We start from the raw sequence: 46430 nt of genomic DNA, 5'->3' as shown, positions 1-46430 counted from the left end.
TTTTTATTTAGAACAACTAGATACAAAAATTTTTGCCTAGTTCTAGCGTAATTTTCTTAACGTTAAATAGACCCCGTATATAAGCAGATTGGTATTATTATCGAGATAGTATTAAACCAATACCTTTATTTTTTAACCTTACCCTTAAGAACATAAATTTCACCATCGAAACTGCCTTGTATCGTCAGTCCTTGGCTTGCCAACTCTTGTAAATATTCGATATGGTCATTAGTGATATGCTGGCCTGGTACCAAAAGCGGAATGCCCGGTGGGTATGGAGTAACTAAACCTGCACAAATGCGGTTGTTGCTTTTACTGATAGGTATAGATTCGCGGTCGCCATAAAAAGCATCGCTTGGAATACATGCCAAGTCTATGGCTGGTAAGTTTTCAGGTAAGCGAGCTCTGCGCGTCGATTTCGACAATTTTACTTTACCGCTATCTAGCTTTTTCAATGCATTGTACAAACGAATTATCTTCGAACGCGTGCCACCAAGCGTGAGTAAAACCAAGATGGTGCTGTGTGTGTATTTTTCTATCTCCAGCCCAATTTCATCCAGTAGATATTTATGAATATCTTTTAATGAGTAAGGTAGCTCACTAATATCAATAAGGATTTTTAATGGATCGTGACCCATGTTATCACCACTAAAATGCGGGAATATTTCCATAAAGTCTTGCTTAGCTAATACTTTAATTTGCTTAAGCGAGGCCATCTGTTGTTTAAACTCTTCAACATGATTTAGCAGCGCATTGAGCAGCTTATAACCTTCCATCTCTAATTGCTTTTGGCACACGTCAAGCGATGCAATAAGCTGATATTTAGGCGATGTACTAGCGTAGATACTATAAATCTCTCGAAAGAAATCAGCATCAAAATCGGGGTCGTTAATATGAATATAAGACGCTTGAGAAAACGCCGATACTACTTTATGCGCCGAATGTGTGATGTAGTCAGCCCCAGCATGTATTGCAGAATAATGACGAAAGCTAGGATGAAACAAAGAGTATGCAAACCAGGCTTCATCTATAAACACCTTGATACCATATTGATGAGCATAATCTACGACTTGTTTCAGGTCGCTAAGTAGGCCATCGTAGGTACAACCGGTAAGCACTAGTAATTTAGCATCAGTATTATTTTCAATTGCTAATTTGATGTCGGCCAACGACGGTGGCGCGAAAATGCCATATTTTGGATTTAAAATACTCGCCAAATAAATGGGGTAACTAGCTGATTGCAAGATGCCATAGTGTACTGACTTGTGGCAATTACGGTCGACAATTACTTTATCTCCCTTGCGCAGGAGTGTCTGCAAAATGATCTTATTTGAGGTAGATGAACCATTTGTAACAAAGTAGGTGTGCTTAACTTCAAACGTCGCCGCTGCTGACTCTTGAGCGCGACCAATGGTATTAGTGCTGTCTGACAATGAACCTAGTGAGTCTACCGAAACTGACAGGTCGCCAACAAATACATTGCGGCCGTAAAACTGATAAAAATCTTTGATGTAAGGTGAGTTTCTAAAGCTAGAACCCCCACTATGACCCGGTGTATGCCAAGAGTCATTTGCTTCACCGACGTAACGGCGATAAGCCGTCCAAAATGGCGTTTCTGAGCGGTCGTCAAAATCGTTAATCATATAACCTAAAATAGCTTCTGGGTCAGAAATCACTTCATCTTTAAAAAAGAATGATTCGATTTCTTCTGATTCGTTAACGATCTCCAGCCCTTTAGTGTCGTCGCCAATAACATAAACCGGTAACTCAAGACGAATTGTCTTTAAATCCTCGATAAAGCGGCTATACATCCGCTCACCCACTTTATTATGCATATCCCAACTGAGAACCACAGCTTGAATATCACCATCTTCCTCTACATGTTCCAACGCGCGTTTAAGCTCAAGGCATTCAATAATATCGATATGAATATCATCTCGCTCAAAGTTAGGAATGGTCTTTGATAGATTCGTTGAAAGCCCTTGTAAGGTGGCTGGGTCTTGTTCAATTATCAAGATACGAAGTAGAGGTAACATAGAGGGTTTCGCAATATAATTTTATAATGCTCACTAGCATAACCAAAGGAGTGAGACTTGTGAAATTAATACTTTGATAATGTTCTATTAATAGTCACAATCTCCGGGTTATCTAAATTAAATTACAAAAATATTGTTAGGCCTTGGGTTAAAAACACGACTCAATTTATTGTTAGTGAGCGTTTAGTTAATGTGGCGCAATTTATTAATAATATAGAATCGACTAGCAGCTAAACGATTAGCTATCTTATCACTAGAGTTCGAATAGAAGTGTGCTAGCCAAGGCTTAACCTGTTAGTTATCAAATACGATAACTTGATTTTTACCAGCACTTTTAGCTTGATATAACAGTTTATCTGCGTTTTCATATAATTTTTCAAACTTACAGTGTTTTGTATCGCCTTTATCTACACCAGCACTAATTGTAACTCTTTGCAATTCAGGTGATATATCAGTTAAATTAAGACTCGCAATTGCCTCTACAAGNCGTTGTGAAATCATTTTTACAATTTCAACATCATGGCTAGGAAAGAAAACTACAAACTCTTCTCCGCCATATCGCCCTACAATATCTTTCTCTCTAGTTTGAAATTTTAGAGCATGGGCTACTCTTTGAAGGACTTTGTCACCAGCATTATGTCCAAATTGATCATTGATGAGTTTAAAGTTATCTATATCTGCAATTAGTAAAAAGCCGCTTTGTTTATCTAAGCGTGAAACTTGTTCATGGAAGCCTCTCCTATTTAATACTTTTGTCAGAGGGTCGATTAACGATTCATTAGTGATGGTTATATTTAGTCGTTTTAATCTTTTAATATGTCGAAATGAGAAAAGTAAAATTAGAATGAAAAGGCTAAGATTAATGAACAGAATTATATTTAACCTAATATGATCAGCCGCTTTGTTTTGCCAATCTATTTCGCTTGGAAATGCAAAGCTACTGAATAAAGAAAGGCTAATTAGTGCTAAATTTAAAATATACATTTTTTGATAAAGTAGAAACATAAATTAGGCAACTTATAAATGAATGTAATAATAGACCTTGAATACCAATACTTAAATAGGGCCCAATCATCTTTGCATCAGATACATCTAGCAAAACACCCCATGATACAACCAGGTATAAAAATCCAATTAAGAGTAGAGATAAAGATATCGTTTCAGGCTTCAACTTAGTTACATACGTTGAAAATAAAATTATAAGAAGTAATGAGCTTATCGAAGATAAAACAGTCATCGGCTCAAACCAAAAACTTGGGGCCTCAATAAAAGAATGATTTTCATTAGCTTCCCAAAACTCAGGAAAGGTCAAAACCTGTAAAAGATCGACATTTGAAAATATGATCAAAAGTTCTTCAAATGTTACTCCCGCAACAGACTCGTTAAAAGCAATAAAGGTGATAAAGCCATTTGAAAGCCAGATACAGAAGGCTGAAGTAAGTGCTAAAAGCAAATTGTATAATTGAGTTTTACCACTATAGCTTTTCAACTCGTTATTCCGTTTTATCTTTAAACTCACACAAGTCTTCAATAATACAGCTGCCACACTTAGGTTTACGCGCTACGCAGGTGTAACGCCCGTGCAGTATTAGCCAATGATGCACGTCTACTTTAAATTCAGCAGGTACAACCTTTTCAAGCTTTTGTTCAACAGCAACTACGTCTTTACCCATGGCAAGCTTGGTACGGTTAGATACACGAAATATATGTGTATCCACGGCTATTACAGGCCAGCAAAAGGATAATAATAGTAGATACTTATATTGTATTGATTTACACTGTATATAACAACAGAGGTGAATCAAAAACATGAATAAGCATACTACTTTAAAACCATTACTCTATAGTTATATACGCTTTTCTACAATCGAACAGGCTAAGGGGCAGTCTTTAAATCGGCAGCTTAGTTTTGCTAAAGAGGTTGCTAAGGAAAAAGGGCTTGAGCTTGATGACTCATTATCAATGCGTGATATGGGGTTAAGTGCGTTTCATAAAACCAATATTACCCGGGGCGCTTTGGGTATATTTTTAGCGGCGGTAGAGCAGGGTAAGGTACCGGCGGGTTCTATTTTAGTGCTTGAAAGTTTGGACCGCATTTCTCGTGCTGCGCCGCTTGAAAGTCAGGGCATTATTGCACAAATTATTAATGCTGATATTACGGTGATCACGGCGGCTGACCGTAAAGAGTATAATAAAGAAACCATTAAAAAGAATCCGATGGATTTGGTTTATATTATCCTGGTGTTGATACGGGCCAATGAGGAAAGTGAAACTAAATCTCTGCGGGTTCGTTCTGCGTTGACTAAGCAATGTGATGATTGGTTAGCCGGCAAACGTGGTTTTAGGGTTAAGTGTGGTAAGCCGCCTAGCTGGGTAGTGTGGAATGATGATAAAAAGTTATTCGACTTCGATCCGCACAATAAAGCTATTATGCTGCGTAAGCTTGAATTATTTAAAAAAGGGCACGGCGGTATAAAAATAGCTGAGCTTATTAATGCAGAGTTTGGTGCGGGTACTGTTCACCACACTGGGGCTAATGTTTATAAAGAGGTAAAGCGCCGTTCGTTAATTGGTGAGCTGAATGTAAAAGTAGGCGATGCTGATTACGTTCTTGAAGGTTATTACCCGCCATTAATGAGTAAAGTTGAGTTTGATTTTTTAGTCGCAGATTCATCTAAACGAGGTGCTACGAAACACACACAAAAGTTTGTGGGGATTTTATCGGGCGTTGGTGTATTTAAATGTGGTTGTTGTGGTAAATCGGTCGGTTCGCATGTTGTTTATCGTAAAAAGTGTATTGATGAAGTAAAAAGTAGCCATAAGCGCTATGGTTGTGTTGAAGCTAGGCGCAATAATAACTGTACAATGAGTTCTACAGTGCAAATTGAAATGGTTGAAAGTGCTGTTGTTAAGTTTTGCCAGGATAAAGTAAACCTGCAACGTATATTGCTAGGGGGCAGCGACCGCGAATTAATTAATACTGAAGAATCAGCACTGGTTGCGCAGCTTGAAAAAATTAATGACGATATAAACTCACTTACAGAAACGCTTTTAATACTTGAGGGCACGCCACCACAGGCGATAGCTAATAAAATATCAGCCCTTGAAACACAAGCGCGTGACATTCAAACCCAAATAGATACCAGTAAAAACAAGCTTGCTAAAATTGACCACTCTTTTCGTGATGAAGTAACAGACCGCTGGTTATCGCTTACTAAAAACCTTGTAAAACTTTCCAATGACGAACGTTTAGCTATTCGCCAGCTAGTTAAAGATACTTTTAAAAGCATCAGTTTACAGCTAAATACATTTAGCGGCGATAAAGGTGGCCTCAATAATGTTTTTGAGCACCTATTAGGTGCCTCAAATGCTGACTACTTTGAGCTTTTACTGGAATTTCATAATGATAAGAAGCGTTTGTTGCGTCTGCATAAACATACTGGTGAGCTAGTTAGTGGTTATGACTTTTGACGTAATTACGAAGTGGCCTGACGCAAGTTTACCCTTGCAACAGGCCATATTCAATATTATTTAGTTGAAGGGCTTAGTTATTTAGGTTCTTTAAAATAATTAGGATCAATACTTGTAAACCTGGCACAAAAGGTTTTAATAATATGATCTAGCATTGCTTCAAAGACCATTAACTCAACAACCATACCTGACTGAATAATCTTACCTTTATTGGTTATTATCGCTAGCGCATATCCTTTTTGCATTTGCAGTCCATTATTATTAGAAGAAATAATTTGCATAGAAACCTTTAAGTTATTAATAAAAGAATTGGTTAGCTTGAAGGCTTAATTAATCAAACTAACAGTACTATGATAACTATTTTCAAAATTTTTCAAAATTTAGGGATGTTTTGGATATTTTTCTGAATCCCTCCGCTAAATGGGGAGTTAGATTGCATCTTGATTAAAATTCAGAGAAAAACACAAAAAATTTTTTAGATAAATAGAGAATTAAGTAATGTGTTTTGTATATTTATCAGGAAATTATTGAAGTTGGTTTATTAATTGTTCAATACTTATTACTGATAGGTAGGCTCAAGTTACTCTTCACGCTGAATTGTCTAAGCACTTAAAATATAGGTTTACTTTCTGGACTTTTTAATAACCACGACTAAAACTATTGTTAATACGGTCGCAGGTAATAACCAAATATATTCCGCCATATTATTCATCCTCAAGGTTGTACAGTGATATTCCAACATTAATGATTTTTATTATTTTTGCAAATTAAACCAACAAAACGCAATTCTTCACTTTTACCCATTGCATGGCCCTAGTTAATTTCAGGACAATTAACGAGGACAAATCATGAAAAATATTAAATCTCAATTTATTCGCCAATACGTTCGAGCCAGTAGATCTCCGTGGGATGACTGCTCTACAATTTTATTGTTAGCAGATGTAGTTAATGAACAAACATTAGAGTTAAATTTCAATAATTACATCTATTTACATAGAGATAGCGTTGGAAAAATACTTGGCATTAGTATTTCAAATAGTATGTTGGAAAAAAATCCAAGTTTTGAGAATAGGTATTTAGAAGGGCACGACATGACGCTTTTTTTACTTATCTACATAGAGCAAATAACACAGTTTTGTGAGCTGTTCTCTGAAGAGTTCCAGCAAATATTTATGCAAACGCCAACTACATTTTTTGCAGCAACAGAAAGTGATTGGGTCGATATTATCGACAATGCATAACCCCCTAAGCGAACATTTGTTCGCTTTTTTAAAAATATTTTTCGTAAACCGTTTTAAATACCCATGCCTGATTTTATTTACTAATACGTTATCGATTTTGATAACAAAACACACAAGGATAGTGAAAAAATGAAACATACATACGTATCAACATTGGATTTTTTAAATTTATTACACTCATTTAGCCGAGTAATCACCGCTAATGACCACCAGATAAACTTATTAGAATTACGCAGTGATAATGCGAATTTAGATGAGCTGTGGGAGGTTATTGGCCCTGAAATTACAGCGAATAAAACACTAAATGAGTTTGCTATGCGAAAACTTGCTTATGAGCTCATGCACAGCCTAATTAGCCACCCAGTAGAGCGTGTGGAGCTGCCGTGTGACTTCGAGGATGATGTTTATCCCTAGGGTCTAATTGAAAAAATTAACGATTGAAACTGAGGTCATAATGGTTATTTTCAAAATCAAAATAACAGCCTAATCATATCTCCCAAAATATGCCTGAATCATTATTTGCTGATTCGTTGCCCTAACTGCAATAGCGTTTAATAGGGCATTTTACTCAGTTACTGAGTATCAAACCTGGGAGGGGGTCCTGCGCAAATACAGGGTTTCGTTACGATGCCTCAAAAGCGAGGTCATTGTAATCATGTTTGGCAAGGCCATAGGTCAAATGCACAAGGGAGGTAGATTTATGTCTATCTCCCTTTTGCGTATTTCAGTAAGTCAGTTCACTCAGTAGTTTTATTACAAATGATAGTGGCGGGGTAAAAAAATAAAAAATAAAAAATAAAAAAATAATTAATTTATTTTTTAACCGTCAGAAATGAATTAATAAATTTATAAAAGTTGCAAATGTGCCTGTATTTTTATTTTTTCTATTTTAATACTTTTAGAGGGGGTTATCTTATTGAAATTAAATAAAATATTTACTGTTTTGGTGGGCAATTTATATGTTTATTGTGGCATTTTATACGAAATGAGTAGGCAATTTATACGGTTTAGGGGGCCATTTTCACTGTAAATAAATAAAACTTTTTTTACCAAAAAACTTACCGAAATTTCTTTTATTCGTTGAGCCGCGGTTAGCATAACAGCATAAACTAGAAATGAGGTAGAGAAATGAGTAGTAAAAATTCTCCAAGAATTGTTTTCGGCAATAAGCTGTTACATGCGGGTTATTCGCTCGATATTAATGAGCAGCGATTAATAAATCTCGCGCTGTCTAAAGTAAACTCCAAAAAGTCTAACCCAGGAAAAATTCTGATTTATCCAACGGAATATGCCAAGTGTTTCGGCCTGAGTAAGTACAGCGTTTATGAGCAGCTGAGTTCTGCCGCAGAGTCACTCAGAGATAAATCTGTAAGCATTTTAGACGATAGCGGGCAGTCGCTTTCAATTCCTTGGGTGAGTAGCGCTTCATACGAAAAGGTGAAAAATCAAGGGTCTTTCATTACACTTGAGTTTTCAGAAGAAATCGAGCCGTATATTTTTAATATAGAGAAAAATTTCACAAGGTTATTTTTTCATAACACAGTAAAATTAAACAGCCTAGCATCATTTCGGTTGTATGCACTCCTAAACGAGGTGCGAAATTATAAAAATTACAAACGACAGGGCGCGGTAGTTGTGAATTTTCAGTTGCCAGAGATGAAACAAAAATTATTTTTATCTGAATCATATGGAGCATGGCGCGATTTTAAAAACCGCATCCTGTTACCTGCTATTGAAAAAATTAATGCCCACACAGATGTACGCGTAACGTTTAAGCCTAAAAAAATGGGTAACTGTATTACTGCCATTGAATTTTCCTATTTTACTCAATGCTCTAGTGAAAGTGAAGAGTTTGCTAGGCCAAGACTATCTCGTCGCCCTAAAGTCAATAAGGGGTCGCATGCTGAGGGTGTGTGGGCTCGGGGAAACCTCAATCGATTAGGAAATTATGAGCTATCAAACCAAAACGAAAACCCCGCTTTTAGATTGGCAAAAGCAGATATAAGGCGCTGTATAACGTATGCAAAAATCATTGGTGACGATGAAGCTAAGATTTTTTACTCTAAACAATTGAATAAATAAAATAATCATGATGTCTCAATGTTGATACTACTGCATTACGAGTAAAACATTTTTTCAATTTCAGAGCACAATTTAGTTCGGTATATTATTGAGGCACGCAGCAGCTCAGCATCGCTCTCACTGAGAAGTGGTGCTCGTGTCTTCTTGTCAAAACGTTGCGGCATTTCCTCAAATAGTTGTTCGTGGAGTCGTTTAATGTCATCAAAAATTTTGACCGATTGAGAGAATAAAAAAATCTTACTGTAATCGTTTTTTTTTAACGAGGCCAAATATTTTAGTAAAATGACCTGTCGTGCCGTTTTATTTTTAAATGAATGCTCAATTTCAACTGCTGCAACAGAGCCATCTAGGAGTCGCACAGCACCATCCACAGTTCGTGCATCAGATAGGTTATTAATACGTTTAAATTCAGGCTCGGTAATGAATCCACTCCACATTGGGGCGTACGTTTCATCACTGTGATAATTATGTATACCGCGCAACATTACAAATGCGTTTATAAGGTTGTGTGCTACATTATTTTGGTTGAACTGCAGAGCAGGGTTTTTATTACTCCTAAAATACACGTCGATGCCCATTAACTCCTCGGCAAATTTGGCAGCAGTATAGGTAGGCACATAGACGCGACCATCTGGACTGCGGTGTGTTTTTACTACACGCAGTAAACCATCTTTTTCTAGCCTGTTTAGGTGTTCCAACGCGAGGCGATGATTAATGCCGTAGAGCCAACGCACAATGCCTGGTGTAACAATAGAAAACCGAATTGCAATAAGCACCGAGACCTTGGTTCTGTTAACCCCTTTTTGGTGGTTATTTTCGCCTAGATAATACCGCATATTAATATCAAAATAGCGAGGGTAGTGAGTATGAAGCGGGTTTTTCGTTTCTAAATCTTTTGATGGTTGCTGAGTCAATTCAAAAATCCTTTTGGTGAGTTAATTATTAAAATTAACTAGCACCGCAACACAAAAATTATCATCATTTTATAATTATATTGCCGTTTTTCATTCCGAGATGCTCTGGCAGCATGTACGGAATGATTGTCGCGATAATTATCGCAACAAAAGCCGCTTTCAGCGGATGGCCTCGTCGCTTCGCTACTCAACCATAGGTCTAAAACGCCCGTCAGCTCTGGTGTTGCTCCGCAACGAGCTGGCTCAACGCGCTATCGCGCTAGCGTTTTATACCCAGCGCGAATGCACCGAGCTACGCTCTGTACTGACCGCCATACTGCCGCTTCAGACAATGCGATGGGTGCCCCATTATCCGCATTTTTCTTCGCTTTTATTTTCTGACGAAAATTATGGTTCGATATCAATTTGTGCCAAATTTTAATCGAATTTCGCTGATGCGAAACACTATCGCGGTCAGTACAGACCAGCTGTACATTCGCGCTTTCTCCATGTGTCTACGGCTTCGCCTACACCACATTACGCGCTTGTTGGCCTCATTCTGAGGCGCTATTTTGCAGTTTTTCGTGCCGAAAAATGCGATCTAAAAACCTGTCTTGCAGACAAAAGCCGCCTTCAAATTAAACTTATTAATAAACTTTTTAGATAAAGAGGAGAGGGTTTTTACTAAAAAAATTAAGTGAAAATAGAAGAAAAGTGAATGCCTTATTCAAACTGTTTGTTGCTGAGCTGCGCAGTCAAACAAGTTTGTTTTTTATCACGAAATCATTAAATTTGAAAGCATTAATTAATGATTATTAAGGTTTAAAAATGAAAAACGACGCTAATGATATTGCTATTAATCCAACAACAGGACTACCTATCACAAATGCCAGTACTAATATCGTAGATGTTGGTGGCAATGTGGTGGGCCAGCCAGACAGGGTAATGACTGTTTATGAAATTGAAGAGTCGATAGGTGACTCTATAGAACATGATTCTTTTGATGCTTTTGATGACGGTTTTTAATGTCCAAAATTTTAAAGGCTTTTAGCCAATATCGAATAGAAATTACCTATTCGATTATCGCATTTAGTGGCTCAGCTATATTGTGTTTACAGTTCCAATCCACTGAAAACTTCGCTTGGTTTATCGCTCTAAGTTTTTTTTGCACTAGAATGATAACAGGTATCTATAACTACGAATATTATCGAAAAAGTAACACCCCAAGCATGAAGGTCATGCTTAAGCATCTCCTTATTAAATTTGTATAACCCTTGTTTATTTGTCCTAAACGCAAAGCGCTCTGAGTTAATCAGGGTGCTTTTTAGTTTTATATGTATGTAAGTTACTGACCAGCCAGCCTTTAAGCTAGTTAAAATATTTTAATTCGACAAATATCAACGTATAAATTATGAAATATAAGATATCGGGTTTGGGTTTGTGGGTACCATCACTTAAGCTGATTTTGAGTCACAGATTGAGAATAATAACTACAATTTGAAGCAAAGTAGGGCACAAAAATTGATATTTTTTGATTAGAGCTTAACTTTAAATTTAGAGTAAGAGTATTTTCAGTTAGTGCCAGAGTAGGTCGGATAAGCTAAGAGCCATCAGGCGGAGAAAAACACTTTATCAATTATTATTTTATCGAGTGGCTGGAGAGTGCCATAAGCGGACACTCATAACCTTAGTCACTTGTTAAGTGTTCTTTTCTGGGGCGAAGGTAAATATTATATTTTGTACTACTTTCTTGTCTGCTTCACTTAGGTACGAAATATCAAACGGTTCCGAAGATTTAATGGCTTTTAACGCTTCTTTTTCTAGCTCTTTTTGGCCCGTAGAACGCACGATTTTAGAAAACTTTAGATAACCATTATCATCAATATTTATATGCACTTGCACTTTGTGACCGAAACAAGTTTCGCAAACAAATAAATGTGATTCAATTAGGCTCTTATTCTTACTGACCCACTTTGGAACATCAGATTTTTCATTAAAATCTGCAGCCTTTCTAGTTGAAATTTTTTCTCCAGGTAATTCATGCTGAATAGTTGAAGTGCAGCCCACCATGAGCAAAACAAGATAAAGTTTGACTAGATATTTCATAATTTCCTAGAGCATATAGGATGTTTATAGCGAGCGAATCGCACGTTCTTCTACCACAGCGTCGCTCGTTTATCTTAATTACCCACTTGTAACAAACTTCTTAACTATTTGCCAGCACTACCAAAATACAGTAGTTCTGGTTTTTACTTCAGGACAAAAACGAGCGATTCGGTCGTTTTCTTGACTATGCAGGCAATATATATTTTGACGAAATTGAAAAGTAACTGCTAACGACCGCTTATCGCTCTAAGCGGACTAGAAAAATTTCACAAAATTTATTAATTAAATTTATAAATTCTTAAACACTAGGATGATTAAAAATTTATTGCCAAAAGAATTCTGGAATCAAATTTAGATTAGATCTATTTAATAAAATTAGAGGGCTAGTGCTTTTTTAAATCATGCAATTGATAAAAAACTTTAGTCTCGTTGTAACTTCAAGATACCTTAGAGAAGCCAGAGCAAATTGATGGCATTTTAAGTTCAGGCAGAACCAGACTCAACTACTGAATCTGGTTCGTGCTATAAATAAGCTCGTCATCATATTTTTAAATTAAAGCTGTTATTTACCTAACAAACATCCAAATACCGGCAGCTATCATAAATAAGTTTTCTGTTAGAGAGATAAACCCTAGTGGTACGTTACTGTCACCGCCTACACACGCACATTTTAACTCTCGTTTATCTATATAGACTGCTTTTATCACTGAAACAGCACCAACCCCACCTATGAATAATGAAATAGGGGCAATAATATAGGCTGGTAACCCGGCTATCATTCCAATGCCAACAAATGCTTCTAAAAATGGGTAAACATAAGCGTACCTGACTACTTTCATAGCGACTAAGTCATAGGTTATAAATGAATTAGTAAAGCTAAATAAGTCTTGAAGCTTTTGTATTGCTAACACTGCCATTGTTAGGGCTACAAACAGTTCAGCGGTTTGCATTGATAATAAGCTATTATCCGATGCAAAACTAAATGCCACACTAAGCAAAAAACTAACCGAAAAAATCGCAATCACGGGCGTGTAAGTTGTACCTTCTTGGGCTGCTTGTGGCTTATTAAAGTAATCACGTAAATCGTCGTAGCCACCTATACGTTTATTATCAATAAATGCTTGAGGTGTAGTTTCTACACTGTGTTGTTTTTTAAATTCATCTGTTTGCTCTCGAGAAGTTAAAAGCTGATCATCAACTGTATATCCCTCTCGCTCTAGTAGGTCTTTTGATTTTAAACCAAACGGACAAATATGCTCATCTGTTGCCATTCTAAAAAGTTGGGCTGATTTACTCATGCTTTACTCCTTATGTTATGCGGTTTATTTATTTATTTGAATTGAAATCTGGAACAGCTCTTAATTGTGCTTGAGCATTGGTTTGTGCAATGCCGTTTTGCTCTATATCTTTTAGGAGCCATTGCATTTCTTTTATTTCTCGCTCTTGGGCTTCAATTATATTTGTAGCAAGCTTTTGAACGCGTTTATCTTTGATTTTTGCCCTGTCACTGGTGAGTATGGCAATTGAATGATGTGGGATCATCGCCGACATCCATGAGCTATCATCAACAGTCACTTGTGAGCGAACTAAAAATAAACTTCCTGCAAATACGGCAACACTAGCAATGAGTACTGTTATATTTTTCTTTTTATCTTTATACATATTGAGCATGAAAAGTAGCATTATCACTGCCATCGTGGCTCCCATATAAAGCGCCATATAAGTACGAGTTTCACTAAAATAAACATGACTAAGTTGGTAGGTGTTCAAATACATCAATACAAACATGGTTATTGTGGATGTTGCTATCATTAAAAAAAATTTTGAATAGTGTGACATTGTATTGCTCCTTAAAAGTTTTGTATTTTGTTTTTACATGTGAGTAATTTTTACACTATCAAGCTCACAAATCAGTGTTTCCTGTTGTGTAAAATGGGTATTTAATAATTAACTCAAGAATTATGCCGTTAGGCTAAAATTGCTCGCTGGATTTACTTATGTATCTGTAGGTTTCTTCATTTGAGTTGTCAGTGAGTAGTTCAATATTATATTTGTGAAATATACCCTCCATTTCCATTCCGGGAGTGCCAATAGGCATGGCTGGTACACTTAAGCCTGTAATGTGCGGAGCGTGTTGCCCAGATAAAAACTGTTTTATATGTTTAACGGGAACATGACCTTCAAATACAAATCCATCGGCTGACACGGCTGTATGGCATGAGCGCATATTAGGTTTTATTTGATACTGAGATTTAATCGACCCCATGTCATTAACGTTAATTGCTTTTGTTTGAATATTGTTTTCACTCAAATGAGCAATCCACTTATTACAACATCCACAATTTTTACTTTTATAAACGGTAAGCTCAATTTCAGGTTTTTCTGAATTTTCATAGATTATTGATGTTTTATGCTGTTTTTCGATACTCATTGCCGAAAATGACATAGTTAATGATAAAAAAAACGCTGAGGTAATGTAGATTACTCGCATTGTTAACTCCTTAATTAGACCAGTGAATATGAGTGATTTTCCAACCTTTATCGGTGTTTTTTAATGTGATTGATTCCATTCCCGTAGACTTAATATCTTTCCCTTTATACTTTCCTTGAGTTTTACTTCTTGAAATTGAGTAAGCTATGTCTCCATTTGTGTGAACTTGATGCTCTAGCAGTTCACTATCAACTGCACTTAAGAATTTCATATCCGCTATCATATGATGGTTCGCGTATACATCTGCAGAACGCTCAACAATTCCGCCTTCAAAAATGACGACATCGTCGGCCAGTAATTTACGGGCACCTTTGGCATCGCCTTGTTTTAGGGATGCATGAAATAAGCTAACTGCCTTTGCAGCTTCGCTATCAACATTAACAAAGACCCAGCCTTTTTTTGTGTGCTCTTCATGGGTGTGTGCGTTCACAGCAAAAGAACTAACAGCGCTAAAAATTAGTAGCAATAAAATTTTTAAATTAGAGGATTTAATTAACATACATTTTCCTTTTTTATTAATCGTTAAATAGGCGGACCAACAAGTGTTGTAAATACACTTGTTGTAATAAGTACAAATAGGGCAATTAATATTTCAACAGTGATCGAGCGTTTTAATATACTTATATGGTGTTGTTGAGTGATTTGCGGGACTAAAAAAAGCTTATGCCATGCACCTAGTAACAGCATCGCGCTGACGAGTAACAGCTTTAATAAAATTAGTTGCCCATAATTTGATGTAAACAATGCAGAAAATGACTCTAGGTACTGCAGGAGCAGAGTTAAGCCCGAAATAAGTAGTACAAATACAATAACAATAGCGAGTTGACCAAAGTAATGCATTAACCGCTTTACTTCACTGGTAGGTAGTAAAGTGCAGCTTTTGTAAAGCGGCCACAATGACCCTAACCAGCTCGCAATGGCAATAAGGTGAAAGGTTAAAATACTTTTCACTAACCCATTTTCATTTGCACTGTGCCCAGTAAAAGTGAAGCTATAAGCGATAAACCCAAGCATGATTAGTATAACGGCAACGTTTTTATAACCTGCTACGTTATCATCTGATTCCACACTCCACATACATGCGCTAATTAGAGCAATAATAAGCGCTGGTATTCTAAACGTTGCTTGGTCACCTATGACTGATTGCCAAACAATTTCAAGCATAAAGGGGTCAAACATTCCCATAAAGCCTGATTCAGCCATTGCTCCAGCTTCTATTGGTACTTGTAAAAGTGCAGCAATACTACCTGTAACTACACACGTAATTTGCCAACGTTTTAAGAACTGATAAAAGCTAATTAAGTGATGCCCTGCAACATTGCTGTTGCCACACATAAAGCGCATTAATAAAGTGCCCGCAAGCCCTGAAATTGCGATATAGCTTGCTAGTTTTAATAATAGTAAGAGTACTGACCATTCACTTAATTGCATTATGTTGCTACTTAATGATTATGTTTGCTGTGGGTATTAGATTGTACTTGCATCATCTTATGCGATTCACTTTTGTGTACCATAAATCTAAACGTGTCGGTCATTTTATGTCCATCACCACCCAGTGCTGTCCATTTAACCGTGTAAGTGCCTTGGACTAAGCTCGGCAATGACCAACTAAAGTCTGTGCTTGGGGTAGAGCTTGGTTTGAAATCAAAGTTTATTGATTTATTTTTTTCATCTTTGATGATGACTTTTGCTAGCCTTACTTCACCACCAAAAGTTAACGAAAGTTGCTCTGGGCTTTTCATTAACATGGCTTCTTGCGCAGGTGTTGATTGCTTGAGTGATATATGCGCTGATGCGGAAAATGTAAGTACTAAACCTAAAATAGCTACTGCAGAATTAAAAAACTTCATAATTACCTCTTATTTAAAATGATTAAAACCAAAATTTAATACCCGTAACAAATGCGGTGTTGTTGCTACTTTGTCCACTTGATGTGGCATAGTCGGCGGTATTGCCAAATTTATTGCTCCATTCAACGCCAATATAGGGCGCAAACTGGCGTGTAAATTCATAACGAACCCTAAAGCCAATCGCGCTGCTTGATAGGCCACTTCCAAGTTCGTTTTGTTTATCGTTTTTGCCATAAAGTGTAATTTCGGCTCGCGGTTGTATAATTAGCTTTTGCGTGAGTAATAGTTCGTACTCTGCCTCTAACGTAAATGCGGTATTGCCTCGCTCACCTACGTATGCTGTCATATCAAGTTCAAACCAATAAGGGGCTAAACCTTGTAAGCCAAAAGCCAACCATTGCCGATTTTCACCTTCTTTATTGTAATCAAGACGAACACCTGCTTGAGTATCCCAATATGCTGATACGGCGTGACCCCATAAAATATCGGTTTGGTTTTCTTCAATACTTCCTTCGCTGAAATCACCCTCGGTTTTAATTACCAATCGATCAAAGGTAGTGCCGTACCATGCTTGTAAGTCAAATACACCTGCGTTTGCTTGCTCGTTATATTCAAGACGATCGCCTAGTAATGCGTAAAATGGATGCTCATCAGCGAGTGTTAATCGCTCATTGCCCTCAAGCGCATATGGGCCTTCTGTTAAAGTTGTTCCCGCAGAGTAAGCATGGGGGTCTCTTGCATCTTTAGGTGCACTTCCTCCTTGTGGTTGCATCTTAGCGCTATTCATTTGTGCCATTTCACTTTGCGCTAATAAAGGGAAACTAATTAATGAAGCCCCTGTTAACATTAATAAACCTAATGATTTAGATAGTTTTAATTGTTTCATGATACGACTACCTCTCTAAACATACCGGCATCCATATGGAATAATAAATGGCAATGCCAAGCCCAGCGACCTACATCGTGAGGGGTGGTTAAAAAGCTGATTCTTTGTGCGGGTTGAACAGGTATCGTATGACGTCGCACTTGCACATCACCTTGCTCGTTTTCTAAATCACTCCACATACCATGCAAATGCATAGGGTGCGTCATCATGGTATCGTTTTGTAAAATAACTCTTAAACGTTGGTTATGCTTCATATGCACTGGCGTGCTTTTACCAAATTCTAAGCCATCAAATGACCAGCTATAACGCTCCATGTTTCCGGTTAAATGCAGCTCAATTTCAGCTTCTGGCTCTTGCTGGTTAGTGATCCCTTCAAGTGAGTGTAAATCTGCAAGTGTTAAAACACGACGACCATTTTTACGTAAACCAATACCAGGATCATCAAGATTTGTTCTAGGCATATCAACGCGCATATCAACTGAAGCTCCATACTCCGTTTTTGCATGACGCACTTTAGAGCTGGCAACCGCTAATGGGTTTTCAGACATACCATGTTTGCTATGATCCATCGCCATTGCACCGTGGCCCATAGCGCTATGATCCATTTCTTTAGAGTTCATACCTGACATGCCTGCCATACCAGCCATTGCAGAGTGCTCACCGCCGTGGGTCATATTGCCCATCATATCGGTCATCGTTAACCATTCAACAGGGTCAAGTGCAGGTACTGGCGCATCAATATTAGGCGAGCTTGATAAAGTTCCTTTTGCGTAACCAGAGCGATCCATACTTTGAGCAAAAATCGTATAGGCATCATTTTTAGGCTCAACAATTACGTCGTAGGTTTCACCAGGGCCGAATCTAAATTCATCAACTGTCACTGGTTCAACGTTTTGCCCATCTGCTTGTACAACCGTTAGTTTTAACTCGGGGATACGCACGTCAAAAAAGCTATTACTAGAGCCATTAATAAACCTTAACCTAAGCTTTTCACCGACTTTAAATAATCCACGCCAGTTTGCCATTGGAGTACTACCGTTCATTAAAAAAGTCATTGCTGATGCAGATAAATCAGCTAAATCTGTAGGATTCATTCGCATCTGATTCCACATTTTTCGGCGCTGTAGAGCATTTGAAATACTGCTGCTTGAAACGTCATCGAAAAACTCTGGGACAGTGGGTTGATTGAAATTAAATACATCACTCTGTACTTTTAATTTACGGAACAGCGCCATTGGGTCATCATCAGTCCAATCAGATAATTGAATAACATGCTCGTTATCTGCACTAATAATATCGTTTTCTCGCGGTTCAATAATTAATGCACCGTACATGCCTGTCATTTCTTGAAAGCCACTATGTGAGTGATACCAATATGTACCGCTTTGTTGCAGTTTAAATTTATAAACAAAGGTTTCGCCCGGCATAATGCCTTTAAAGCTGATACCTGGTACGCCATCCATTTGATACGGTAAAATAATGCCATGCCAATGAATTGAACTCGGTACTGATAACTTATTTGTTACTCTAATAGTAACGTCATCGCCTTCTTTGAGGCGCAAGGTAGGAGCGGGTATAGATCCATTGATAGTTGTCGCCATACGTACTACGCCAGTAAAGTTAACCGGCGATTCATCTATAACCAGATCAATTACTTCGCCGCTAAGTTCGGGCACAGTGCCTGTTATTGTTCCTGCTACTAAAGATGATGCAGCATGTAATACACTCGGAAAAGCAGCAAGTACACCTCCTGCAATTAAGCCTTGAACAAATCGTCTTCGTGGTGTGCTAACCTGTTGTGATGACTTTTTAAACCCCATTTCCTTACTCCTTCATAGCAGAATATGTATTGAGTATAGAAAATAGACCTGTCTTCAACATGACGCGAACATTACAAAGTTGTAATCTTGGTGTCATGTTGCTGTAGTGACAGATACTGCATAATATTTGCAGAGGTAGTTGTTAGGACTTTAATGAAGGAATTGTATGCGCTTATTAGTTGTTGAAGATGAAGCAAAAACGGGAGATTATTTAAAACAGGGACTAAGTGAAGCTGGTTTTCAGGTTTCTTTGGCGCGCAATGGTCTTGACGGTCATCACCTAGCAATGACCGAATTATTTGATGTAATAATACTTGATGTCATGTTACCTGACGTATCCGGTTGGAAAATTTTACAGTCGCTACGTGAAGCAGATAACAAAACCCCAGTACTATTTTTATCTGCTCGCGATAGCATAGACGATAGAGTAAAGGGGCTCGAACTTGGTGCTGATGACTATTTAATAAAGCCTTTTGCTTTTGCTGAAGTTTTAGCAAGAGTACGCACTCTTATTCGCCGTGGTGCAGTACAAACAGTTGACGATATACTGATCGTTGCTGATTTAGAAATGGATATTCCAAAGCGAAAAATACAACGTGCAGGCAAGCGTATTTTATTGAGTAATAAAGAGTTTAGCTTACTTGAACTATTGTTACGGCGCGAAGGTGAAGTACTGCCACGTTCGTTAATTGCTTCTCAAGTATGGGATATGAATTTTGATAGCGACACCAATGTGATTGATGTTGCCATTCGTAGGCTAAGAGCAAAAGTTGATGATGACTTTACTATTAAATTAATTCATACAGTTCGCGGTATGGGCTATAAATTAGAGGTTGAAACTGATGGCTATTAAGTCACGGCCTTTATCACTTACGATGCGTGTTGTGTTGTTTGTGGCTGTAACCGTTATTGCGTGCTTAACTTTAGTTGCCACCTTAATAAATAGTTCGATAAAACATCATTTTTTCCAGCAAGATAGTAGTGAACTGCATGTTATTAATCAATCTATTGAATTAGTTTTAAGACAACACTATAAATCAAACCTGAAATTTAAAAATGAATTATCTAACGCTGTAGCGGGTCATCACGGTGTTTACTATCAGGTAAATACCGCAAAAGGAGATCTCATTTTTCAAAGCTCTGAACGAGATTTTAGTGATTTTGTAATGAGTGCTAAGGCTTCAACTGGCTTTAACCGTAACAACATTACCTCATGGCAAAATGATACCCACACCTACCGAGCTCTGGTGAGTAATTTAAGTACTGAGCAACAGCAATACAAAATTACTACAGCGATAGACATGAGCTTTCATTTACACTTTCTCAATCAATTTCAACAAAGCCTTTGGGCCATTATGTTTGGCTCAGCGGTACTCATTTCATTGGTGGCTTGGTTTGCTGTACATCAAGGATTAAACCCTTTACGAGGTTTAAGTCAGAAAATACACGATATCCAAACTAATAAAATGGATGTAAGGCTCGATGAAAATAAAGTGCCTATTGAGCTTGTTAATATGGTGCAGTCGTTTAACTCAATGCTCGACAGGCTCCAGGGTGAATTTATTCGCTTATCAAATTTTTCTAGTGATATTGCTCATGAACTACGAACTCCACTAACGAATATAATTACTCAAACACAGGTTGGATTATCTAAAAAAAGGCAGTTGGAAGAGTATCAAGAATTATTATTTTCTAACTTAGAAGAACTCGAGCGATTAACGAAAATGGTTAGTGATATGCTTTGGCTCGCCAAAACTCAAAACGGGCTAATTAAACCAGTTCAAAACACTCTAAAAAGCCATGATGAAATTGAAGTGTTATTTGAGTATTTTGACGCTTTGGCTGAAGACTCATTGATTGCATTTAATAAAAAAGGTCAAAACCTTTGTTTTTATTGTGACAAATTACACTTTCGTCAATTATTATCAAACTTACTATCCAATGCAATTAGGTACGCTCCAAAAGGCTCATCAATCACTGTAAACAGTGAAATGACCACCGCTGAAAAAATATGCATTTCAGTGATTAATACAGGGGAGAGAATACCTTCTGAGCATTTACCTTATTTATTTGACCGCTTTTATCGACCTGATAAGTCGCGGCAACGACACAGTGACGGAGCAGGTTTAGGGCTTGCAATAGTTAAAGCTCTAGCGCAAGCAAACGGTGGAGATATAGAGGTCAGTTCAAATAATCAAACTACCAGCTTTAAAGTTTATTTAAATTTAGTTAAAAGCTAATTATTAAAACCAATAACTCAATGTTTGCTTGTAGCTCTTTGGCGAAGTTCAGCTAAGTGCCAGAAGCGGACGCTGAGCATCTTTATCATGCTCATTGCAAGACGCGCCACCAAGTTCCTTTATAGTTCATTTTCCCGTGCTTGCATTACTGACATTACTTTTGCCAATACACTTGGAATACCAGTACCTTTGAGATATTCAACACTTATTGGGCGACTGGTAAGTTCATAAAATAGTTCATGAAATGGACTTTGTTTTTCAATGATGACAGAAGGTAGCTCATAGCCATCATCGTTAAACTGATCAGCTGTAATATCAATAATGTAATCTTGGCATACTAGCCATGCATGTGTCTGGTTTGAGTTATCCCCTAACCCATGCCCACAAACATAGTCACTTTCTAGACTGTGATGCTTCAATAAATATATGCCAAGTAAATCAGTAGCATCTCCACAGCAGCCAGCAGGAAAGCCTGATGAAAAATAAAAGCTAGTCATACTATGAAAGTCAGCCTTTTCAAATTGAGCTAGAATCTCTCGAATTTGATAGATCTTTTTTTCTATATTTTTATTCAATCGAAACTCCAAATTTCACTTGCGTTAAATAACTCGCCTTAAGCACTGTGTAATAGTTGACAAAATCTAAAGCGAAACGAAACCGAGCCAACAAATACGAATTCTACGTTAAGGTCTTGTTATGTAACGTTGGCAAACGCCTTTTCTAATACGACATTTACACTGCCAGCGTGGCAACTGATAACACCAGTTATAAAGTGCGAATGCCCATTATCAGCTTCAAATTTATAGGAGTTATCAAAATCCAAGTATTCATCACCAGTTAATTCAATTTCAGTGTTAGATATTGCTTCATAAAGCTTTACCATAAAATTGAAAACACATGGATTTATATTAACAACTTCACCATACCACCCCAAAGTAGATCTAATAATAGGTTCTTCGCTGACTCGATATTTTTTGGGGATAGTTTCAATCGATTTATCTACCAATTCTGATGGAACCAAACACAAGTACAATAAATCAGTTGTAATCGGTGGTAACTCTTGTACTGGAATTAGTCTCAACTCATTTAACAACTCCTCTTGATGATGAAATACATTGCGCAGTGCTTTCAGTGCAATAAATTCATCCATATCAAAGAAATTAAACAGTTTAGCTTTTGTTAACTTGTCATTAAGGCTATGAATTGCATTTAATAAATTGAATAAAGTATCTAAATCAGGGGAAATGCAATGTGAATGATACAGCCTAAATGCTTTTTCACTTGCAGGTACAATTACATTCATTGATACACCTTAAAATTGAGTTACATAATGCCTAAATCAGGTGCGCCCTAGGCGTCACCTGGATTTACTTGTTAGCTTCCTGCATGATTTCACCAAATGTTAGAAACTGCCTGATTGTAGGAAAATCCCACTCATTTAGCCCTAAAGACATCAGGTGCTTAAGGGCTCCATCTTCAGGACAATCGCTGAACTCATCTGGGTATGTACTGACAAACCAACTCCAGAAGACCTTTGCTTCGAGAGGAATTTCACCCGAAATATTTTGAAGCATTAGTATTGCATCAAGCATGAAATCAGATGTAAATCTCTCAATTGGAGCGATATTTATCTTTCCTTCAGGATCTTTATCTGCATGTTTGAAAAAATTATAAGGTTCATTGACAGTTCTTACATGCTTCCTGAATTCCTCTCTCGTCATGCCTTTTGGGTTCTTGACTACACTTACTATTCCTTGCTCTTTGCCCACATCAATTAACACCTGATGAGCAGATGCAATAACAGTATGAATCACTACAAAATCACGTAGCTCAAAAAACAGAGTCACTGCTTCAGTAATCTGTCGTCTAGCAACTTCTATCTTGTCAATCCAAATTGGTTGCATGTTACTCCTTGGAAGCTAACAATTTAATATCGACCCATTGGGTCGTTTTTCTACCGAGCCGCGGGTCATTTTTATCATTGTACCAGTTCTACCACACTAACTAACTTGTTGCTGCAGATAAACTTTTAATCATTATAGAGATTATGAAAAAGGTAAAAACGACCAAATGGGTCGTTTTCCTGAATATAGGAGAAACACATAGCAATTAGACACAAAATCAGTGTTGAAAAATAATTTTCTAATGACCGCTATTCGCTCTTTTGAGGCATTCGCCTCAACACGTTTTGGGGCAGAAACGAGTTACGCTTTAATGCCCGCTCATGGCACTTAGGCGAACTTCGGCAAAGAGCGAGAAGCAGACGGTCATCTTTTTATATCAAATGCATTTAAGATTTCCTGACTTGAATTAACTGTTGTATTGTAAATAGTAATTTTGCTTCTGTATAAGGAGCGATATAAGTATCGTGAGATAAGGTTTACTTAGCTACTTTTTGTTAATGTAAATAAGGTAATAATTAATTTTTAAGGTTGAAGTAATGGAATATAACAATCTATCCAAGCTTGTAAAAAAAGTTCTCAAAACAGATCAAAGTGGTAATACAACAATGCCCTCAAGACGCGAAATGACAAGCAAAATTTTTGCGTTTATTATGCTTATTCCTGGAATTACTAGCATTGTGATGACAGTAACAAGCGAAGGAGGGGAAAGTATTTTCTTCGCTATTTCTGCAAGCTTCTTTTTAAGTATATCAATATTGCTTTTTGGTCGAAAGAGCCGCTTAGAGTTTAACGGGACAGAAAAACAGCTTAATTTAAAAACCGCATTATGGGGTTACTTTCAAAGAAGTAAAATTGTTGTACCGTTTGATACACTATCATTTGAATTAAGTAGTATAGGCGCGCAAGGCCCTTATCAAATTAAGTTTGTTGATCAGTTATATGAATTTAAACAGTATACAGATGCTAAGATGTTCATTTCGTTTTTATATACGAAATATAATACTACTGCAGTTGAAACCATATCGGATTGGCCTAATAAAACACCGATAAGGTTTGCTCAAAGTGAATTATATAACTCACCTCAAGTTACTCATGATACTAAAAAAGCTAATTCAAACTCTCACCTGGAAGATGAAGATTTTAATAGTGAAGATCTTGTTTTCATTGAAATATGGGCTCGCAAATCGCTAATAAAACTATCCCTGCCATTTTTTGTTTTTACAGCCATTGCCGGCTTAGTTAAATACGGAGTGCTGTAATGTATTTTAAAGAACTATCTAGTGAGCTAGCTATTTATCGACAACCGAGGTTAACTAGATTATTGCTAGTTTTGTTGTGTGGTTTCTTTTTATTTATCGGGCTAATTAATGTGTTTAATTCTGATGAAGCAAAATCATTACCGATATGGGTATCTGGGTTTATATGCTGGCTAGGGTGGAGTGGTTCGTTTGGTGGCTATGTATGTCGTTTTGATCTCGCAAAACAAACCTTGGAATTAAAGTCGAGTAGTTTATATACTATTTTTAAACGTGTTTATAAATTATCAGATATTAAAGGTTTTAAAGCTATACCTAGAAAAGGCTACACACATGACTATAGATTATATGCAGTGTTAACTGATAATACTCATATTGCTTTCGCAAACTACAAAGGACGAGGGTTTGCAGTTAAGGAGTGTATAAAAATGGCTGAATTTGTCAGTAAGCCTTATCAAATCAATATTGATACAGCTTCATTATGATTTTCTTAGAACAAAGTAGCGTGGATTAACATTTTTTTAGAAACCAATGCCAGACGCTTACTTCAGGTCTGGCATTGGTTCAAACTTAAGCATCGATCTGTTCTGATACTTCTAACGCATCATCAACTTCTATTCCCAAGTACCTGACAGTGCTTTCTAGTTTTCTATGGCCAAGTAGAAGCTGACAGGCTCTTAAATTTTTAGTTTTTTTGTAAATTAGTGATGGTTTAGTACGTCTCATAGAATGAGTGCCATATTGAGTCTTATCTAACCCAATTGAAGTGACCCAAGAATCAACTATACGTCCATATTGACGGGTTGAAAGGTGTTCTGAGGAATGAATTCGTGACTTAAACAAGTAATCATAAGAGTTGAGAGTAAATTGCTCTATGAGCGCCACAATTGATTTCCTTGTATTCCCAGTAATTTCAAATTGGACGGGCATACCAGTCTTTTTTTGAACGACTATTGCCCTTGATTGAATTGTTTTACCATGTGCGATGTCGTTAACTTTTAGTGAAACTAAATCACACCCTCTTAGTTTGCTATCTATGGCTAGGTTAAATAGTGCTAGATCTCTTATTTTATGAAAAAGTTCTAGTCGTATTCGGATAGCCCATATTTGCTGTAATTTCAGAGGTAACTTTTGTCCTACAAGCTTATTTTTATTCCAAGGCTCTTTAGGCTGATATATTGTTAACTGGTGCATTAGTTGTACTCCGGTGTTTATGGAGTTTTAAGCTTAGCCCGCTACAAAAGAATTCGGGTATGAGCGATTACCGGCCATTGAGGTTGGTTAAATACAATGGAAAACTGTGATAGTAATATCTAAAGTTATTTGTTAAAACTATATAGATTATAAAGGCGAGCTTTACATCCGCTCAGATGTGCCCTTCGAACACTAAGAAATGTTAAGCATTTAAGGAATAAATTTGAAACATCCCAAATATAAAGGTGTTAACTTTCTAGATGCAGAAATACGAAAACTTGAACAAAATGTAATTACTAGAGAGATAGAGTTCGAGTGGGCAGTAAAAAAATTAAAAAATGCAGATCCTTATGACGATATACATAAATTAAGGAAGGCCTTAAAAAGTAAAGAAAAGTCTGTTATTAAAGCTAGACGACAAGTTAAGTCAAAAATAGCTCAAAAAACCAGAAAGTTAGCTGAGCGAAATAAAGAAAAATTTGGTGGTAAAGTTCAAAAAAGAAAGAATATTGCACTTAATCAATCATTAAATGAAGAATTAAAAATTCAGGGAAACATATTGTCTCAATTAAAAAATATGCCGATCAGTTTTGCTAAGGATTTAACTAAGCAAGATGGTAAAGCAAGCGACTTATTTATTTCACACGCCTCTGAAGATAAAGCTGATTTTGTGAAATCATTAGCAGATGAGCTCATAAAACAGGGAGTTTCAGTTTGGTATGATGAATACGCACTAAGAATTGGTGATAGTTTAAGGAAGTCCATTGATAAAGGCCTTTCTCAATCTAGGTTTGGTTTAATTATTTTATCTAAAAGTTTTTTCGAAAAAAACTGGACACAATATGAACTAAATGGATTAGTCGCAAAAGAGATGGAGGGTGAAAAAGTCATTCTTCCTATTTGGCATAATATTAGTAAAGATGAGATTATGAAGTTGAGTCCTACGCTTGTGGATAAGTTTGCTCTTAATTCAGCAACTAATACGGTATATGAAATTGCAGAAAAAGTTGCAGATGCCGTAAACAACGCGTGAAAGCTAATTAATTAGAAAATCCCTAAGAGAGAATAAGAGCAAATTTTGGCTCATGAATCTCATTATCGAACGTCTGCAACTGGCACTGAGCCGAACTTCGGCAAAGAGCGAAAAGCAGACATTGACCGTTAATCGTTTCAACGACGGCAATTAGCCATACGTTGCATGTTTGCTCCCTTACTGGTTTTACGATATCCAAAACCGACATAACGACCATTAAGCAAATACCAAAGTAAAATAGGTATGTGCTTCAATCATATAGCCAAAGAGGATAAAGCGTTAATAGCACTGCTACAGGCCCTAGAATGCTGAAGACAGCTCTGGTATGGTTTTTATTTTTGTGCCAGTTGTATAAGTTTACCAATAGTTCCAAAGATGCAAAAATAGGTAAAAGCGTATTTACAGCTATTCCTTCGAAGTGAGAGAAGAAGCCTAGTCCTAATGCCGATGCAAGTGACCTTAATGCAGGGAAGCAGGCCGTGCCGCTAGCCAAACGCCACTAGAGCCTACTCTGTCTAATATTTTATTTATCATTTGAAAGTCTATTGGTTGATATTACCATCATTCTAAACTCCGTATATAAGTACGGAGTCAATCATTTTAATGAATCAATTATGGGGCAATGTGTTGGATCTTCGTTTTGCATACAGGTATTTGTCATATCCACAATTACTTTCTCTAAACGTTGAAGGTCATTAATTTTGTCTCGAATGATTGCTAACTTTTGTCGGCTTAATAGCTCAACTTGAGTGCAGTTGCTGTCCATAGACATTAGCGATTTTATTTCTCTTAACGTAAAGCCGAGCGCTTTGGCTTTTGTGATAAACCTAAGTTGTCCTGCTATTGTTTCGTCATATTGTCTATAACCAGATATTGGTTTTTCAGGTTGTGTAATCAGCCCTTCTCGTTCATAAAAACGAATGGTTTCTACATTTAAATTTAATGATTGTGCTAATTTGCCAATGGTTTACATTATTGCCTTTGTGAATACTACTAATCTAAAGTTATATTTAGTTTAGCTATCCAATGATTTGATGATGCCGCACGCTTCAATTGTATTGTCTGAACCACAAGCACTTGCCATCTGTTGTAATTCAGCTTTAAGCGCCCTTAATTCTTTCATACGTTTATTCACTAGTGCAAGTTGCTGATCAATTAATGCATTAACGCTAGAGCAGCTTTCTTCTGGCTTATTTTTTAATTCGATAAGACGTTTAATATCATTGAGTGATATATCTAGGCTGCGACAATGCTTTACGAATTCCAATTGTTTAAGTGCTTTACTATCATACAGCCTGAAATTACCTTCTGAACGGTTTGGATTTAACAGTAATCCTTCTCTTTCATAATATCTAATCGTTTGTATTGAACAGCCCGATTTTTTTGACAATTCGCCTATTTTCATCAATTTCCCCCAGACATTTGACTCTATAGTTACTATAGGATCTATAGTATAGGTATGCAACGAAAGGGATATATAAAAATGACTGAGAAATATTTAAACAATACGAATATCGTTAATTTTGAACACAAAGATATCCAATCCCTGATCGATCAACGAGGGTGGAAAAATTTGGATAATTTCAACAAAATTGGTGCCGCTTATCAGTTTGTAAAAGATGAAATAATGTTTGGCTATAACAAGAGTGATGATATTTCAGCAAGCGATGTGCTAGCAGATGGTTATGGACAATGTAATACTAAGGGTAATCTGTTAATGGCACTATTGCGTGGACTAGGTATCCAGTGTCGTTTCCAAGGTTTTACCATTGATCAGCAACTATAAAAAGGTGCTATCCTAAGCTTGTATTTTGGTTAGCACCTAAATACATCATTCATAGTTGGGTAGAAGTTTACTTTGAAGGGCGTTGGATAAACTTAGAGGGCTTTATATTGGATGAGCAATACTTAAGCTCACTACAGCAGAAATTTAGCCAAGCAAAAGATGAGTTTTGTGGTTATGGTGTTGCAACAAAGTGCTTATCTTCACCCGGTACGGATTGGCGTGGAGAGGATACCTATATTCAAAAAGAAGGTATTCATGACGACTTTGGGCTTTATGATTCACCAGATAAGTTCTATCTCGAAAAAGGTACTAATCTATCAGGTGTAAAACGTTGGTTGTATCAACGAGTGATCCGACATTTGATTAATATGAATGTATCAAAAATAAGAAATAAAAAAGTACTGGAGGTACAAAATGCACAACCATAGTCACAGTCATCAGCATGGTAAAGACGACCGGATTGGTTGGGCATTTTTCCTTAATGTGATATTTACCATTATCGAATTTATAGGTGGTTGGCTCACAAACAGTACGGCGATAATGGCGGATGCCGTTCACGATCTTGGTGATAGTCTTTCAATAGGTTTTGCGTGGATTTTAAGTCGTTTTTCAGATAAAGAAGCATCAGACAAATTCAGCTATGGTTATCGCCGACTTACACTTTTTGGTGCATTGGTAAATAGTATTGTTTTGATTATCGGCTCTATTTGGGTTTTATTTGAAGCAATACCTAAGCTGTCCAATCCTGAAATGCCTGTAGTTGAGGGGATGTTAGGGCTAGCCATACTCGGTGTTGCCGTAAATGGTTATGCGGTATTCAAATTAAAAGCGGGTGAAACACTAAATGAAAAAGTGCTGACATGGCACCTACTTGAAGATGTACTCGGTTGGGTTGCCGTTCTTATAGTCTCTATTGTATTGTTGTTCGTTGAACTGCCGATATTAGATCCTCTATTATCAATAGGGTTTACGCTGTTTATCTTATTTAACGTTTTCAAAAATCTTAAATCAACATTGGTGCTTTTTCTTCAAGCTGCACCCGATAAAGAGACCCAAGAGCGTATTAAGCAGTCATTAATTGAATTTCCTGAAGTAAATGGTATACACCATATGCATTTTTGGTCACTGGATGGTGAAAGTCACGTTTTAACAGCGCACCTTGAGCTGAGTGACAACTTTGACGTTAAAGAATTAATTAAGCTTAAACAAGAGGTTGCAGCTAAATTATCTTCCTATCATTTATCGCATACGACGATAGAGTTTGAGTTTTTAAATGAAAATTGTAGGGATGAAGCAGAGTAAGTTTTATCAATAAAATTTTGGAGCATACAATATAAAAAGCAGCTTAATTAGGCATAACTTAGTAATTAAGCTGCTTTTTTGCTTTTAGATTTCGTCGGATTGCTGTTTGTTACTCTCAGCGCCATGCGCCCATTGATATAAAATAGGCAATACAAACAAAGTTAAAATGGTAGAAGATACAATACCGCCGATAACAACTGTTGCTAGTGGTCGTTGTACTTCTGCACCAATTCCAGTGTTTAACGCCATTGGAATAAAACCTAAACTTGCGACCAGTGCCGTCATTAAAATAGGTCTTAAACGAATGATGGCACCTTCAATGATCGCTACGTATAGGTCGCCTTTTTCATGCCAAAGATCTCGAATAAAAGCCAACATAACCAAGCCATTTAATACTGCGACACCTGACAATGCAATGAAGCCGACACCTGCCGAAATTGATAAGGGCATGTCTCTTAAATAAAGTGAAAATACGCCCCCTGTTAATGCTAAAGGCACGCCACTGAAAATGATTAATGCATCTTTTAATGAACCAAATGCTATAATCAAAATACCTAGGATAACAACCAATGTTATCGGTACAACTAGGCTTAATCGCTTACTTGCTGATTCTAGTTGTTCAAACGTTCCACCATAATCAAGCCAGTATCCTGCTGGAATTTCTCCTTCCTGATTAATTTTAGCTTTAACTTCTTTTACAAAACCGCCTAAATCTCTACCACGAACATTGACGGTAACCACAACTCTTCTTTTTCCGTTCTCTCGGCTAATCTGCGCGGGTAAAGACTCTGATTTAAGCTCTGCAACTTCTTCAATTGGCACATAGTTACCATTCTCAAGTGGAAGCGGCAGATGCTTCAAGCTATCGATATCCGTTCTTATTTGCTCTGGTAGGCGAACAACTAACTCAAACCGTCTGTCACCTTCATAAATGATCCCCGCAGATTCACCGCCAATCGCAGTGGCAACCCAGTCTTGCAATTCGGTAACGTTCAATCCATACCTACCAAGCGCTTCTCGTTTAGGAATTACTGATAAAGATGGAACACCTGTGACCTGTTCTATTCGAGCATCAGCGGCACCATCCACGGTTTTCACAATATTTAGAATATCTTTTGCGGTAAGTAATAACCGATCCAAATCATCACCAAATATTTTGATGCCGACATCAGCTCTAACGCCAGAAATCAATTCATTGAAACGCATTTGAATAGGCTGAGTGAATTCATAGTTGTTGCCTGGAATGTTTTTCAGTACTTTTTCCATTTCTTCAACTAATTCACTTTTTGGTTTTGAAGGTTCGGCCCATTCTTTACGTGGTTTTAAAATAACAAAGATATCAGCAATACTCGGTGGCATTGGGTCGGTTGCTACTTCTGGTGTGCCAATGCGCGAGAATACTTTATCAACTTCAGGAAACGCTTTAATACGTTGCTCAAGTACTTCTTGCATTTCTACTGATTGCTCTAGGCCAGTCGATGGAATTCTTAATGCCTGTAGTGCAATATCACCTTCATTTAATTGAGGAACAAATTCTGTCCCAAGCGTAGTTGCTAACCAAAGGCTATACCCCATTAACAGCGTTGAGAATGAAACAATAATCCAACGAAATTTCATCGCCATTTTTAACAATGGTTCATAAATAGACTTGGTTGAACGAATAACTACACTTTCTTTTTCGCTGATTTTACCTTTCATAAACACAGCTACAGCAGCAGGAACCAGTGTAACTGAAAGGATCATTGCGGAAATTAACGCCATAACGACAGTTGCCGCCATAGGGTGGAACATTTTCCCTTCAACGCCAGTTAGCGTGAAAATGGGGATGTAAACAACAGTGATAATTGCCACACCAAACAAGCTTGGACGTATCACTTCTGAAGTGGCTTCAAAAACGGTATTTAGGCGTTCTCTTAAGTCTTGCCTATGACCGTTGTGTTGGGCCTGTGCTAACCTACGGACAGAGTTTTCAACGATGATTACAGCCCCGTCCACTATCAAGCCAAAGTCCAATGCGCCGAGACTCATTAAATTGGCAGATACTCCTGCTTGCACCATACCTGTGATTGTCATTAACATGGAAATAGGGATAACAGCAGCGGTAATGAGAGCTGCACGTAAATTTCCAAGTAGAATAAATAACACAACAATAACTAAAAGCGCACCTTCAACGAGGTTTTTGGTAACGGTTGCAATCGCTTTATCTACTAACGTTGTTCTGTCGTAAACAGGCTCTGCGGTAATGCCCTTTGGCAGAGATTTTTGTATTTCGCTGAGCTTATGTTCCACTTCTAAAGCAACGGTGCGAGAATTCTCACCAATCAGCATCATGGTTGTACCAAGCACTGTCTCAATGCCATTACGAGTAGCAGCCCCTGTTCTAAGTTCTTTGCCTATAGCAACATTGGCAACATCACTTATTTTTACAGGAATACCATCGTTCTTTTTGATGATGACATTGAGGATTTCATCCATTGTCGCAAGTTGCCCGATGGAGCGCACTAACACTTGTTGTCCGTTTTGCTCAATATAACCCGCGCCACGGTTATCATTATTTTTACGTAATGCATCAGAAACGTCTTCAAAGCTTACCTGATGAAAAAGTAATTTTTCGGGTTTCGGCGTTATATGATACTGCTTGTTATAGCCGCCGATGCTGTTGACCTCAATGACGCCTTTAACTTGAGCCAATTGCGGTTTAATGATCCAGTCTTGTATTTCTCTTAAGGCAATAGCGGTATAAGGCTCTCCATTAGGCATTTTAGCGTCAGGAGAAGCTTGTACGGTATACATAAATATTTCACCAAGCCCTGTGGAAATAGGACCCATCTCTGGCTCTAAGCCAGAGGGAATAACGCCTTTTATCGCAGCTAATCTTGCATTGATTAAGTTGCGTGCGAAATAAATATCGGTTCCCTCTTCAAAGATAACGGTCACCTGGGATAAACCATATCTTGAAAGAGAGCGGGTGTGAGACAGCTTTGGTAGTCCAGCTAATGCGTTTTCTACTGGAAAAGTTACCCTTTGCTCCGCTTCTAAAGGTGAATAACCGGGGGCAGAGGTATTTATTTGTACCTGTACGTTTGTTATATCTGGAACAGCATCAATGGGAAGTTTTTGATAACTCCACATACCAACGCCGATGATTACCATCAGCAAGCTTAATACTAAATAGCGCCTATTTATTGCAAGACGCAAAATTGATTCAATCATATTGCGTCTCCTAATCGTCGTCTTCTACTTCAGATTTCAAGATATCTGCTTTAATCAGATAACTGTTTTTGTTTACATATTCAGCGTCTTTACTGAGGCCATCAATGACCTCGATATAGTTTTTGTCTGAACGACCAAGGACAAGTGGTGCAAACTCGTACTCTTCATTTTCTTTTACAAAGACACCTAATTGTCCACCTAGCTCTTGTATGGCAACTTTCTCGACCGCTAAATCCACCTCAAATTGGTTTATCTTTACGTTGCCTTTTAATAATTGACCTGACGTTAGCTTTAACTCAGTGTTGTTTAATCGTACCCGTGCTAAAACATAAGGCTGATCTTTAGCTGGAATAATATTAGTGATGACTGAACTGAATGCGTGTTCACCTTGCTCAATATCAACATGCTGACCGACTTTGATTTGATTATATTGGCTGGTAAACACCTTAAATTCAGCCCACAAGGTGTCAAATTTGACGATTTCAAACAAGCTAGTGTTTTGCGTGATACCGCCAATATTTCCATTTCGCTGTAAAACAGTCCCAGAAACAGGCGATGTTATTTTATAAGTATTTAAGCTCTCATTAGATTCAATAACGGCTAATAGATCGCCTTTTTTTACCGTATCACCAACAGTGAAGTTTATTGTCTTTATAACGCCGTTATATCTAGCGCTAACTTGAAATAATTGTTCAGCGCCTATCGTCGTAGAGCCGTATACAGGGATAGTTTGGTTCAACGTTTTTGAAGCTAAATAGGCTGTTTCAACACCAACCTTTTTTGCCATGTTATTGTCGATTTTGCTTATGCCTTCTTCGCCTTCATGTTCATCTTCACTAGCGAAAACACTTTGAATGGGTGATAGATACCCAATAAAAATCAATAGTGCGAGTAAATAGTTTTTCATTTTGAATTCCTAAACGATTCAGTTAATCACTGAATCAATAAATTGTTATTAAACTTAAAGTGATGTTTATTTAGAGTGACAGCGCTTCGTTTGTTAGTTTTTCTATCTCTGCGCCATAAATTAGGGCAGCAGATGCCGCGTCAATAAGGGTTCGCCGAGCATTTAACAGCTCTTGTCTAGCCGATACATAATCAAGATATCCATATCGACCTTTTTGATAGGCGTCTTGAGTATCTTCCAGTGCATCTTCAAGCATTGGGATAACCGACTGCTTTAATGAATTAGCTGTTAATATGGCTTGTTTTCTATTGGAGTATGCTCGTAGTAAGTGATTTCTAAATCTTAACTTAGTCGCCTCTTTCTCTATGGCAACTTGGTCACGCTCTGCTAGCGCACTAGCGATTGCGCCAGAATTTCGCTTTTCAGCAAACAAAGGTAAGCTAAAGCCAGCGACCAGTGCCGTATCATTGGCTTCTTGAGAGCGCCTAACACCAACAGACCATTTGATATTGGCCGTTGACTCTGTTTTAGCCAACTGTAACTCGGCCTCTTTTAGTCGCTGCTCACTTGCATAAACTTGAATAGCAGGGTTTTTCTCTAATTTCGCAAAGAGACTACTAAAATCACTATCATTGCCAAACTGAAACAGATCTCCAGTTACTCTAGAGAATGACACTGATGTTTCTCCCCAGTAAGCTGATAAAGAAAGCTTTAGATATTCCAAGCGCTTTTGTTCAGATTGAAGGGTGAGGTTAGCCTGAGCAATAACTGCTTTTGAGCGTTTCACTTCAGCCTCAGGAGTAGCACCTGCGCGGTTACGCTGAGATACAATCTCTAAGGTTTCTTGTGCTAAGCTCAAAGCATTTTCTGCCAATATAACTCTTTGTTGGGCTGCAAGTACTTCCACGTACTTCTCAGTGACTTGAGCCATTAAATTAAGCGCAGAGACTTCTTTTTCAGCAGTGAGTAGTGTTCTTGATTTTGAAACAATTCCAATCCGCGCTGAGCGTTTATCTCCCATTTCGATAACCGAAGATAGAGCGACTGTTAATTCAGCACTGTCGAATGTATTAAATTCACCTGAGCCTGCAAAGTTCTCAGCTTCAAGCTCTAGTTCATAAGCAGGATTTAAACTTGCGATTTGTTCTCGTCCAATTAATGCCGTTTGCTTGAAATCAAATATTTTAAGTTCTGGATTTTGTTTAAGCGTCCACTGAATTGCCTCTTGAAGGTTTAACTGCTTCTCAAAGGCATAAACATTAAATGTAAAAAGTGACAAAGCGAGAAACGCGATATATTTAAGCCGAGGTGTTACACACCTTAAAATTGCTATCTTGCGATGCACACAGGTATTAAGTGCCATGTATACTTTCCTATAAATTTATATGTGATATTTAGGTCATTAACATTTGACCTTTCTTAATTTTCTATAAAATTTAGGCGTATTTAGGTGGGCGGAATGGCACCGAGATATAGCCTTTTAGCTCAGGGGAAACTAAGGCGTAGGTAGGGAAATATTCTATTGCTTGTAAAATATTACAAGAAGAATCTGTATTTAAAAATAACTGACAGCAGCAACAAAAATTACAATTATCAATTAAAGTTTGGCTATTACCCTCCTCAAATAAATTAGAGCTTTCAGGAGCTTTTAGCGGGGTAATAGACTCAGTTAGTGATATATTAAAAGAACTTTCAATTAAGTTTCCTTCAATCTCTTCTTGCGAAAAAAACACAGACTGCACCGCGATTAAAATCATTATCACGTATGATATATATGGTTTAAAATATGACGGGTGCATTCTTTTAACTACTTTCTACTTAAGACTTTAGCTGTAAGATGCGGCGAGCACCGTTTAAAACGACAACAGCAATAATCAAACCAATCACTAAATCTGGATAACGGCTGCTAGTTACTGTAACTAATAAGCCAGCTAAGATTACACCTACGTTTGCGATTACGTCATTTGCGGAAAAAATCCAACTCGCTTTCATATGAGCGCCGTCTTCTTTGTTGCCAAATATTAAAAACAGACAAGCAATGTTAGCGATTAGTGCTATTCCACCAAATATCATCATTAAAGAAGAGATAGGTTCACTACCGTAAATAAAGCGTCTTACGACTTCACTCAAAGCACCTAGCGCTAGAATAATTTGAAGTACACCAGATATATGTGCCGCTCTAAGTTTCATGCTTATGCTTTTACCGACAGCATATATAGCTAAACCATAAACAGCAGCATCAGCAAACATATCTAATGAGTCGGCAATAAGGCCAGCAGATTGCGCAATAATCCCAGCAATTACTTCTATAAAAAACATGACTCCATTAATGGCTAACAACCATTTTAGCGTTGATGCTTCTTTCATCTCATTTTTTTGGGCTAGATCTTTTGCTTTTGCAGCTTCGGTGCTGCAACTTTCTTTAGTTGATGCCAACTCTGCACCGAGATTGAGTTGTTGTAATTTTTTTGTTATCTCATCTAAATTTTCATCATGAAAAACCTTGACTAAACGGCTAGGAATATCAAATTGCAACCCAACTGAAGGCTCAATTGAGTCAAGTGCTAACCTAATCAATCTCTCTTCTGAAGGACAGTCCATTTGAGGTACTTTAAATGTACTGACAAACGCGCCACTATAGTTATCTAATTGTGTATCAATTTTTACATCTTCATTGGTAGAAGATGATTGACACTGACCACTACATTTTTCTGACATATTTAACACTCCGTAATAATATTAAAATAAGTATAAAATCTATAGTGGCTATAGAGTCAAATAAAAAATTATTTAATGTAAAAGCGTGGAAACTGAATTGAAAAGCTAGTTTAAGAAAATAGTTTCTGCTAGTATTTTAAATACTATATTTAACTGGTGATAACTTTGAACCTTAATGTTGTACTAAAAATGCTCTTGGTTATTTCGATTGTTTTACAATCGTTAACTGCTGTAGCATCCTCAACATCTGAGAATCACCAAATAGATATAGAGCACCTTCAAACTCAACATGATCATGCAGATGATCGAAATGTCTCAAATGATAATGTAGGTGATGAGCAGCATAATGAAAAAGATTGTCATCACTGCGGTCATTGCAGTGGCAGCCACTTATCTTGGATTTTAGTCAGTAATTCAAATACCACGGGCAAACTAAACATTATCAATAAAACGCCTTATCAAATTGATCAAACAAATACTTACCTTGAAGCGATACTTCGCCCACCCATTTCTTAATTAGATTGATTTTTAATGACCTATTTGTCCATGAGAAGGATAAAGGGTTCGTGTTTATAAATTAAAAAATTAAGAAGTTTTATGTATATATTTTTAAAAAATACAGGTTTAACCCTGTCTTTATGCATGGCTGTGAGTTTTTCAGTTGCCACTTATGGCAAACAGAAAAGTATTTCATGGCTAGATAGTCAAATAAATAAAGATCCCGAAGTTGTTGCGGCTAAAGAGTTACTTAATGCAAGTAATCATAGAGCCAAAAGCTTAACTCAAGCCGTATATAACCCAGAGCTTGAAGCAAGCTATGAAAAAGAAGGTGATTTTGATAATTACTCTATTGGTATCAGTCAAACGATAGATTTTTGGGATAAGCAATCAACAAATAAAACCATTGGTGAAATTGATGTTTATGCAAACCAGCAACAATTGTTATCTCTACTCGATTCTAAAAAGGCTAATGCCTTAACTGCATTAGTTAATTGGCAAGCAGCAAAAAAAGCTGCTCAGTTACTTTCAGAAAGAGAAGAGCAATTGCAAACGCTCGTTGGAATTGTTGAAGACAAACGAAAAGCTGGACTTCTAGAGCCACTTGACGCTGAGCTAGTCTATTTAAACTTGTCGCAAATTTTTAGTGAAATATCTGAGTCTCAAATTGCTTTGAAAAATGCAGAGGTAAAGGTTCAGGAGTTATTGCCTGATTGGACGCCTAATACTACCAATTTGTTTTCATTTACTTTTGGAGCAACAAGCTACTCATTTAACTCCCAGTGGGTTGAGGAACATCCAAAAGTTAAACTTGCTAGAGCGAAATGGAAGGGACAACAATCTAAAGCTCAACTAACCACTATGGAATCTAAAGCTAATCCAACCATTGGCGTTAGCGCAGGGAAAAGTGGAGATGAAGACTTGGTTGGTGTGACTTTTTCAATGCCTTTAAACATCAGAAATAACTATACAGATAATGTTAAAGCCGCTTATTCAGAAGCCATTGCAGCCGAGGCGAATTTTCAGTCGGTATATCGAAAGCAGTCTTTTGAAGCAAAAGCTAATTATGAATCGCTTAATGTCAGTAGAAAATATTATGAGCAATGGCAAAAACTGACAAAAGGCAGATTAGATAGCAGCGAAAACTTATTAAATAAGCGCTGGCAAGCTGGTGATATTAATACTTCTGACTACTTACTTGCATTAAATCAACGTGCGGAAGGGCTTCATGCAGGAATACGTTTGGAAAATCAATTCAAGCTTGCAGAAATATCCTTCATTTTAAGTATGGGTCAGTTATCCAAATTTGAGATTTGAGCGCTTTGTTTTTTCAGTAGCGAAAAACGAAATCTTAAATTTATTAAAAATATAGGTTACAAAAATGAATACAGTAATTAGTAAAAAATTTTTAGCCGTAGTAATTAGCAGCCTGTTAGTTGGGTTTACTACAAATCATGATGCTTTTGCACAGTCGTCAGATGGAACTGGTTCTGTCACAAACGTTTCGAAACAAGAAGAAAAAGAACATCAAGATGAGCATGAACACGAAAAGGGACATGAAGAAGATAAAGGTGACCATGACGAGCACGGCCATGAAGGTGGTAATAAAGAGGGAGAAGAAGAACATGAAGAAGGTATCACTATTGATCCAAAGAAGATGTCGCTTGCTAAAATTAAAGTGGAAAGTGTTAAGCCTGAATATCAATTTAGCTCCGTATATGCACCTGGCGAAATAAAAGCTAATGGCTATAAAAGTTATGTGGTATCACCACGTACAGAGTCAGTCATTATCAGTCGCCATGCAGCGCTTGGCGAGTATGTAGAAATAGGTCAGAAGTTAGTTACATTATTTAGTGAAGCAATGGCACAAGCACAAGCTGACTATTTAATCGCTTCAACCGAATGGCAACGTGTAAAAAAGCTGGGTAATAAGACGGTGAGTGAAAGTCGATTATTACAAGCTGAAACAACATACAATGCGAGCTATGGCAAGCTCATTGCTTTAGGGTTAACTGAAAAAGCAATAAATGGTATTTCTAACAAAGACATTAAAGCATTTGGGCAATATGCATTAACGGCGCACCGTGAAGGTGTCGTGCTTCAAGACGACTTTATCCAAGGGCAACGTGTTGATGCTGGGGATTCAGTCATGTTGTTAGCTGATGAAAAACAACTATGGGTTGAAGCAAAAGTTTCTCCAAATAAAAAGCTAAATTTATCAATTGATTCTCCTGCGGTACTTAAATTAGAAGGCCAGAGTTACAATGCCAAAGTTATCCAAGAAGCCCATACAATTGATCCCGTAACTCGTACAAGAATTATTAGATTGGGGGTACAGAATGCTGATGATAACCTTCATTCAGGTATGTTTGTAAAAGTTTACTTTCAGTTTGCCACAAAGCAGAAAGTGATGGCTGTGCCAGAAGAAGCATTGATCCGCAGCGCAGATGGTGATTGGACCGTATTTGTCGAAGACCACCCTGGAGAATTTAAAGCTGTAGAAGTAGAACTAGGCCGAGCCTTAGGTGATTTTAGGGAAATCATTGGCCTTGATAGTGGGACGCGAATTGTAACCAAAGGCGCATTTTTTGTTGCTTCTGAAATCGCTAAAGGCGGATTTGATCCGCATAACCACTAAGGAGCAAGACTATGTTTAATAAAATAATAGATTGGTCTGTTAATAATAGACTCCTGATTTTGATTGCGCTGTTTGCCACAATTGTCGGCGCAATTATGGTTATACCAAAACTAAATTTAGATGCCTTTCCTGATGTTACTAATGTTCAAGTTGCTGTAAATACTGAAGCGCCAGGACTAGCTGCTGAAGAAGTTGAACAACTCATTACGTACCCCATTGAAGCGGTCATGTATGCCTTACCTGATGTAGAACAAGTGCGCTCAATTTCTAAAACAGGCTTGTCTGGCGTCACGGTTGTTTTCAAAGAAGGCACCGACATTTACTTTGCAAGACAACTTGTATTTGAGCGTCTTCAAGCCGCAAAAGAACGATACCAGAAGGTGTCGGCACACCCGAAATGGGGCCAAACACCTCAGGGCTAGGCCAAGTATTTCAGTACCTTCTTATTTCAGATAAAGATGCAGGCTATGATGCTATGGCACTCAGGAGTCTCAATGATTGGGTAGTAAAATTACTCGTTATGCCTGTCGATGGTGTTACTGATGTACTCTCCTTTGGAGGTATTGTTAGGCAGTACCAAGTAAATGTAGATCCATCTAAGCTTCTTTCTTATAACCTAACGCAAGAAGACGTTGTTGGTGCCCTAGATAACAACAATGCCAATGTTGGCGGATGGTATATGAACCGTGGGCAAGAGCAGCTTGTTATTAGAGGTGCAGGTTGGTTTGAAAGTGGTGACGCTGGTATTAGTAATATCAAACAAGTTCCCGTCAAAACAGTTGATGGGACAGTTGTGACGGTTTCGGATATTGCTAAAGTTGAAATGGGCAGTGAAATTCGTCAAGGTGCTGTCACAATGACGCGCAAAACCGAAGACGGTAAAGTCGAAAATTTAGGTGAAGTTGTCTCTGGCATTGTCTTAAAACGCATGGGGTCTAATACTAAAGCCACCATTGATGGTATCAATGCAAGAATCCCATTAATTAATCAAGCATTGCCTAAAGGTGTTCGCTTTGAACCATTTTATGATCAGGCTGATTTGATTGAAAAAGCCGTTGATACAGTAGTTGATGCACTATTACTAGCATTTATTTTCATCTGTATTGTATTAGCACTATTTTTAATGAATATACGTGCAACCTTCCTTGTCCTAATATCTATTCCAATTTCAATTGGTATCGCGTTAATGATCATGGCTTGGTGGGGCATTTCTGCAAACCTTATGTCATTGGGTGGCATTGCCGTAGCCATTGGTATGCTAGTTGATGGTTCAGTCGTGATGGTTGAAAACATGTTTAAGCATTTAAATAGACCAGACTCTACCCATTTAAAAACTGTAAAAGAAAGAGTGCCTAGTGCTGATACTGATCCACATGATGTAGAACAAGATGAGCATGGTATTAAGTTACGTCTTCAAAATGCGGGTAAAGAAGTGGCTCGTCCCGTATTTTTTGCAGCTTCTATTATTTTAGTCGTATTTACGCCTTTATTTAGCTTTGAAGGTGTTGAGGCAAAGTTATTTCAACCTATGGCAATAAGCATCATTTTAGCTGTTATATCTGCTATTGTGGTTGCGTTGTTTGTTGTACCCGCTTTAGCTACTTATTTATTTAAGTCAGGTGTAAAAGAGAGGGAAAGCTTTGTTCTTAGGCCATTAGACAAACTCTACAGAAAAGGGCTTACATTCGCACTAAAACGCACCAAATTAGTCATTTCAGCCGCACTTATATTAGTTTTCTCTGCCTTTGCATTAGTTCCATTAATTGGTACTGAATTTGTACCTGAGTTAGAAGAAGGGACGATAAACTTAAGAGCAACGCTTGCACCTTCTTCCAGTTTAGATACCGCGCTCACTGTGGCACCAATTCTAGAAGAAAAACTAATGGCTTTCCCTGAAGTAACCTATGCATTAAGCCGAATTGGTCGAGCAGAAATAGGTGGAGACCCAGAGCCTGTGAATAACATCGAAATTTACATAGGGTTGAAGCCTGTTTCTGAGTGGACCAGTGCATCTAATCGATATGAACTTCAAGGAAAAATGGAGAGATCTTTAGAAGAATTCCCTGGGTTGCTACTCAACTTTTCTCAACCTATTGCGACTCGTGTCGATGAGCTACTATCTGGTGTTAAGGCTCAGTTGGCGATAAAGTTGTTTGGGCCTGAACTTGAGGTACTGGCGGCTAAAGGTCAAGAAATAGAAACAGCAATTAAAAACATTGAAGGTGCAAGGGATGTTGCATTGGAGCAAATTGCTGGTGAAGCGCAATTGGTGATAAGTCCTAACAGGCAAGAACTATCGCGCTTTGGATTGTCTGTGAGTGACATAATGGAGGTTGTGCGTGATGGTATTGGTGGTGTTGAAGCCGGACAAATAATCAATGGTAATGAACGTTATGATATTTACGTTCGCATAGAGGAAGAGTACCGAAGTAACAAAGAAGCTATTGCTGATATTCGGCTTCAATCACCTACTGGTGCTTGGGTGCGACTGGGTGACGTAGCCTCAGTCTCATTTGAGTCAGGCCCACCACAAGTTAGACGCGATGATGTACAACGAAGAGTCGTTATCCAAGCAAATGTACAAAATCGAGATATGGGAAGCGTGGTTGCCGATATCAGAACGGTAATTGCTGAAAAGGTTGACTTACCTTCAGGTTATTCTGTTTCGATTGGCGGCCAGTTCGAAAGTCAAAAACGTGCTCAAAATAGGTTAGCTATAGTTGTACCTTTATCGTTAGCACTAATCGCACTACTACTTTACTTTGCCTTTGGTTCTGTTGGTCAAGCTATGCTGATATTGGTCAACGTGCCGCTTGCTGTAATTGGCGGAGTTTTCTCCTTATATTTATCTGGACAATACTTGTCTGTACCAAGCTCCGTTGGCTTTATTACCTTATTTGGTGTAGCGGTATTGAATGGGGTCGTTATGGTAGAAAGTATCAACCAACGTATTAAAGACGGTCTAGAAGCATCTAAAGCCGTTTTTGAAGGCGCTACTTCAAGATTAAGACCTGTACTTATGACTGCTATAACATCAGCTTTAGGTTTGATACCGATGTTAATGTCTAATGGTGTTGGTGCAGAAATACAGCGCCCCTTAGCGAGTGTTATTGTTGGCGGCTTGGTAACTGCAACACTGTTAACATTATTTGTTTTACCTGTTTTATATCGCTGGTTTTCAGAGAAAAAAATAAAAGAGCTATCCAGATAAAATGACTGTGAACTCTAACCCCACGCTAAAGTCACGTTTAGCGTGGGGTTATTGAGTAGATGAACGAAAAGAAAGATTAGATTTAACAATAAACTAATAGTCATGACTGCTTTGTCGGAATATTTGTCGTTAAACAGGCAAAAGCTAACTTCCGCTTTCGTATCTTTGCAGTCTTAATCTTTATGTGTCTCAAGGTCGGCTTATGGCACAAACCGGAAATAGCTTCCAATTAACTCCGTATTTAAATTTTAGGTTTTAGCTGGGCTCTAATTAATAAATCATAATCTATTTGCAACACCTCGCTTAAATTCAAACTATTCTGAAGTTAACGCAAATTTTCAATTTAATTGGTGCTGGCCGAATAAAGGCTCATATGAGAATCAAATCGCCAGCTTCTTAAATAGAAACTAAAGATGTGACCGTTAAAAGGTTTATGCTAATTAAAAAATAACTACTCTTAACTATGACTCAGTTTTCTCTTTATAGTCACACAAATCCTCAATTATACAACTTCCACATTTTGGTTTTCTCGCTGTACACGTATAGCGCCCATGTAAAATAAACCAATGATGGAGGTTAAACATAAATTCTTTCTTATTTGGCGTATTTTTAATTATAGCCTGTTCAGTCTGCTCAACAGTCTTACCCTTAGCGTAACCAGTACGGTTTGCAAGACGTTGGATGTGAGTATCTACTGCTAAAAAGTATCTACCTTCATTATCTTTTAGCCAGCCAAAGGCAGTGTTGAGTACAACATTAGCGGTTTTACGGCCAACGCCTGGTAGGGCTTCTAATGCTTCACGATTTTCTGGCACGATGCTGTCATGTTCATCCACCAAAATTTGGCACATTTTGTACACGTTGGCAGCTTTAGAATTAAATAAGCCAATGGTTTTTATATAATCACGCAGTGTGTCGTGGCCTATATCTAAAATGGCTTNTTGTGGTGTATTAGCCACAGGAAACAACTTTCGAGTGGCTTTATTAACGCCTACATCGGTTGCTTGTGCTGAAAGAGTTACTGCTACGAGTAACTCAAATGGGCTTGAATATTCAAGCTCTGTAACTGGATGTGGATTATCGTCGCGCAGGCGCGACAGTATTTGGTGACGTTTTTCTTTATTCATGCAACTTAAAACGTATTAGTGCTAATTGTTGCTCTAATACGTTTTCCCCTTAAGTTAAGCTAGTAACACGTGCTCGAGGTCCTTTTTCAGCCTCTGGCGGTGCAACTTGTTTTGATTTTATTTGTGCGTCAATTACGTTTTTTGCAGCAATAAGTAACCCAAGCCCTAAAAAGGCACCCGGTGGTAAAATTGCCAGTAAAAATTGGTTATCAAAGTTAAATACTTCTATGCGCAAGCTCTGTGCCCATGGGCCAAGTAATAAGTCGGCACCATCAAATAAAGTACCTTGACCAATTAGTTCGCGCATTGCGCCTAAAACAACAAGCACAATCATAAAGCCTAAGCCCATCATTAAGCCGTCAAATGCTGATAAATGAACAGGATTTTTAGAGGCGTATGCTTCGGCGCGGCCAATAATGGCGCAGTTAGTTACAATCAACGGGATAAAAATCCCCAATGATTGATACAAACCAAAGGTGTAAGCGTTCATAAGTAATTGAACTATAGTTACAAAGCCCGCGATGATCATGACAAATACAGGTATACGAATATCTTTTGGCACCCAGTTACGCACAATTGATACGGTAACATTGGAGCCTATTAGTACGAGTAAAGTTGCTAAGCCTAAACCTAAAGCATTTGTTACAGTTGAGGTAACGGCAAGCAGTGGGCATAAACCTAAAAGCTGCACAAGGGCAGGGTTATTTACCCATACTCCTTCTTTGTATAATGTTTTTAACTCACTCATTTAGCTACCTCCATACATTCGGCATTAGGTGCTGCAAAAATATCATCAAAATTAGTTTGTGCGAACAATACGGCATTTTTAACAGAGCCCACTACAGCACGGGGCGTTATGGTCGCGCCTGTAAATTGATCAAACTGGCCGCCATCTTTTTTTACAGCCCAGCGAGCGTCTTCTTCGCCTTCAACCGTTAAGCTTTTAAATGTTGTAATCCAAAGTGATTTTTTAACTTCGACTTTGTCACCTAAACCAGGGGTTTCTTCGTGTTTAGTCGTACGAACGCCAGCAATAGTGCCATCGCTCAATACCGCTGTTAATAAGTTAATATCGCCACTGTAGCCGTTTGGCGTAACATGCCTAATAACAACAGCGACTGGTTTCTTGTTTTTACGAGCACGGTAAATTACTTGATTTGCGTGTGGGCCTAGTTTTTCGTCAGTAATAATTACGCAATCTTGTGATAATTGATTGTCGTACGATTTTGGGTCGAGCACTTCTTGTAGCTGCGCAGTAAGTTGTAGTTGTTCTTGCTCTGCAATTTTATCGGCAGTAAGTGCATTGATAGAGGCAACTAAGCCCGTCGTTGCTAACGCAAACGCAGTTAAAATAGCACCATTTTTAGCCATTGACGAAATGATCATTTTACTGCTCCATGGCCATAAGTACGTGGCTGTGTGTAGTAGTCTATTAGCGGCACTGCAATATTAATCAATAATACGCTAAATGCGATGGCATCAGGAAAACCACCAAAGGTACGAATTAAATAAATTAGTAAGCCAATTAGCGCGCCATAAATTAAGCGCCCTTTGTTAGTTGTTGCTGCAGATACCGGATCGGTTGCTATAAAAAAGGCCCCCATCATTGTGGCACCACTTAATAAGTGAAATAGGGTACCCGGCTCTGTACCAGGTGATGCAATATAACCAATCGCACTACATAGTGCTAAACTTGCAATAAAACTTACAGGAATATGCCAGTTAATTATTTTTGCTTTTAATAAATATAAACCACCCGCTAAAAATCCTAAGTTAACCCACACCCAACCAAGGCCAGCCCATTCGTTAAATAGTGGCTTTTGCATACTTTCGGTAACGGTTAAACCGTGTGCTATGTCTGTTTTAATGGTATCCAGCGGTGTTGCCATTGTTAGGCCATCAACCCCTGCACGCACTTGATCTAGGCTAAACCCAGAGGCCGTAAAATCGGTAAATATTAGCCTTAGCTGATCAGCAAAGCCTATTGGTGTATTTATTAAATCAGTTACTGGCAACCATGCGGTCATTTGTACCGGAAACGAAACTAAAAGCAGTACATAAGCCGCCATTGCTGGATTGAATAAGTTAAACCCAAGGCCGCCATAAAGTTGCTTAACGATAACGATAGAAAATAAACAGCCAATAATAATTATCCACCAAGGTGCAAGTGGTGGAATACTCAGTGCCAATAACACGGCAGTAAGCCACGCACTGCCATCACTTAATGCAGGCCAAACAGGGCGCTTTCGTATTAGCATTATTGCAGCTTCAAATACGCTTACAGCAACAAGCGCTAGTACCAGTTGAATAAGCACACCTGTACCAAAAAAGAAAACTTGAGCAATTAGCCCAGGAATACACGCAGCAATAACGCTAAGCATTAATCGCGTTAACGATTTATGGCTGTGATTATGCGGCGAACTGGCCATGGTTAATTTCATGACTGATTATTTCCTTCTTTTTGTAACTTTTTAGCTTTTGCTCTCGCAATTGCAGCAGCCACGGCGGCTTTTTTCTTATCGTCGGC

The 46430-nt window shown here is 37.8% G+C and carries 44 protein-coding genes and 3 pseudogenes; 16 read left to right on the top strand and 31 right to left on the bottom strand.

Features of this window, described 5'->3' with window-relative positions; all coding sequences use genetic code 11:
• Positions 1–125 precede the first annotated feature (125 nt).
• From L656_RS0106365 to L656_RS0106350, 4 genes and pseudogenes are all read right to left on the bottom strand, one after another.
• Entirely contained in the window at positions 126–2036 is a 1911-nt protein-coding gene (locus L656_RS0106365) for an aminotransferase class I/II-fold pyridoxal phosphate-dependent enzyme (RefSeq protein WP_024598547.1), read from the bottom strand.
• Positions 2037–2330: 294 nt separating this feature from the next.
• Positions 2331–3020, bottom strand: coding sequence for a GGDEF domain-containing protein (locus L656_RS0106360; protein WP_024591501.1), 690 nt, complete (start codon positions 3018–3020; stop codon positions 2331–2333).
• Positions 2992–3525, bottom strand: coding sequence for a hypothetical protein (locus L656_RS0106355; RefSeq protein WP_024598545.1), 534 nt, complete (start codon positions 3523–3525; stop codon positions 2992–2994). Before L656_RS0106355 ends, L656_RS0106360 begins: the two co-directional genes overlap by 29 nt.
• Positions 3526–3529: 4 nt before the next feature.
• A pseudogene (locus tag L656_RS0106350) lies at positions 3530–3778 on the bottom strand (endonuclease III); the annotation flags it as partial.
• Between the two features lie 67 nt (positions 3779–3845).
• Between L656_RS0106350 and L656_RS0106345 the strand changes: the two are divergent.
• Positions 3846–5507 carry a recombinase family protein gene (locus L656_RS0106345; protein WP_002962286.1) on the top strand — a complete coding sequence of 554 codons (1662 nt, stop codon included), beginning with the start codon at positions 3846–3848 and terminating at the stop codon, positions 5505–5507.
• Positions 5508–5584: 77 nt separating this feature from the next.
• Here the strand turns inward: L656_RS0106345 and L656_RS0106340 are convergent, their stop codons facing one another.
• The gene (locus L656_RS0106340) at positions 5585–5788 is read right to left on the bottom strand and encodes a hypothetical protein (protein ID WP_002962287.1); all 204 of its coding nucleotides are present in this window, start codon (positions 5786–5788) and stop codon (positions 5585–5587) included.
• A gap of 567 nt (positions 5789–6355) precedes the next feature.
• On the opposite strand from L656_RS0106340, the gene L656_RS0106335 reads away from it, so the two are divergent.
• The 3 genes from L656_RS0106335 to L656_RS0106325 all read left to right on the top strand — a co-directional run bounded on the left by L656_RS0106335 (position 6356) and on the right by L656_RS0106325 (position 8830).
• Complete coding sequence (locus L656_RS0106335; protein ID WP_010558040.1) at positions 6356–6748, top strand: hypothetical protein; 393 nt, start codon at positions 6356–6358, stop codon at positions 6746–6748.
• 129 nt (positions 6749–6877) lie between these two features.
• On the top strand, positions 6878–7162 hold the full coding sequence (locus tag L656_RS0106330) for a hypothetical protein (protein ID WP_002962289.1): 285 nt from the start codon (positions 6878–6880) through the stop codon (positions 7160–7162).
• Positions 7163–7876: 714 nt separating this feature from the next.
• A complete protein-coding gene (locus tag L656_RS0106325) occupies positions 7877–8830 on the top strand; it encodes a replication initiation protein (protein ID WP_002962290.1) in 954 nt (317 codons plus the stop codon).
• 35 nt (positions 8831–8865) lie between these two features.
• On the opposite strand, the gene L656_RS0106320 is transcribed toward L656_RS0106325, so the two are convergent.
• Positions 8866–9744 carry a hypothetical protein gene (locus tag L656_RS0106320; protein ID WP_002962291.1) on the bottom strand — a complete coding sequence of 293 codons (879 nt, stop codon included), beginning with the start codon at positions 9742–9744 and terminating at the stop codon, positions 8866–8868.
• A gap of 807 nt (positions 9745–10551) precedes the next feature.
• Here L656_RS0106320 and L656_RS0106310 point away from each other — a divergent pair.
• Positions 10552–10749 carry a hypothetical protein gene (locus L656_RS0106310; protein ID WP_002963063.1) on the top strand — a complete coding sequence of 66 codons (198 nt, stop codon included), beginning with the start codon at positions 10552–10554 and terminating at the stop codon, positions 10747–10749.
• A 672-nt stretch (positions 10750–11421) separates the two neighbouring features.
• Here L656_RS0106310 and L656_RS0106305 read toward each other — a convergent pair.
• The 9 genes from L656_RS0106305 to L656_RS0106265 all read right to left on the bottom strand — a co-directional run bounded on the left by L656_RS0106305 (position 11422) and on the right by L656_RS0106265 (position 18876).
• Entirely contained in the window at positions 11422–11829 is a 408-nt protein-coding gene (locus L656_RS0106305) for an energy transducer TonB (protein ID WP_024598543.1), read from the bottom strand.
• A gap of 566 nt (positions 11830–12395) precedes the next feature.
• Complete coding sequence (locus tag L656_RS0106300; protein WP_002963060.1) at positions 12396–13127, bottom strand: MauE/DoxX family redox-associated membrane protein; 732 nt, start codon at positions 13125–13127, stop codon at positions 12396–12398.
• A gap of 28 nt (positions 13128–13155) precedes the next feature.
• A complete protein-coding gene (locus tag L656_RS0106295) occupies positions 13156–13668 on the bottom strand; it encodes a DUF305 domain-containing protein (RefSeq protein ID WP_010388415.1) in 513 nt (170 codons plus the stop codon).
• 133 nt (positions 13669–13801) lie between these two features.
• Positions 13802–14320 (bottom strand): DUF411 domain-containing protein, encoded by a 519-nt coding sequence (locus tag L656_RS0106290; RefSeq protein ID WP_002963058.1) that lies wholly within the window; start codon positions 14318–14320, stop codon positions 13802–13804.
• Between the two features lie 10 nt (positions 14321–14330).
• The gene (locus tag L656_RS0106285; protein ID WP_002963057.1) at positions 14331–14819 is read right to left on the bottom strand and encodes a YybH family protein; all 489 of its coding nucleotides are present in this window, start codon (positions 14817–14819) and stop codon (positions 14331–14333) included.
• Between the two features lie 23 nt (positions 14820–14842).
• On the bottom strand, positions 14843–15751 hold the full coding sequence (locus tag L656_RS0106280; protein WP_010388414.1) for a copper resistance D family protein: 909 nt from the start codon (positions 15749–15751) through the stop codon (positions 14843–14845).
• An 11-nt stretch (positions 15752–15762) separates the two neighbouring features.
• Entirely contained in the window at positions 15763–16170 is a 408-nt protein-coding gene (locus tag L656_RS0106275; RefSeq protein ID WP_010388411.1) for a copper resistance CopC family protein, read from the bottom strand.
• A 22-nt stretch (positions 16171–16192) separates the two neighbouring features.
• On the bottom strand, positions 16193–17056 hold the full coding sequence (locus L656_RS0106270) for a copper resistance protein B (RefSeq protein WP_002963237.1): 864 nt from the start codon (positions 17054–17056) through the stop codon (positions 16193–16195).
• Complete coding sequence (locus tag L656_RS0106265; RefSeq protein ID WP_010388409.1) at positions 17053–18876, bottom strand: copper resistance system multicopper oxidase; 1824 nt, start codon at positions 18874–18876, stop codon at positions 17053–17055. The genes L656_RS0106270 and L656_RS0106265 overlap by 4 nt, the downstream gene beginning before the upstream one ends.
• Before the next feature lie 166 nt (positions 18877–19042).
• Here L656_RS0106265 and L656_RS0106260 point away from each other — a divergent pair, with 166 nt between their 5' ends.
• On the top strand, positions 19043–19729 hold the full coding sequence (locus tag L656_RS0106260; protein WP_010388408.1) for a heavy metal response regulator transcription factor: 687 nt from the start codon (positions 19043–19045) through the stop codon (positions 19727–19729).
• Positions 19719–21116, top strand: a complete 1398-nt coding sequence (locus L656_RS0106255; RefSeq protein WP_010388405.1) for a heavy metal sensor histidine kinase — start codon at positions 19719–19721, stop codon at positions 21114–21116. The genes L656_RS0106260 and L656_RS0106255 overlap by 11 nt, the downstream gene beginning before the upstream one ends.
• Positions 21117–21235: 119 nt before the next feature.
• Here the strand turns inward: L656_RS0106255 and L656_RS0106250 are convergent, their stop codons facing one another.
• The 3 genes from L656_RS0106250 to L656_RS0106240 all read right to left on the bottom strand — a co-directional run bounded on the left by L656_RS0106250 (position 21236) and on the right by L656_RS0106240 (position 23020).
• Positions 21236–21613, bottom strand: a complete 378-nt coding sequence (locus L656_RS0106250) for a hypothetical protein (RefSeq protein WP_241763422.1) — start codon at positions 21611–21613, stop codon at positions 21236–21238.
• Between the two features lie 197 nt (positions 21614–21810).
• Entirely contained in the window at positions 21811–22419 is a 609-nt protein-coding gene (locus L656_RS0106245; protein WP_024598541.1) for a hypothetical protein, read from the bottom strand.
• 64 nt (positions 22420–22483) lie between these two features.
• Positions 22484–23020, bottom strand: a complete 537-nt coding sequence (locus L656_RS0106240) for a hypothetical protein (protein ID WP_024598540.1) — start codon at positions 23018–23020, stop codon at positions 22484–22486.
• Between the two features lie 536 nt (positions 23021–23556).
• On the opposite strand from L656_RS0106240, the gene L656_RS0106235 reads away from it, so the two are divergent.
• Together L656_RS0106235 and L656_RS0106230 are read left to right on the top strand one after the other, a co-directional pair.
• A complete protein-coding gene (locus L656_RS0106235; RefSeq protein WP_024598539.1) occupies positions 23557–24279 on the top strand; it encodes a hypothetical protein in 723 nt (240 codons plus the stop codon).
• The gene (locus L656_RS0106230) at positions 24279–24761 is read left to right on the top strand and encodes a hypothetical protein (protein WP_010388418.1); all 483 of its coding nucleotides are present in this window, start codon (positions 24279–24281) and stop codon (positions 24759–24761) included. Before L656_RS0106235 ends, L656_RS0106230 begins: the two co-directional genes overlap by 1 nt.
• Positions 24762–24846: 85 nt before the next feature.
• Here L656_RS0106230 and L656_RS0106225 read toward each other — a convergent pair whose 3' ends face one another.
• Positions 24847–25470: a tyrosine-type recombinase/integrase gene (locus L656_RS0106225; protein WP_010388419.1), complete on the bottom strand. Its 624-nt coding sequence runs from the start codon at positions 25468–25470 to the stop codon at positions 24847–24849.
• Positions 25471–25693: 223 nt separating this feature from the next.
• On the opposite strand from L656_RS0106225, the gene L656_RS0106220 reads away from it, so the two are divergent.
• Complete coding sequence (locus L656_RS0106220) at positions 25694–26503, top strand: toll/interleukin-1 receptor domain-containing protein (RefSeq protein ID WP_002962239.1); 810 nt, start codon at positions 25694–25696, stop codon at positions 26501–26503.
• Between the two features lie 250 nt (positions 26504–26753).
• Here L656_RS0106220 and L656_RS1000000123665 read toward each other — a convergent pair whose 3' ends face one another.
• The 3 genes from L656_RS1000000123665 to cadR form a co-directional block, all read right to left on the bottom strand.
• Positions 26754–26996, bottom strand: coding sequence for a MerC family mercury resistance protein (locus L656_RS1000000123665; RefSeq protein ID WP_327077832.1), 243 nt, complete (start codon positions 26994–26996; stop codon positions 26754–26756).
• Between the two features lie 102 nt (positions 26997–27098).
• The gene (locus tag L656_RS0106210; protein ID WP_028834999.1) at positions 27099–27467 is read right to left on the bottom strand and encodes a MerR family transcriptional regulator; all 369 of its coding nucleotides are present in this window, start codon (positions 27465–27467) and stop codon (positions 27099–27101) included.
• A gap of 51 nt (positions 27468–27518) precedes the next feature.
• Positions 27519–27908 carry a Cd(II)/Pb(II)-responsive transcriptional regulator gene (cadR, locus tag L656_RS0106205; RefSeq protein WP_002962247.1) on the bottom strand — a complete coding sequence of 130 codons (390 nt, stop codon included), beginning with the start codon at positions 27906–27908 and terminating at the stop codon, positions 27519–27521.
• A gap of 78 nt (positions 27909–27986) precedes the next feature.
• Here cadR and L656_RS01000000121985 point away from each other — a divergent pair.
• Together L656_RS01000000121985 and L656_RS0106195 are read left to right on the top strand one after the other, a co-directional pair.
• Positions 27987–28717 (top strand): annotated as a pseudogene (locus L656_RS01000000121985) (transglutaminase-like domain-containing protein).
• On the top strand, positions 28704–29591 hold the full coding sequence (locus L656_RS0106195) for a cation diffusion facilitator family transporter (protein WP_002962252.1): 888 nt from the start codon (positions 28704–28706) through the stop codon (positions 29589–29591). Before L656_RS01000000121985 ends, L656_RS0106195 begins: the two are co-directional and overlap by 14 nt.
• 84 nt (positions 29592–29675) lie before the next feature.
• On the opposite strand, the gene L656_RS0106190 is transcribed toward L656_RS0106195, so the two are convergent.
• The 5 genes from L656_RS0106190 to L656_RS0106170 form a co-directional block, all read right to left on the bottom strand.
• A complete protein-coding gene (locus tag L656_RS0106190) occupies positions 29676–32804 on the bottom strand; it encodes an efflux RND transporter permease subunit (protein WP_002962253.1) in 3129 nt (1042 codons plus the stop codon).
• 10 nt (positions 32805–32814) lie between these two features.
• Positions 32815–33711: an efflux RND transporter periplasmic adaptor subunit gene (locus L656_RS0106185; RefSeq protein ID WP_002962254.1), complete on the bottom strand. Its 897-nt coding sequence runs from the start codon at positions 33709–33711 to the stop codon at positions 32815–32817.
• 70 nt (positions 33712–33781) lie between these two features.
• Entirely contained in the window at positions 33782–35074 is a 1293-nt protein-coding gene (locus L656_RS0106180; RefSeq protein ID WP_002962255.1) for a TolC family protein, read from the bottom strand.
• Between the two features lie 73 nt (positions 35075–35147).
• The gene (locus L656_RS0106175; RefSeq protein WP_232007049.1) at positions 35148–35444 is read right to left on the bottom strand and encodes a hypothetical protein; all 297 of its coding nucleotides are present in this window, start codon (positions 35442–35444) and stop codon (positions 35148–35150) included.
• A gap of 85 nt (positions 35445–35529) precedes the next feature.
• Positions 35530–36429, bottom strand: a complete 900-nt coding sequence (locus L656_RS0106170) for a cation transporter (RefSeq protein ID WP_002962256.1) — start codon at positions 36427–36429, stop codon at positions 35530–35532.
• Between the two features lie 165 nt (positions 36430–36594).
• Between L656_RS0106170 and L656_RS0106165 the strand changes: the two genes are divergently transcribed.
• The 4 genes and pseudogenes from L656_RS0106165 (at position 36595) to L656_RS01000000121980 (ending at position 42776) form a co-directional block, all read left to right on the top strand.
• Positions 36595–36945 carry a hypothetical protein gene (locus L656_RS0106165; protein WP_010557528.1) on the top strand — a complete coding sequence of 117 codons (351 nt, stop codon included), beginning with the start codon at positions 36595–36597 and terminating at the stop codon, positions 36943–36945.
• An 81-nt stretch (positions 36946–37026) separates the two neighbouring features.
• Entirely contained in the window at positions 37027–38244 is a 1218-nt protein-coding gene (locus L656_RS0106160) for a TolC family protein (RefSeq protein WP_010388430.1), read from the top strand.
• A 64-nt stretch (positions 38245–38308) separates the two neighbouring features.
• Positions 38309–39565: an efflux RND transporter periplasmic adaptor subunit gene (locus tag L656_RS0106155; RefSeq protein ID WP_010388432.1), complete on the top strand. Its 1257-nt coding sequence runs from the start codon at positions 38309–38311 to the stop codon at positions 39563–39565.
• 11 nt (positions 39566–39576) lie between these two features.
• A pseudogene (locus L656_RS01000000121980) lies at positions 39577–42776 on the top strand (efflux RND transporter permease subunit).
• A 461-nt stretch (positions 42777–43237) separates the two neighbouring features.
• On the opposite strand, the gene nth reads toward L656_RS01000000121980, so the two are convergent.
• From nth to rsxD, 4 genes are read right to left on the bottom strand one after another with little or no spacing between them, the layout of a single operon-like run.
• Positions 43238–43903, bottom strand: a complete 666-nt coding sequence (gene nth, locus L656_RS0106145) for an endonuclease III (protein WP_024598537.1) — start codon at positions 43901–43903, stop codon at positions 43238–43240.
• A 49-nt stretch (positions 43904–43952) separates the two neighbouring features.
• Complete coding sequence (locus L656_RS0106140; protein ID WP_024598536.1) at positions 43953–44651, bottom strand: electron transport complex subunit E; 699 nt, start codon at positions 44649–44651, stop codon at positions 43953–43955.
• A complete protein-coding gene (gene rsxG, locus L656_RS0106135; protein ID WP_024598535.1) occupies positions 44648–45289 on the bottom strand; it encodes an electron transport complex subunit RsxG in 642 nt (213 codons plus the stop codon). The genes L656_RS0106140 and rsxG overlap by 4 nt, the downstream gene beginning before the upstream one ends.
• Positions 45286–46344 (bottom strand): electron transport complex subunit RsxD, encoded by a 1059-nt coding sequence (rsxD, locus tag L656_RS0106130; protein WP_024598534.1) that lies wholly within the window; start codon positions 46342–46344, stop codon positions 45286–45288. Before rsxD ends, rsxG begins: the two co-directional genes overlap by 4 nt.
• Between the last annotated feature and the right edge of the window lie 86 nt (positions 46345–46430).

It is taken from the genome of Pseudoalteromonas sp. TAE56, from assembly GCF_000497955.1.
Lineage (GTDB): Bacteria > Pseudomonadota > Gammaproteobacteria > Enterobacterales > Alteromonadaceae > Pseudoalteromonas.
This window is presented reverse-complemented; position numbering and strand designations above follow the sequence as displayed.

Bases quoted from the DNA above. Each gene is read 5' to 3' on its own strand.
- L656_RS0106365 (WP_024598547.1), bottom strand. From the start codon at position 2,036: ATGTTACCTCTACTTCGTATCTTGATAATTGAACAAGACCCAGCCACC.
- L656_RS0106345 (WP_002962286.1), top strand. From the start codon at position 3,846: ATGAATAAGCATACTACTTTAAAACCATTACTCTATAGTTATATACGC.
- L656_RS0106340 (WP_002962287.1), bottom strand. From the start codon at position 5,788: ATGCAAATTATTTCTTCTAATAATAATGGACTGCAAATGCAAAAAGGA.
- L656_RS0106335 (WP_010558040.1), top strand. From the start codon at position 6,356: ATGAAAAATATTAAATCTCAATTTATTCGCCAATACGTTCGAGCCAGT.
- L656_RS0106330 (WP_002962289.1), top strand. From the start codon at position 6,878: ATGAAACATACATACGTATCAACATTGGATTTTTTAAATTTATTACAC.
- L656_RS0106325 (WP_002962290.1), top strand. From the start codon at position 7,877: ATGAGTAGTAAAAATTCTCCAAGAATTGTTTTCGGCAATAAGCTGTTA.
- L656_RS0106310 (WP_002963063.1), top strand. From the start codon at position 10,552: ATGAAAAACGACGCTAATGATATTGCTATTAATCCAACAACAGGACTA.
- L656_RS0106305 (WP_024598543.1), bottom strand. From the start codon at position 11,829: ATGAAATATCTAGTCAAACTTTATCTTGTTTTGCTCATGGTGGGCTGC.
- L656_RS0106300 (WP_002963060.1), bottom strand. From the start codon at position 13,127: ATGAGTAAATCAGCCCAACTTTTTAGAATGGCAACAGATGAGCATATT.
- L656_RS0106295 (WP_010388415.1), bottom strand. From the start codon at position 13,668: ATGTCACACTATTCAAAATTTTTTTTAATGATAGCAACATCCACAATA.
- L656_RS0106290 (WP_002963058.1), bottom strand. From the start codon at position 14,320: ATGCGAGTAATCTACATTACCTCAGCGTTTTTTTTATCATTAACTATG.
- L656_RS0106285 (WP_002963057.1), bottom strand. From the start codon at position 14,819: ATGTTAATTAAATCCTCTAATTTAAAAATTTTATTGCTACTAATTTTT.
- L656_RS0106280 (WP_010388414.1), bottom strand. From the start codon at position 15,751: ATGCAATTAAGTGAATGGTCAGTACTCTTACTATTATTAAAACTAGCA.
- L656_RS0106275 (WP_010388411.1), bottom strand. From the start codon at position 16,170: ATGAAGTTTTTTAATTCTGCAGTAGCTATTTTAGGTTTAGTACTTACA.
- L656_RS0106270 (WP_002963237.1), bottom strand. From the start codon at position 17,056: ATGAAACAATTAAAACTATCTAAATCATTAGGTTTATTAATGTTAACA.
- L656_RS0106265 (WP_010388409.1), bottom strand. From the start codon at position 18,876: ATGGGGTTTAAAAAGTCATCACAACAGGTTAGCACACCACGAAGACGA.
- L656_RS0106260 (WP_010388408.1), top strand. From the start codon at position 19,043: ATGCGCTTATTAGTTGTTGAAGATGAAGCAAAAACGGGAGATTATTTA.
- L656_RS0106255 (WP_010388405.1), top strand. From the start codon at position 19,719: ATGGCTATTAAGTCACGGCCTTTATCACTTACGATGCGTGTTGTGTTG.
- L656_RS0106250 (WP_241763422.1), bottom strand. From the start codon at position 21,613: ATGACTAGCTTTTATTTTTCATCAGGCTTTCCTGCTGGCTGCTGTGGA.
- L656_RS0106245 (WP_024598541.1), bottom strand. From the start codon at position 22,419: ATGAATGTAATTGTACCTGCAAGTGAAAAAGCATTTAGGCTGTATCAT.
- L656_RS0106240 (WP_024598540.1), bottom strand. From the start codon at position 23,020: ATGCAACCAATTTGGATTGACAAGATAGAAGTTGCTAGACGACAGATT.
- L656_RS0106235 (WP_024598539.1), top strand. From the start codon at position 23,557: ATGGAATATAACAATCTATCCAAGCTTGTAAAAAAAGTTCTCAAAACA.
- L656_RS0106230 (WP_010388418.1), top strand. From the start codon at position 24,279: ATGTATTTTAAAGAACTATCTAGTGAGCTAGCTATTTATCGACAACCG.
- L656_RS0106225 (WP_010388419.1), bottom strand. From the start codon at position 25,470: ATGCACCAGTTAACAATATATCAGCCTAAAGAGCCTTGGAATAAAAAT.
- cadR (WP_002962247.1), bottom strand. From the start codon at position 27,908: ATGAAAATAGGCGAATTGTCAAAAAAATCGGGCTGTTCAATACAAACG.
- L656_RS0106195 (WP_002962252.1), top strand. From the start codon at position 28,704: ATGCACAACCATAGTCACAGTCATCAGCATGGTAAAGACGACCGGATT.
- L656_RS0106190 (WP_002962253.1), bottom strand. From the start codon at position 32,804: ATGATTGAATCAATTTTGCGTCTTGCAATAAATAGGCGCTATTTAGTA.
- L656_RS0106185 (WP_002962254.1), bottom strand. From the start codon at position 33,711: ATGAAAAACTATTTACTCGCACTATTGATTTTTATTGGGTATCTATCA.
- L656_RS0106180 (WP_002962255.1), bottom strand. From the start codon at position 35,074: ATGGCACTTAATACCTGTGTGCATCGCAAGATAGCAATTTTAAGGTGT.
- L656_RS0106170 (WP_002962256.1), bottom strand. From the start codon at position 36,429: ATGTCAGAAAAATGTAGTGGTCAGTGTCAATCATCTTCTACCAATGAA.
- L656_RS0106160 (WP_010388430.1), top strand. From the start codon at position 37,027: ATGTATATATTTTTAAAAAATACAGGTTTAACCCTGTCTTTATGCATG.
- L656_RS0106155 (WP_010388432.1), top strand. From the start codon at position 38,309: ATGAATACAGTAATTAGTAAAAAATTTTTAGCCGTAGTAATTAGCAGC.
- L656_RS0106140 (WP_024598536.1), bottom strand. From the start codon at position 44,651: ATGAGTGAGTTAAAAACATTATACAAAGAAGGAGTATGGGTAAATAAC.
- rsxG (WP_024598535.1), bottom strand. From the start codon at position 45,289: ATGATCATTTCGTCAATGGCTAAAAATGGTGCTATTTTAACTGCGTTT.
- rsxD (WP_024598534.1), bottom strand. From the start codon at position 46,344: ATGAAATTAACCATGGCCAGTTCGCCGCATAATCACAGCCATAAATCG.